Below are 57,671 nucleotides of genomic sequence, written 5' to 3' on the forward strand. Positions count from 1 at the left end.
TGAAATATTTTGTAAACGCCTTGAAGTTTCCAGTTCTGCAAACTTTGGACGAAGCAATTTAGGACAAGTAACAATAGTCTTGGGCTTTGAACAAGAAGTGTTGTCAGGGAGTTAATGATGAAAAATTTACTAATAAGTACACTTATTTTCGCGGTTATTGGTACTTGTGCTGATAGCTTTGCTGATGACACCGAATTATATGTTTTTGAGTCAACAGCCCGTTCAGGCTCTCGACCTCAAGTATTAATTATATTTGATACTTCAGGAAGTATGGGGACAAATTTCACCACAGATGTCCCATATGTTCGTGGTGACGAAAATGTAAATAGTGATGGTTCGCTGTTACAAAATACCAAACTGTTTTTTACTCGTAGTAGTAGTGATATTCCTCTTGCATCTAGTAATCAATACTTTTTACATGGAGTAAATGGCTGTGACGTCGGAGAGCAATATCTTGAAGACTACGGTATGTTTACTGGCTATATTCGTGAACATAAATACATCGGCGAAAATGGTACATGGTCTGAATTGCCTTTAACAGATGGTTCTGGAATTCAGCAGGTCGATTGTTATGAAGATATCGCTGAAGAAGTGTATTACAACAATAATACTAACTTTTGGGGTTTTCCTGTAGACGGTCTAGGTACGAGTGCAGATCCTATTAGATATACTGCAGCAGATAATACTTCAACTGCTGATGAACTAGCTGCCGCAATAGAAAAAGCGAAGTTAACAAATTTTGGTACTGGTCAGCCAATAACGTTATATACAGAGAAGTATGTTAACTGGTACCACAGTACAAAATCTCAAAAGAGCTATTCTCGGATGGATGTTGCTCAACGTGTAATTGAGGATACAATCGTTACGACTCCTGGTGTGGATTTTGGTTTGTCAGTATTTAACCGTAATGATAAAGATGGTTCGAGAAGTGGTGGTCGTATTGTCTATGGCATATCACCAACAACTGAAGCAACAAAGGGTAAACTTCTTACGACTATTGGTGACTTGAACGCTGATGGATATACTCCTCTTTGTGAAAACTTATATGAAGCATACCGCTATTTTGCGGGCAAAAGTGTTTGGTTTGGTAATGATGACCCATATAGAACGCCTTTACGTGATACGAGTATTGAAACTGGGGGCAGTTATGACTCGCCTTTTGTTGGAAAACAATGCCAAGACAAAGCCTATGTCATTTACGTAACTGATGGTGAACCAACAAGAGATAATAATGCAGATAGTCAAGTTCTTGCTTTAGATGGGGTAACAACTGCAGATAAATACGATGGGAACTACCTACCAGCTCTTGCAGGATGGATAAGTAATAACGATGTTAATACCAGTCTAGACGGCACGCAAACAGTTAATACTTATACTATTGGTTTTAGTTCTGGCGCAGCTAGCGCAGCACCCATACTTAAAGAAACTGCGTTACGTGGTAATGGTGCATATTATTCAGCTGCGGATGCTCAAAAACTACAAGAAGCATTACAAGCTATTTTTTCAAATATATTGGAAACGAATTCTAGTTTCACATCACCTTCTATTTCGAGTAATAACTTCGATAGAACACAAACCCTTGATTCTGTTTATTACGCAATGTTCTTACCTAATAAAGGGCCTCGATGGTTTGGCAATCTTAAGAAGTTTAAAGTAACTGGATCTGGTGATGTAGTAGATCAAGATGGTAATAATGCAATAGGTGATGATGGAAATCTTAAATCATCGGCTTGTTCTTTTTGGACTGCAAAATCAGTTTGTCAAGCTACAAGTGGGGGAGGAGATGGTAATGATGTCGCTATTGGTGGTGCAGCATTAATATTACAAGGGACCTCTAACAGAACCTTATATGGTAATTTTGGTTCAGGAGGAGAACTACAAGCATTTACTAAAACAAATGCAAGCAATAGCACTGGAATTTCTGGTGATGATGAGTTGGCATTATTTATGGGAGTTGATAAGTCTGAATTGGACAAACTGTTTGATTGGGCGACTGGTGTCGATGTAGATGATGATAATGGCAATAATTCAACAACTGAAAACCGTCAAGACATTATGGGTGACCCACTACATTCGAAACCCCTAGCAATTAACTACGGTACTGAAGGTTCACCGGATGTGAGAGTAATACTTGGCACTAACCATGGCTTTCTTCATATGTTCAAAGACAAAGGTGATGAAGTTGAAGAGAGTTGGGCGTTTATGCCTCAAGAGTTATTACCAAACCTTAGAGAGTTAAGGGCAAATGTCCCTACTGGGGTTCATTCTGTTTATGGTATTGATAGCTCTCCTGTTGCACATGTAAAAAGAACTGCTAGTGGTGTAATCGAAAAAGCTTGGTTGTATGTTGGGATGCGCCGTGGTGGTAAGTCTTATTATGCTCTAGATATTACTAACCCTGATGCTCCTAAATATTTGTGGAAAGTGGATCCTGACTCCCAAGGAATGTCAGAAATGGGTCAATCTTGGTCAGAGCCTGTAATAACTTATGTTCCTGGTTTCCCATCAGGAAGCACGTCGGTCGAAACTGCTTTACCGGTTGTTGTTATAGGTGGAGGTTATAACCCTTCGACTAAGGATGGTGATGGAGTTGGCTCTGATGATACAAATGGTCGTAGTGTATACGTTTTAAATGCTGAAACCGGGGCTCTCGTTCATCATTTTGGAACTGAATCAGGAACGAATAAAACTAAACTAGATGGAATTGCTGATAGCATTCCAAATAGGGTGGCTATTCTTGATAGTAATAATGATCGTTTAACAGATCGTATATATGCTACAGATACAGGTGCAAACGTGTGGCGTATGGATTTGCCAGGTGGTTCACCTGATGATTCAACTTCCCCTTGGACTGCACATAAATTTGCTAGTTTAGGTGGAGCATCACAGACTAACGATAGGCGATTTTTTGCTGAACCAGCCGTAGCTCAGACTATTTTCACAAATATATCTGATGTGACAGTAACGACTTCGGATGGCACTAGTACTATTCGATCGTATCAAAATGTCCCTTATGATGCTGTAACTGTTGGTACAGGACACAGGCCACATCCACTCGACACTTCGCGTGCTGATAAGTTCTTTGTTTTACAAGATAGGAATGTTGTTACTAAATCCTTCACTGGAGTTACGGGTAGTGAGATTCCTGAAGCATTAGATTTGTCGAACTTATATGATGTTTCTAGTGCTGCTCCATCAACTGAAGATGAAAATATCGAGTTTGGTAAAAAACGTGGATGGTATTATAGCTTTGGAGGAGTAGGTGAGAAAAGCTTATCAGCATCTACTATTGTGCAAGGTCGAGTTTTCTTTACTTCATATGTACCAGGGGTCGCTGAATCAGCAAATCAATGTTTAGTATCAGGTAAAGGACGTTTATATGGCTTTGATCTTCATAAAGGCACTCGCTCTTATACTCAAGAATATCTAGAAATGGGTGACCGAGTTCCTGATACTCCGCAGCTAGTGGTACCTCCAAACGGCGAAGATGAAAGCTACATGTATTTGATAGGAATTGGTGCTGCTGGAGAAGATATGAAGAAAGCTGATGAGCCCAATGATGATGGCTGTCCACCGGGTGATGATAAATGTATTGGTGGTGGTTTAGGCGTTAATAAAATTTATTATCATATAGAAGAGTAAGTTAGATGAAGATTAGAAATGGTTTTACATTAATCGAGGTAATGATTGCTGTTGTGATAATTGGTATTTTATCTTCAATTGCTTACCCTTCTTATACTCAGTTTGTGGCTAAAGGAGCCAGAGCTGATGGCCTAGCAGGCTTGATGGATGTAGCAAATAGACAAGAGCAGTTTTATTTAGATAATCGCAAATATACTGCAGATATGACTAAATTGGGTTTAAATGCCGACCCTTGGGTAGTTGATAATAATTATTATCAAATAGACTCGGTAGTTGTTAATAATACAAGCTTTACTTTGACTGCATCTGCTAAAGGAAGTCAAATTACACGAGACCCAAATTGTGTTTCTATTACGTTGACAGATACAGGAATTCGGTTGCCAAAGGAGTGTTGGAAATGATTAAAGCAATGGCTTTATTTTTAATGATCACTAGTTTTTCGACTTTCGCTGAAGAAGACGAAAAAAATAATACATATAAATGTTTTATTGAGACAAATTATGGCAACGATATTGCGACTTTCTTCTGGTTACCGAGTCAAGCAGTGCAAGAACAGGCTGCTATTTTGGCTCAAGAAGTGAGTACAATTTCAGGAAAGAGAGCTGTCGTTAGAGGGATAGAGCAATGTGTTCTAACTGAGGAGCCATTTAAATCAAAAAATGCACAAAAAATGGATGAGGAAATAAGTACATATTAATTAAGCTGTGGTTTGATTGTTTTATGAACTTGTTTGACAAGTTCATTTTAGGTTTGGACATTAAAAGAGTCTGTCTGCAGCTTAATTGAACTTTTAAAAGTCACATTTAATATTGATTGTGAGAAAAATTAATAGTTTTGGTGATTGCCAATGTACTTTATTGGCAATCAACAGATGATTCTATATCAGATATTCGTCCAGATATACCAATGGATATGCCTTTAGAGTCTGGATTTGTGGTAGAACCAGGACAATAAACAATACTACCAGATAGTCCTAAATTCATTAGTCCATCGGTATTAAATGTATATCGAGAGGCAGAGGATTTAATAAAGTCGTCACTGTTAAAACTATCAACGGTTCTTAAAATTGTATCTTGAATACCGTTCGTACTATCTAAAGAACCTAAAGTTCCATTATCAATAAATATGCTAAACCCTTGAGTCCAATCTGAGCCACAACTTGTGCCATTAAAAGGGCATATCGATACTCTGCTCCCGTAGCTTACCGCTTGACTCCTAGCAAACTGCAGGCTTGATTTAATCGTGCTCATATTACTACTTGCCCGCTGACCTTCGTATAACGAAGAAAAAGATGGAATCGCAATAGTGATTAAAATAGCGGAAACTACGACAGTAACCATAAGCTCAACTAACGTAAATCCTTTCGTTTTATGTATCATTTGGTAATATCCTTTGTTATATAATTGTAAGTATAACCAACAGGATAAATAAATTCATTGATTTGTTTAGGTTAAAATTACAAGACCATTAATTCTTACAAATGATTGTTTTCTTTGTTGAGAACCGGACTTTACCCGCTTGGTTTATAACGAGAGCTTTGGAGTTAGGGCTATTATGAGACTCTGGACAATAAGTGAGAGTCCCATTGGTACCTGATGCAAGGCCGTCAGGCTGATAGCGAACTGCTAGTCTATTATATTGGACTATATCTTCCTGATTAAACTGATTTACCTCTAATAGGATGACATCACTACTATTAAATTCATTAGTTTTTCCTGAATCAGTAAAAATAACGTAACCACTTTGCCAATCTCTGGAACACTTACCTTCAGATAAAGGGCATACAGTGACTCTTGTCCCGTAGTTAATGGCCATGTTGCGCGCAAATTGCATAGACTGTTGTATGGTTCTTAAATTACTATCAACTCTGAGTTGTTGCTGTAAATTTTTGAATGAAGGAAGAGCAATCATAGAGAGTAAACTAAAAATACTCATGGTTGTTATTAATTCGATTAGATTAAAGCCATTACTATAGCGAGAGAATTTCATTGATTTCCGTCCTTGGTTGTCAATTATAATTACTGAGTCCTTTCAATAATTGTTTTAACTATAGTGTGATTTTTGAAGTTTGCCGCTTCAAAGTAAAAAATAAATATGTAATTCAGATGAATCTCCAAATTGTTTCAAGTAACATAAACAACGAAAAATCATTATTAAGTTCAAATGCATAATTACCTAAAGAGTTCGCATCTCTTATAAACAGGAGTGATTGATGAAAAAAGTAGAAGCCATTATTAAACCGTTTAAACTTGATGATGTGCGAGAGTCACTTGCGGAAATAGGTATTACTGGGATGACAGTTCTAGAGGTTAAGGGCTTTGGTCGTCAAAAAGGCCACACAGAGCTTTATCGTGGTGCTGAATACATGGTGGACTTTTTACCTAAAGTTAAAATCGAATTGGTCATCCAAGATGAACAGTTAGATCAAGCAATTGAAGTGATTGTTGATACGGCAAGAACTGGTAAAATTGGTGACGGTAAGATTTTTGTTACTGATATTGAACGTGTTATTCGTATAAGAACGGGCGAAGAAAACGAAGAAGCTGTTTAATCTTTGACATTTTGAACAACAAAAAAGCCTCTAAATTTTAGAGGCTTTTTTGTCACTAACAACTATGATTAGCGAGTCGATGAAGAGTCTCTAATGACGGGCTCTGGAGTAAATACCATTGAGCGTTTTTCTACGGTCTCTTTACTGTTAGCAATTAGTAATTCAGTTGCGACTTTTGCAATTTTGACGTTAGGTTGATGCACCGTCGTCAGTTTAGGCCAAGTTTGGCGTGAGAATGGACTATCCTCAAAGCCTACGATGGAAAGATCTTTTGGGATATCTAATCCAGCTAATCTTGCGGCAAATAAAGCACCTGCGGCTATTTCATCGTTACATGCGACAATTGCAGTAGGACGCTGAGATAAATTTATTAACTTATTGGCATTTTCAACACCAGATTCAAAAGAGTACTGACCATCTAGTACCCAGTCAGTGTTTACGCTCAGTTGGTTTTGTTTTAATGCGCTTTTAAAACCACTTAATCGTTCTTTGGTTGATTCATGGTGCTGATCACCACTTAAAAATCCAATCTCTGTATGACCGATATCAATAAGGTGCTGTGTTATTTCTAAAGCGCCGTGCTTATCGTTTACTAGAACAGCTAATCCATTGTCTTCACAGGCTTTTTCTCCTGCAATAATGCGGACGTAGTTGGCATCTATTTCATCAAGTGCAGCTAAAATAGTAGGGTCCTCAGACATCGGAGGCGTTAATACTAGACCAGACAAACGTGAATGCTTAACCATCTTAGTTAATTCATCACAAATATCCGCTGATTTTGCATCACACGGGTGAATAAGTAATTCGTAACCTTTGTCTTGGCAAGCAGACAAAATACCATTTTGCATATCAATAATGTAATAAGCGTTGGGATTATCGTAGATAAAGCCGATGACGTAAGATTTAGTACTGGCAAGATTACGGGCAGCTAAATTGGGTTGGTAATTTAACTCATTGATCGCGGCATTGACTTTATCAATGGTGGCTTGTCTTACAGAGCTTTCTTTGTTCGTGACTCTTGATACTGTTTTGATTGATACGCCAGCATGTTTGGCAACATCATTGATGGTTACTTTCATTTGTTTATAGCTCTTTTATTCAGGCGAGTAGCTTAACAGTTATTTATCTCAATTTGATGACATTTATCCCCTAATAACGTGTCTTCAAACCGTGTACTTGACGAAATAACGGTAGCTCATATAACTCTAATAGTGCTTATTTTTACTTAATTAGGCAATCTCCAATTATCTATCTGGTTTGAACAGTGGCTTTTATAAAGAGCTTGTATCAAAAATGCTACAAATTATTATTTTTCTCAAGGCTTTGTTTTTTAATAGTTTAAGTGGGCATTTCTATCTTTCTTTAATTGTTTTTATAACAAAAAATGCTCAGTAAAGTTATTTTGTTGTGGCAAGACTGTTAATAATTGTGTAATGTTTGCTCTAGACATGACAGCGTTGTCATTCCGGTTGGAATGGTTATGTATCCAAAAACGATAATAAAGTTATGGAAGGGAAATGAAGATGCGACCTATTAATTTTAAGAAAAATGTTTTAGCAACTAACATTGCTATTTTGCTTGGCAGTATGGTTTCAGTAGGAGCAGTGGCTGCTGATGCTGAGACTGCTGAAGAAAACATTGAAAAAATCGAAGTAAAAGGCATGCGTGCCTCGATGAAGGCTTCGGTTAATGAAAAACGTTTTTCAAACTCAGTTGTTGATGCGGTAACTGCAGAAGATATTGGTAAATTTCCTGATGGTGACGTGGGTGAGTCATTAGGCCGTATACCAGGTGTAGCTGTAAACCGTCAGTTTGGCCAAGGCCAGCAAGTGTCAATTCGTGGTGCTTCAAGCAGCTTAACACGTACACTACTTAACGGACATTCAGTAGCTTCTACTGGTTGGTATGATCAACAGTCTATTGACCGTAGCTTTAACTACAGCTTACTACCGCCTGAAATGGTCGGTGGGATTGAAGTATATAAGTCATCTCAGGCTGATTTACCTGAAGGTGGCGTGGGCGGTACGGTAATTGTTAAAACACGTAAACCATTAGATCTAGATGCCAACACTGTATTCCTAAGTGCTAAAGGTGATTACGGCACAATCTCTGAAGAAACTGATCCTGAATTATCTGGCTTATACAGCTGGAAAAATGAAAACGAAAACTTTGGTTTCTTAATTTCTGCAGCGGGTTCTGAAACAACTTACCAACGTAATGGTATTGAATCATTGCTAGGTTGGGGTGATATCGTCCCTACGACATTCCAACAAGATCGTGAACGTACAGCGATTAATGGTGTATTCCAATATAACCCAACTGATAATTTAGAGTTTGGTTTGAACTTAATGAGCTTAGACATGAAAGCAAACAATGCTAACACGTCTTTATTCGTAATGTTCCCAGATGATAAAGATGCTGCTTGTGAGCAAAAAAATAGCAATGGTACATGTACCTTCTATCGCCGTGGTGCAGATGATGCAAACCCAGGTTGGGCACAAACTTGGGCTCGCCAAGCAAGCATGGATTCAAATACCGTAGATTTCGATTTCAAATATGAAGCCGATAGTTTCACTATGGAAGGCCGTGTTGGTAATACTAAATCTGAAGGTGGTACCGATTTAACTGCTAACTATGGTTTTTGGTTAGGTACACCAGCTGATTATGCTGGTACTTATGATGCGACTGGTGAAGTCATTAAAATTGATGTAGCAAATAAATCATTTGGTGCAGAAGATTTTGGTGGTCAGTTAGCGCCAGCAGGTTGGTCTTTAAAGAAACAACCTAACTCAGATGAAGAAACTTATGCACAATTTGACTTTACGATTCCTGTTGATTTAGGTGCAATTACCTCATTTAAAACAGGTGTGCGCTGGGCTGATCATGATGTTAAGCAAGAGACTTATCCTGCAATAGTCAATGCTGATGTCACTTCAAAAGATGCAACAGCTTACTATGGCGGTTCAATGTCTTCAGGTGCAGGTTACACGTTACCTGAGCCGAACCTTGACGCAATGCTAAAAGATGCAAAAGCGGCAATCAGTGGTTTCAGTAAAGACGGAACCGTTTATAAGTCAGGTTACGGTACAATTAACGAAGAAAACTTAGCATTATACTTAATGGCTGATTTTGAAGCCGACGGTATCCGCGGTAACTTTGGCCTACGTTATATTTCTACCGATGCGTCATCAGATTATTATGCACTTCAAGCTGACGGTTCTTATGCAGATAACTTAAGCACACTTGATGCAAGTTACAGTGATGTTTTACCTAGCATGAACATTGCTTTTGATGTTGCTAGTGATGTGATAATTCGTGCCTCTGCAGGACAAGTTATCTCACGTCCTAATTACGGTGACATGTTTGCATCTTCTGCGTTAGCGGGTTATGCAGACGGAACAGCGGGTAACGAAGTCGTCAACACAGGTAATATTGCCCTTGAGCCATTTAAAGCGACTCAAGCTGACTTAGGCGTTGAATGGTACTTCAGCCCTGATGGATTAATGAGTGCGGCATACTTTATTAAGGATATCAGTTCGTTTGTTACTTCTGATCAAATTCTTGACCAAAGTATCGGTATTATTGACCCTGATTCAGGTGAAGATAATTGGACTAAGTCAACCAAGAAAAACGGTACTGGCGGTCAAATTCAAGGTGTCGAACTACAAATCCAAGATGGTTTCGATAACGGATTTGGTTACTCTGCAAACTATACTTTTGCTGACTCAGACGCATCACCTGAAAATTACCCAGACGAAGTTAGCGTGTTCTCTGATTCTTCTAAGCACACAGTTAACTTAGTGGGTTATTACGAGATGGAAGACTTCTCGGCTCGTGTTGCTTATAACTGGCGTAGTGAATACATGATCCGCGAATTACCTGGTTTCTATGGTAACCGTGAGCACCAAGATTATGGCACATTGGATTTAAGTGCTAACTATAACATTACTGAATATTTAGGTGTTTCATTTGAAGTAGTTAACTTACTTGAAGAGGACAGTGTTCAGTTAGGTGTTGCACCAGATGGTGCGGATGTGAAACCAGAGCTAAAAGGTGGTTACCCAGCTTGGAGCTTTGAAGGTGAAGCTCGTTATAAAGTGGGCTTAAACCTACGCTTCTAATCGGTTAATTAATTCATAGCCGAGTCAAAAAAGCCTAGCAAATTGCTAGGCTTTTTATTAAATTAAGTCATTAACTGCAAAGCTGGTGGTTTGAATGAAAGTACAAAAAATAGTGATTGTAGGTGGTGGAACTGCAGGATGGTTAGCAGCAAACCATATTGGAAAAGCTGCGCAGCATTTAGCTGATGTTTCTGTCACGCTGATTGAATCACCAGATATCCCGACAATTGGTGTTGGTGAAGGAACGGTACCAGCGATTAAACAATCGTTACAAAGCTTCGGTATCAGTGAAACTGAGTTTATTCGTGAATGTGATGTAAGCTTTAAGCAATCAATTAAGTTTTGCAATTGGCTTGATAAAGATATTCATGGTGCCAATAACAGTTACCATCACTTGTTTGACGTACCAAGCCCGCTAGGGGAGAACCTTACCGATTATTGGTTACAACAAACCAAGCAACAGGCAACTAATCAGCAGAGTTTCTCTGCTACCGTTTCTCCTCAGCATTTTATTTGTGATGCCTTCAAAGCCCCCAAACTGATTACCACGCCAGAATATGGCGGCAAGGTTAGTTATGCTTACCACTTAAATGCAGCAAGATTTGCACAATTGTTAGCTAAAAATGCGACAACAAAATTTAATGTCACTCACCTAAAAGCCAATGTGCTTGATGCCAATATCGATGAGAAGGGCAATTTAACTTGCTTGAAAACGGATTCGTTAGGCGAGTTAGCTTTTGATTTTTATGTTGATGCAAGTGGCTTTGAGTCGATATTGCTTGCTAAAAAGCTAAAGGTTGGCTTTATTGATAAATCTAAGCAATTGTTTGTGAATAAAGCAATCGTTGCGCAAGTCCCTACCACTGAAGAACAAGTTATCCCGCCCTATACGATTGCTACTGCCCACCAAGCTGGTTGGGTTTGGGATATCGCCCTGCCGCAAAGGCGAGGAACAGGTTTTGTTTACTCAGATAATCATATGACATCAGCACAAGCTGAAGAAACGTTTGATCGATATTTAGGGGGTAAGTTAGCTTCACTTTCTTCAAGAGAAATTCCGATGAAAGTTGGCTATAGAGAAAAGTTCTGGGCTAAAAACTGTGTCTCATTGGGGCTTGCACAAGGTTTTTTAGAGCCTATTGAGGCTACCTCTATATTGTTAACCGACTTTGCCGCTGCCTATCTCTCGAAACGATTACCACAAGCATTATCGCAAATGCCTGCACTTGCCGAGCGATTTAATCACACAATGGGCTACGCTTGGGAGCGAGTGGTTGAGTTTGCTAAATTGCATTACTGTATTTCAGACAGACAAGACAGTGACTTCTGGCGAGATAACCGCTGTCCTGATTCAATCCCTAATCCTTTAAAGCAAAAGATGGCGTTATGGCAAAACTTTAGTCCTCTGACTGACGACTTGTTTTCTCGTTATGAAGTGTTCAACGTGGATAATTATTTATATGTGTTATACGGAATGAAATACGCTACACAAGTAAATCAATGTGATAAACAGTATTTGTTAGCAGCGCAGCAGACAAACAGAACAGATCCGACGGATTGGTCAAGGGTTAGCCGCAGAATTACCTGAGCATCGTGTTTTATTAGATAAAATAAAGCAATATGGCTTGAAAACCATCTAAAAGCCCCCAAATAAATAACATAGCCAGTGGTACTTTATTTCTTGATACGGTAACGTTAGCTGCAGATTAAATGATAATGGGCTTTTTGAGTCACTCTAAGTTGTAATATCAAGCTAGATAGTGAGTCATTTAAACAAAGCATCATTTAAAAATTTTGGGATTTGAATTTAATCTTCAAAAGAAATTTTTATTAAAAGGGACTTGAATCCCGAATTTTTATGTAAATCATTATTGATTAGAAGCGCCTGAAGGAGCCAAGATGTCTAACCAAATTACGTTACTTGAACATGCAAAACACGGTGATTTAAAAATCACTCCATCGAGCTTTAACCATGTAGCTGATCAGCACATTGTTCCAGTAACTTTGCACGAAATTGGTCGTGCAGCAACTGAATACCCAATTGTATTTGTTAAAAACAGTGATAGTGGTGAGTTCCAAGCCGTTGCGATGCTGGGCTTAAAGCCAGGCCAAAATTTAAGTATTAAAGATGGCAAATGGCAAGGTTTGTATATCCCTGCTGTTGTACGTGATTACCCACTCGGACTAGTATTAAACCCAGACGTTAAAGATAAAGTTTGGATTGGTATTCGTGAAGGTGCTGCTGAAGTTAGTAAAACAGAAGGCCAAGCATTATTCGAAGGCGAAAAAGAAACTGAATACCTAGAAAACCGTAAAAAAGCGCTTATTGCTCACTTTGAACAAGATCAAGCAAGCCGTAACATTCTAGGTTTCCTTGCAGAAAAAGAGTTACTCACTACGCAAACGCTAACGGTAGATGTTGCTGGTGAAAAACGCAATATCAATGGTCTATACTTAATTGATGAAGCAAAACTTAATGAGCTTTCAGACGAAGATTATTTAGAACTTAGAAAACGTGGTCTTCTAGGTCCTATCTACGGTCATCTTGCATCACTAAATCAAGTGAACCGTTTAGCACGCACTGAGATTATGTCTAAAGCATAATTTATAATGACGTAATTGTTGTCATTTACTCTAGTGAGTTTTGTAAAGTAAGTACGGCTTACCTTGCGGCAACAGACCTCATACAGGGCAAACATCTAGGCATTGTGAGTCAATTACGATTCACAGTGCCTTTTTTATGTTTGGTATATCAATGAAAACACTAAGTTGACTCATGAGTTTACTGTTTAATTCCAATTAAGCTTTTTTAAGGTAGAGGTTTTAAATAAGTAACTGTTTTAAAATACTAAAATTAAAGAATGTTAATTAACTGTGTGATTTGGTCAAATAAATGTAGAAATTTGATGGCTAATTCTGTAGATTACTAATGACAGCGTTGTCATTACTTGTTTGATTCGTTGTTTTAAGGTCCACATGAGTAAGGTAGAGGTCTTCTACTCATGTTTTGATTGTATTCCGGTCGGGCGGAATACAATTAATTTTTATACTTTTAGTCTCTCCCCAGAAACGAGTATAAGCTGGGTAACATATTTTGTTCCCAGCTATTTTTTTGCCTTTTTTATGATACATAGTCATTAGTTCGTTCGGTTTCAGTCACTGAGACACACTATACAAATCTGGGAAGGAATAAGATAAGTTGACCTATAAGACATTGACTAAACAACATAAAACTTTCTTGTTCCTGTTTGGCAAGTTTATGACAAATAAAGGCTGTTAAAGATTAAGAAATAGCGTAAACCATATTGCGTTACATCATTAGCTTAGGGATAAACTGAGGAAACTATGAAAAAGACCATCATCGCAACGGCTTTATTATTGTCACTTGGGGTAGTAGGTTGTCAGGGCGGGTCATCTGAGCGTCAAACCAACATTGAACAATCCTCTTGGACACAAGCCTCACTCAATCAATTCGCTAATGAACTAAAAGTCACTTATCGAGTGGTCACCAATATCCCTGAGCAAGCATGTTCAGCGGATCAAAAAGACCAACGTTGCTTTATCGCAGAAATCGATTTTTCAACTCCTGCTAATTACCCTAATGGTAACTGGTCCATTTTTTATAGCCAAATGAGACCCGTTCAAGCTGTGTTAAATCCTGAATTTGACATTAGTCGTGTTCAAGGCGATTTACATCAAATTACACCCACAAAAGCGTTTACTGGATTTAAAGCTGGCGAAATAAAGACTCTAGGGTTTCGTGGCGAGTTATGGCAGTTGTCTGAAACTGATCCAATGCCAAACTACTATATTACCGTCGACGGGTTAACGCCTGTTGTGATCAGCAGTACAAAGCTCATAATTGACCCTGAAACAGGCATGGAGCAACGTCCTTATGTGGAATCGTTTACCGATGCTGATAAGCAATACCGCCGTACAGAAAAAGATGCACTCGTTTGGGCGAAAGCAGATGTACTTTATCAAACCAATGAAAATGTAACCCTTGATAGCAGTTATGTCACTGACCGTATCATTCCGACCCCAGCTGACATTGTTGTTACCTCCACCAATAAGCCTGTGGATTTATCTTTGGGGATTAATGTTATTTACAATGAAGTAAACCCAAAGGCTGTAAAAGCATCACTTGCGCGCCTATCAAGGCTTGGTGTGAATGAGCTTGCTGGTGGCATCCCGCTTAAATTGGAGACATCTTCAACAATTGGGCAAGAAGGCTACAAGCTTGAAATTACAGAATCTGAATTAACGATTCAAGCGGCTGATGAAGCTGGTTTTTCATATGGTATTGCATCAATTACCGGATTATTATCTGCAGATGACTTATCTATAAATACCTTAACGGTAATTGATGCGCCACGTTATCAATTTCGAGGTATGCATGTTGATGTCGCAAGAAACTTTCATAGTAAGCAAATGATTTTAGACCTGATTGATCAAATGGCGGCTTATAAGTTAAATAAGCTTCATTTGCATATGGCTGACGATGAAGGTTGGCGTTTAGAAATCGATGGTTTACCTGAGTTAACCAATGTGGGTAGCAAGCGTTGCCATGATTTAACGGAAACACAATGTCTTATACCTCAATTAGGCAGTGGCCCATTTGCGGATAGCGATGTAAATGGTTACTACAGTAAAGCCGATTATATCGAGATATTGAATTATGCCACCGCTCGTCAAGTGGAAGTTATTCCATCAATGGATATGCCTGGTCACTCAAGGGCTGCAATTAAATCAATGGATGCACGCTATCGTCATTATATGGAAGCAGGGGATAGTGAAGCCGCTAAAGAGTATTTACTGTCAGATGCTGCAGATAAGACAGTGTACTCGTCAGTGCAATATTATAATGACAATACCTTAAATGTTTGTATGGAATCGACGTTTCACTTTGTTGATAAAGTCATCAGCGAAATAGCCAAGCTTCACCAAGCTGCGGATCACCCGTTAAATCGATACCATATTGGCGCTGATGAAACTGCTGGTGCGTGGAAGCAATCTCCTCAGTGTCTTGATTTTGTTGCTAATAACGATAAAGGCGTGACATCAGTTGATGATTTAGGTGCCTACTTTATTGAACGCTTATCAAATTCGTTAGCTGACAAAGGTATTCAACCTGCAGGTTGGAGTGATGGTATGAGCCACACTAACCCCGCAAATATGCCTCAAAATGCACAGTCTAATATTTGGGATGTCATATCACATCAAGGTTATAAGCGAGCTCATAAACAAGCAAATCTAGGTTGGGATACCGTATTGTCAAATCCTGAGGTGTTATATTTCGACTTCCCATATGAAGCAGATCCTAAGGAGCACGGCTATTACTGGGCTGGACGTGCGCAAAATAGTCAAAAAATATTTTCATTTATGCCAGATAACCTTCCTGCCAATGCTGAACAATGGACTGACATCGAAGGCCAAGCCTTTACCGCTGATGATACCGTTCAACAAGATGAGCAGGGGAATGACATATCAGGCCCGTTACAACAAGGAAAAGGCTTTACTGGTATTCAAGGTCAACTGTGGAGCGAAACAGTGCGCAGTGATGATGTCGCTGAATACATGATTTATCCACGATTATTAATGTTGGCAGAAAAAGCATGGCATAAAGGAAGCTGGGAAGTGCCATATCGATATGAAGGCGCTATTTATAGTCAAGATTCTGGTTACTTCACTGCGGAAATGCGACTCAAACAACAGCAGCAATGGAATGAACTTGCAAATGCACTTGGACAAAAAGAGCTTCACAAGCTTGATTTAGCAAACATTGCTTATCGATTACCAACGGTGGGGGCTAAAGTTATTAATGGTAAATTACATGCCAATATCGCTTTTCCAGGACTGAGAATTGAGTATCGTGTCAATAATAAACAGTGGCTTCCTTATACCGAGCCCGTTGCTGTGAATGGCAAAGTGGAAGTGAGAAGTATCTCTCCTGATGGTAAACGAAAAGGCAGAAGTTTATTGCTGTAGATAGTTAATATTGCACTTCACTAAAAGGCGTTAAACACTTTGTTAACGCCTTTTTGCTTTGTTTTATACCATTAAGTCTGATTCTCTTTAATTAATCACTAAACGATTACTATTTTATTTTCTTTGTAAACAGAGTGTTAGGCTTATTGCTTGATGCTTATTTATCTTAGTTCTAAAAAATAAATGACAACGCTGTCATTTGTGGTGTAACATAAAGTTAACTTATTCAAAGGGCCACCTATAACGTTAGTTTGTGCATCTTTATAACGTTGTTTTTTAGTCATCATCTTGGGCTCAAATAGAAGAGATAAGAGGGATATCATGGGCGTTAACCTGCAAAATGAATCACAGCTTTTTATTGGTATTGATGGCGGAGGCAGTAAATGTCGCGCCACGATTTATTCTCCTAAGATGGGTGTGATTGGAACTGGTGTTGCTGGGCGTGCTAACCCCTTCACGGCTTAGAACAAACTTTCGAATCAATCCGCCAATCAACCGACTTAGCGATAGCAGACGCAAACCTAACTCAAGCTGATATCAAGACGTTAGTCGCAGGCCTTGGCCTTGCAGGGGTCAATGTGCCTCGCCTATATCAATTGATAAATGAATGGCAGCATCCATTTGCTCATATGTATCTCACTACCGATTTACATACTGCCTGTATTGGTGCGCACAACGGTGAGGATGGCGCGGTCATTATTACTGGCACAGGGTCTTGCGGTTACGCACATGTTGGAGAGCAAAGCTTACTGGTTGGTGGGCATGGGTTTGCTTTAGGCGATAAAGGTAGCGGTGCATGGCTAGGTCAACAAGCCGCAGAACATGCTTTATTAAACCTTGATGGGTTTGCGCAAGACAGTCAGTTAACGCAATTAATCTTAGCGCATTTTAACGTCTCAGACGCTATCGGAATTGTTGAAAACCTAGCAGGTCAATCATCGAGTACGTATGCCAAATTAGCTCGGCTGGTAATTCAAAGTGCCGAACAAGGTGATGTTGTTGCGATAGAGATTGTTAAACAAGGTGCAAAATATATCAGTGATATGGCACGTAAGCTTTTTACACTCGAACCGCGTCGTTTTTCAATGATCGGCGGTTTAGCTGAGCCCTTACAAAAATGGCTTGATAGTGATGTCGGGCAGCAGGTTCAGCCAGCGCTCGCTCAACCTGAAATCGGCGCCATCTTATTCGCACAACAGCAATACAGCAAACATCAAGGCTAATAGGTTAACAATTCAACCAGCTAGTCATTTTTCCAATTTATTCGACAATATTGAAAAAGGTTATACCGATGACAAATACCATTATGGAGCTAGAAGCTCGCTCTGCACCGCAAAAAATTGCTGAACAATTAGCTGCTAATGCGGGGCTAACTAAGGAACTTGGTGAGAAGCTGCGTAATTTTAAACCTAAGTTTGTAATGATTGTTGGCCGAGGCTCTTCAGATCATGCGGGTGTGTTTGCAAAATATTTATTTGAAATTGAAGTAGGTATTCCAACATTTGCTGCTGCACCATCGGTAGCCAGCGTATACGGTAAAAGCTTGCAACTTGAAGGCGGGTTAGTCATCGTTATTTCACAATCAGGTCGAAGCCCTGATATTTTAGCGCAAGCAAGAATGGCAAAAAACGCCGGTGCTTTTTGTGTGGCATTAGTAAATGATGAAACCGCGCCGATAAAAGATATCGTTGATGTTGTTTTACCTCTAAGAGCGGGTGAAGAAAAAGCAGTAGCAGCCACTAAAAGCTATTTAGCGACACTTTCAGCGATTGTTCAATTAACTGCAGAGTGGACTCAAAGTGAATCATTGGCAGCGGCTGTAGATTCAATGCCTAAAGCACTTCAAACAGCAGTAGATGCAGAACCTCAATTGACTGCAGAGTCTTTAGAGGGAGTTAAGAATCTTGTTGTTTTAGGCCGCGGTCTTGGATATGCCGTTACGAAAGAGCTAGCGCTTAAAATGAAAGAAGTGTGTTCTATTCATGCCGAATCCTTTAGTAGTGCAGAGTTTTTACATGGTCCGGTGACATTAGTTGAGAAAAAGCTGACCATTGTTGACGCTTGTATCAATGATGAGTCTTTAGAAAGCCATGTTGAGCAAGTAAATAACGTCACTGAGCGTGGTGCTGATGTGGTTCATTTGAATCAAACCTCAAATGATATTCACCCGCGTATTGCGCCACTGGCGCTGTTGCAGCGTTTTTATATTGATGTCGCCGCCGTAGCGGTTGCGCGTGGCATTGATCCAGATCAGCCTGAAGGCCTCAAGAAAGTAACACAAACCTTGTAATGTAAGTTGATGATATTTACTCACCTTATTGGTGTTAATTAAGCCTAGATGTAAAGAGACTCAAGATGAAACAAACCCTAATTGTAGATAAGTATTTTGATGGCGAGCAATTTCAGCCGCGAGCTGCGATTACCATAGATAATGGGATGATCACTGCTATCAACGCTATAGCTGAAAAGGGACTGGATCTGCAATTGGTGAATGAAGATGCATTAGAAAATGTGACTCATTTACAAGGAACGCTAGTTCCTGGGTTTGTTGATGTTCAGGTTAATGGTGGAGGTGGGGCGTTATTTAATGCTGAACCTACACCTGAGTGTATCAGCATCATAGGCAATGCTCATGCGAAGTTTGGAACCACTGGCTTTTTACCAACCTTAATAACTGATCAAGTTGAGGTAATGGAAAAAGCGGCCGATGCCGTTGCAGAAGCCATTAAGCTTAAAACACCAGGGGTATTGGGTATTCATTTTGAAGGGCCGCATTTGAGTGTCCCTAAAAAAGGGGTACATCCTCAATCCTTTATTCGTGAAATTTCTGCGGCTGAGATGGCTATTTTTGCTCGCCCAGATTTAGGTATCAAACTTGTCACCTTAGCACCTGAAAACGTTTCAGTTGAGGTGATAAAAACATTAGTCGAACATGATGTAAAAGTCTGCCTAGGGCATTCAAATGCTGATTACGAGACGGTTAATGCTGCGTTGGATGCAGGCGCAGATGGATTCACACACTTATTCAATGCAATGTCAGGTTTTGGTTCCCGTGAACCTGGCATGGTAGGTGCTGCGCTAGAAAGCGAAAAGGCTTGGTGCGGATTAATTGTTGATGGACACCATGTGCATAGTGCAACAGCGAAAGTGGCTATTAAGGCTAAACAGCAAGGTAAAGTGATGTTGGTGACTGATGCGATGCCGCCAGTGGGTATGGGTGATAATGCTAGCTTTGAATTATTTGGCACTAAAGTTATAAGGCAAGGCGACAGACTTAATGCAACAACAGGTGAACTTGCAGGTTGTGTATTAGATATGGTTGGTGCAGTGAATAACACTGTGCGCATGCTAGGTTTACGCCATGAAGAAGCATTAAGAATGGCATCACTTTATCCGTCTCAATATTTACAGAAACCTCAGCTAGGCCGAATTTCAGTCGGTCAGCAAGCTGACTTAGTGTTATTGAATACGCAAAATAATGTCAGTGCAACTTATATAGCTGGTGAGTTAGTGTATTCTTCTGACTGCCCACAGCGGGCTAGGTAGTCGCCAATGAATGCTCCAGTTAGTCATTCGACTGTAAGTGACACGTCAAGAAGTGATGTTCAACATTCTGAAACTAGAATAAATAGTGATAAACCTAAAACGAAAACACGTTTAATGTCTCTTGATGCATTGCGTGGTTTTGACATGTTTTGGATTTTGGGGGAGAAGGGCTATTTGCAGGATTATTGCTATTAACTGGCTGGTCAGGTTGGCAATGGTTTGATGGCCAAATGCATCACAGTCAATGGCATGGCTTTACCTTTTATGATGTGATTTTCCCGCTGTTTATATTCTTATCCGGTGTAGCGCTAGGCTTGTCTCCAAAAAGGTTGGATAAACTGCCAATGAGCGAACGCCTACCTTTTTATCGTCATGCTATAAAGCGACTTGGATTACTCATCCTACTAGGTGTGCTTTATAACCATGGTTGGGGTACTGGTGTCCCTGCGGATCCTGAACAAATTAGATATGCCAGTGTATTGGCCCGAATCGGTTTTGCTTGGTTTATTGGGGCAATGCTGGTTTGGCATACAAGCCTGCGGGTACAGGCTGCGATAGCGGTTATCATTTTATTGGCTTATGGCTTATTGCAATTATATGTCCCGTTTCCTAATGGGCTACCAGGACAATTCACTCAAGATAATTCGATTAACGCCTATGTGGACAGTTTATTATTGCCAGGTATTTCTTATCAAGACCGTCCTTTAGATCCTGAAGGGGTGCTGTCAACGCTTCCTGCAGTTGTAAATGGCTTAGTCGGTGTATTTGTCGGTCAGCTGTTGGTTAATACCAACATATCTGCGTGTAAGCTCTCTTCTGACTGGTTAAAAGTGTTGTTACTAAAGATTGCGGGTTGCTTGCTGATTTCACTAGCTTGGTTAGTTGATTTTGTCATACCGATTAATAAAGACCTTTGGACAAGCAGTTTTGTATTGGTGACGTCTGGTTGGAGTATCGTATTTTTAGCCATTTTTTATGCGCTTATTGATGTGCTCAAATGGCAGAAGTGGTCGTTATTTTTTGTGGTGATTGGCACGAACGCTATCATCATTTATTTAGCTTCAAGTTTAATGAACTGGCAGTATTTTTCTCAAAGCTTATTGGGTGGAGTCATCACAGCATTACCTCAAAACTGGCAGCAATTAATGTCAGTGGTCAGTTTGTTGCTGGTGCAATGGTTAGTATTGTTATGGTTATATCGACGGAAAATTTTCATCCGAATTTAACTTAAATAGATAAGTGCTTAGCTAGTAGGATAAATTCCTGAGCTTGATTTTCACTTGTTATGGTTCTACCAGTTAAAGGAATGACAGCGTTGTCTTTGTGGTGTGGATGTTTTAACATGAAATGCGCAATGACTATGAAATGAATTAACAATTCGTCATCATAGTGGTGCTAAAACCTCAATAACAATAAGACTCATATGGGGCAGTGATGGATATTGCTGCTGAAAATTAATGACAATAAGAAGCAGGTTTATGGAAACTACAATGAATAACAGTCAGCAAAAAAGCAGTGTTCTGCCGATGGCTATCGTTGCAATTCTCTTTTTCGTATTGGGATTTGCCACTTGGCTAAATGGCTCTTTGATGCCTTATCTGAAGCAAATCCTTCAACTTAGCCCATTTCAAGCATCTCTAATCTTATTCTCTTTTTATATCGCTGTGACATTTACTGCCCTGCCTTCTGCTTGGGTTATTCGTAAAGTCGGCTATAAAAGTGGTATGGCATTAGGGATGGGGATAATGATGATCGCGGGTTTATTGTTTATACCTGCGGCTAAAACCCAAATATTTCCTTTATTCTTATTAGCGCAATTAGTGATGGGTACTGGCCAAACGTTACTACAAACCGCTGTGAATCCTTATGTTGTTCGTTTAGGCCCTGAAGAATCAGCTGCTGCCCGTGTAAGTGTAATGGGCATTCTCAATAAAGGGGCGGGTGTGATTGCGCCTATGGTATTTACAGCACTGATTTTAGATAGTTTTAAAGACCGTGTTGGAACAACATTAACCCAAATTCAAATCGATGAAATGGCGAATAGTCTAATTCTTCCTTACTTAGGTATGGCGGTGTTTATTGGTATTTTAGCGTTTGCTGTTAAAAAATCTCCTTTACCAGAACTCGAGCAAGAAGAAGACGAGTCTTCTGAAAAAGGACAGATTAAAGAAGCCCTGGCTAAACCCAACCTTGCACTAGGTGTTGTCGCATTATTTGTTTATGTGGCCGTTGAAGTCATAGCAGGGGATACCATTGGTACTTACGCATTAACCTTGGGTGTCGAAAACTATGGCGTGATGACATCCTATACAATGGTTTGTATGGTTATCGGTTATAGCTTGGGTATTATTTGTATTCCTCGTTTTATTTCGCAACCTAATGCGTTATTAATCAGTGCTATTTTAGGCGTAGTATTATCTTTTGGTATCGTATTTGGTGATAGTGAGTCATACACCATTGCTAATATGATATTGGTACCATTTGGTGGAGCTGAGCTGCCAGATACCTTATTACTCATTGCATTTCTAGGGTTAGCTAATGCGATTGTGTGGCCTGCAGTATGGCCGTTAGCATTATCAGGAATGGGTCGATTAACCAGTACTGGTTCTGCTTTGTTAATCATGGGGATTGCTGGTGGCGCGTTTGGGCCGGTATTTTGGGGGCTAACAAGCTCTGCGACGTCTTTAGGTATGCAAGGCGGCTATATGGTGATGATCCCTTGTTATCTGTTCATTTTATTTTATGCGGTTAAAGGCTATAAAATGACAAGCTGGAAATAGCTGAGATAAGCGTTTTCAATGCAGTGTATGGCGTTACCGACAGCCTTATAATACTGTCATGAAACGGCTTTAAGCTGTAATCCCTTCACAAAAAAGCCACTCTATTGAGTGGCTTTTTTATTACACTAATAAGCTTTGGCTCTTACTACATTTGGCTCTTACTACAATTTGCCAATAAACTGATTAATGGTTAGTTGGCTTTTCTAGTTTCTCCATGACTTGCTTCAAGCTAAAGCTCGCTGCTTTTTGTCTTGGAGGGTATTCTTTAAATGTTTCTAAAAATTGAGCCACATAAGCTTGCGCAGGCACTAATAAAAATGCTCTGTCTATTAACCAGTCATAATAGGTATTAGACGTGCGGTCAGCAGTCTCGTATGGATCCATACGTAGGTTAAATATCTTAGGTAAGCGTAGTTCAACAAAAGGCTCTGCCCATATTTGTAATGTACCTGTCACACGCTGCTCTAAAAATACTGCTTTCCAGTTTTTATAACGCAGAGCGGCTAAATCACCATCATCAGTGAAGTAAAAGATTTCTTCACGAGGGCCGGTATCTGCCTTGCCTGTTAGGTAAGGTAAGAAGTTGTAGCCATCAAGATGGTTTTTAAACTTTTTGCCATTTGCGCTATAGCCTTTAAGTAGCTTCTCTTTTACTTTGCTATCGCCTGCCGCTGCAGCGAAGGTAGGTAGCCAATCCATATGGTGCATAATCTCATTGGAAACGCTACCAGCCTCAATCTTACCTGGCCATCTCACCATCGCAGGAACACGGAATGCGCCTTCCCAGCTGGTATTTTTCTCACTTCTAAACGGAGTTAAACCCGCATCTGGCCATGTGTTCATGTGTGGGCCATTATCGGTTGAGTAAAATACGATCGTGTTATCTTTGATACCTAGTTTATCGACAGTTTTAAGCAGTTGACCAACATGGTTATCATGCTCAATCATACCGTCAGCATAATTACTGACGCCGCTTGCACCACGAAGTTCAGGCTTAATATGGGTACGGAAATGCATACGTGTTCCGTTCCACCATACAAAGAATGGTTTTTTCGATTTTACACTTTTTTCCATGAAGTCAATTGCCGCCGAAACGGTTTCATCATCAATGGTTTCCATTCTTTTTTCGTTAATGGACCAGTATCTTCAATCTTGCCATCAGCTGATGATTTGATAACGCCTCGAGGTCCAAATTTCTTTAAGAATTCAGGATCTTTTGGGTAATCAACGTTTTCAGGTTCTTCTTCTGCATTAAGGTGATAAAGGTTTCCTAAAAATTCATCAAAACCATGGGCAGTAGGTAAGAACTCATCTTTGTCGCCTAAATGGTTTTTACCAAATTGACCCGTGGCATAACCCATAGGCTTTAAGATTTCCGCTATCGTGGCATCTTCTGCTTGTAAGCCAATATCAGCGCCAGGCAAACCAACTTTACTTAATCCAGTACGGAACACGCTTTGACCTGTAATAAAGGTAGAACGGCCCGCAGTACAAGACTGTTCGCCATAATAATCAGTGAACATTAACCCTTCTTTGGCGATACTATCAATATTTGGCGTTTGATAACCCATCAAACCAAATGTATAAGCACTGACATTTGCTTGCCCAATGTCATCGCCCCATATGACGAGAATATTAGGTTTACTAGCAGCGGTAGCACTGGTTGATAGCATTCCTAATGTTATCGCAGCAGTGACTCCGAGGAGTTTTTTCATTCTTACCATTTTTATTTCCCTATATGATTGAAGAACAGTGTAGATTTTTTGAACACTAATTATAAGTTAACAGCTAAATTAGCGATTAAACAAGTAACTACGAGATTGTTTACATAAAGATGAGGAAATATCAGTATATGCACTGATAGAAAATTTGCTTAATAATCCGGCAAATTAGTCAGGCAAATAAATGATGAGGTGAATGGTTACTTTATTAAATGATAAAGGGGCAGTTCGGGATGGGTAAAATAGTAAAAATTAGATACAAAAAAGCCACTCATTTGAGTGGCTATTTTGTATATGGTGCCGGCACCAAGAGTCGAACTCGGGACCTACTGATTACAAGTCAGTTGCTCTACCAACTGAGCTATGCCGGCTAAATTGTGGTGCCCGAACCCGGAATCGAACCAGGGACACGAGGATTTTCAATCCTCTGCTCTACCGACTGAGCTATTCGGGCAACTAAACTAAGCGTTAGTTAACTACTTCAAACAAGAAACTAACTTGGTCATTAGTATCTCTGCCGTTTGGAGTGCGCACATACTATAGTCATGGTGATTATCGTGCAAGTGCTTTTTACGCTTTTATATTCGATCAATCAATAAAACAGCAATTTTGTGTTTTATTGGATTAAATTTGAACTAAACACACTACGAAATCGTTGTTTGGTACTGTAGGAGTAAGAGTAGGCATAGAAGTAATAGTAAGAGTATAAGACTAGTGGAAGCTGGTGCTGTAATTTTGATGAATTCTATTGTCCTCTAGTCGCTAGCGAAATAAATACACCTTTACGATGGGAAATGGGACAAGTTAGCCTTAAATTTTAGACACAAAAAAGCCACTCATTTGAGTGGCTATTCTGTATATGGTGCCGGCACCAAGAGTCGAACTCGGGACCTACTGATTACAAGTCAGTTGCTCTACCAACTGAGCTATGCCGGCTAAATTGTGGTGCCCGAACCCGGAATCGAACCAGGGACACGAGGATTTTCAATCCTCTGCTCTACCGACTGAGCTATTCGGGCAACTAAACTAAGCGTTAGTTAACTACTTCAAACAAGAAACTAACTTGGTCATTAGTGTCTGTGCCGTTTGGAGTGCGCACATATTATAGGGATGGTTTTATTGACGCAAGTGCTTTTTACAAGTTTTTTATTGTTCGGCTAGTAAATGTTCAAAATGCATGTTTTTTGTCAATATAAAACTCGGCATTGTTAGAAATAACCAGCTTACTTGGTATTTAGTATTTTATAAACGTTCTAAATAATCGAATGATTGTAGCGAAATTTAGCCATTTTATTTTATATTTTTATCTATAAACTCATTTCTATCAAATATGAGGGATGACGAAACATGTTGGTCAATACACGAGATGGATATGGCTTATTCACAATATTACTTCATTGGGTTAGCGCATTAACTATTTTAGGTTTGTTTGGTTTAGGTTTTTGGATGGTGGATTTAACGTATTACAGCAGCTGGTATCAAACTGCGCCTAATATCCATAAAAGTGTCGGAGTACTGCTACTTGGTTTAACACTAATACGCATCTTATGGCGCTTTATCTCTGTCACAACACAGGCTAACTCATCACACAAACATTGGGAAAAACAGGCCGCCAAATGGACTCATAGGGCATTTTATTTATTGATGCTACTGATAATGACAAGTGGCATTTTGATTTCCACAGCCGACGGCAGGGGAGTAATGGTATTTGATTGGTTTGAATTACCTGGTTTGGGTAGCTTTATCACTAATCAAGAAGACATTGCAGGTGTTATTCACCAATATCTTGCATACGGGTTAATTGCTTTGGTTGTGATTCATGCAGCTGGAGCGATTAAGCATCAACTTATTGATAAAGATAGCACCCTGACAAGAATGATAAAACCCGTAAAACCGAAGTAGCCTATCGAGTACTTATTTCACTCAAGCGTTGGAAAATTATACTTCATCACTTTTAATCACATGATTAATTTATATAAAGGAATAGATAATGAAAAAGCAACTGATTAGCACGGTATTTGGCGCCATCTTGTTGGTACCTGCAATGGCCAATGCTGCTGACTACAAAATTGATACTCAAGGAGCGCATGCATCAATTCAATTTAAGGTCAATCATTTAGGCTATAGCTTTGTGACAGGGCGCTTTAATGATTTTAGTGGTGACTTTAGCTACGATGCTAATAAGGTCAACGATACTAAGGTTAAAGTAACCATTAATACAACCAGTGTTGATTCAAATCATGCAGAACGTGATAAGCATTTACGTGGAAGTGATTTTTTAAATACGGGTGAATTTCCTAAGGCCGAGTTTGTATCAACGACTGTTGAAGATAAAGGCAATGGGAAAGTGGTCGTAAATGGTAACTTAACGCTAAACGGCGTGACCAAACCTGTGGCAATCGATGCGACAGTCATTGGTGAAGGTAAAGATCCATGGGGTGGTTATCGAGCAGGTTTTGCAGGTACGACAGAATTTGCAATGAAAGATTTTGGGATAAAAATGGACCTAGGCCCAGCTTCAGCGAATGTGAGCTTAGATCTCGTTATTGAAGGGATTAAACAATAACGTCAATTGCGCAATCGAATACTTAATCGACTGAAAAAAGATTAGTCGGGCTATTCACAAAAACGCCACTCAGTTATTGAGCGGCGTTTTTTGTATGTCAGTGGAGGTGGATTGGCTAATTTTGCTTGTTAGTTAATATAATATGGCCAAATACATTGGCATCTTTATACCCTCGATTCATATCGCCATTCACGGCTTTGATGGGGTGAGAGCCAATAAAGTTTTCCCTCATTTTACTGCCGTCATTATCACAATAAGCTAGCATGAATCCGAGTTTTTTATTACCGCTAAGGGTGACTGGCGACACTTGATGGTCATCAAATGCTGTTAATGAATCATTATAATTGTCAGGGAATACCTTAATTGCCATTTCCCAATACACTTTTTGTGGGTTGGCCTCATCGCGAGACCAAACAGTTGTAATATGTTCATTGAATGTCATTGCTTGTTTTTGAGTTGAAAAGTCGGCAACTTGTCTGTCTAAAGCAACATGATAAGCAAAGGCGTTGTGGCTAAATTGATGTTCACCACCCGAGGCATCTTCATCTAAAAACACTTCAACGGTATCGTCATCCCAATACAGTACAGTTGGATCCGCGGTTTGATCAAATAACACATCATCAATGACTTCAGTGAGTAGATAGAGCGTGTCTTCGCGCCAAAGCAACTTGTAGCGACCACTAAAATCATTTTTATCTATTGCAGCACCAATGATCATGTTATCGATTGGGTACCAGTTTGCATGTTGCCAATCCGCGTCATTCGGCACTCCATCAATGTTAATTTCTTCATTGGCATAATTGACCATAATAGGTTGATGGACATACTCAGTGAACCTGTCTTCAGTAGTGGCTTGCACATTGTACGATGAAAAAAACGCTGGGAGTAAGAGCAGTGATATCGCTGCTTGTGTAATATGCTTTTGGGTGAATGTCGGTCCTGTTATGAAGGAGACATGTTTGTTGAACCATTCCATAGTGTTAATCCGTGTTAGTTTAATCGCAGCCGAGAATTGATATGTTACCGCGGTTGATGTCGATGATATCAACCGGTAGCTTACCTATATTGAATAGCGTAAAGCTATCAATTCAATCATCTAATTTTTCATATTGGCGAGTCATTCTTGAATTTAACTTATAGGCAGTAATACTTTTAACCGGTATGTTTGCTTAGGTAAAACATCAAAATTAAACTCGCCATTGGCATCGCTTTCTAGTGGCACATCATCAACCCAAACTTGTTGTGTAGTAACGGTGGTTGTTTGACTTACCTGCATCGTTATTTGGGCTTGTCTGAATCGTCGACTGACATGTAGCTCTGGCCATGATTTAGGTAACTGAGGCTTTATCTTTATCCCCTTTGATGTGCCTTTAAGGCCAACGAGTTGCTCAATAACAATGCGATAGATCCATGCAACGGTACCAGTATTAAATAATTGACTCGATTTACCAGCATCTTCAGGGAACTGAAAATACGCTCCACGAAAGTAATTAGGGATAAAGACGGGTAGTTGCCCACGAGAGAGGGCATTTGCTTCTGATTCTGCACAAATCATTGTATGCAGTAATTCAAATGCAGCTTCGGTTTCTCCTCGCTCAAATAGGGCGAAAATATAGAAAGCACCAGCATGGTTGTACACTGAACCGTTTTCACCAGTACCAGGAAATTTCTGGGTTAAGCGACCAACTTCTTCATTCATATGGGTGTAGCTAGGCGCAAGCATCATCATGCCAAACGGCGTTTGAAGTTGTTGTTTTATCTGCAACTTCATTTTCTGCCATTGGTTGTTATCGATAGCACCAGATAGCATTGCAAAACTTTGCGGGTTGAGATAAATCCTGCCTTCTTGATTCTGACTCACACCGAAGCAGTTTCCAGCATCGGTAATGCCTCTAGCAAACCATTCACCGTCCCAGCAATGTTGATTCACATCTTGGTTTATTGTACTCGCTTGTTGTAATAATGATTCGGCAAGGCTAGCATTACCTGTTGATTTAGCAACGTTAGACCATAACCTCATGGCGTAAGCACTGGCTAAGCTTAACCAGCTCGATACGCCTTTGCCTTGATATCCGACCATATTCATCGGATCGCACCAATCACCTTGATTGATGTAATTCAGACCACGATGATCTCGTTGAGACCATAAAAATGTCAATGCCAATTCAATATGCTCGAAAACTGTTTTAGGCGCTATGTCATCTGCAAATGGTATAGGCTGGTGTAAGAATTCATAATCTGCTGTTTCGTCAAGATATGCGGTAATACAAATAACTAACCAAACACAATGATCCGTATGTGGGATTTGGTTGATATATTTAAGTTCAGACTCTGGGTTTAATAAAATACCATCAGGCATTTTACCGCTACTATTTTGCTGCGATAACGCCTTAACGAATGCGGCTTTTGTTTCATTAGGTTTCAGGTAAACCATTCCCATTGCATCTTGAAGGTAGTTTCTGGTTTGCGGATCCGTACTTAACCGATTGACATCACCATGGTAAAAAACTTGCCTTGGTAACCAGTGATTAATAAAGTTATCAAATTCCTTATTAGGGCTAGTTATACTCAGTTGTTGGTCAGCTTGAGCGATGTACTCTTGGTATTGTTTGTTAATTTTTTCTCGTTTCTCAGGAGACCCCAAATAGTGTTGTTGTAATTGCTTGGCTTCAAGCTTATCTTTTACAGGGGCAAAAACAAAGTTGGCTTGAAAGTGCTGCTCCGTTTGCAAAGGTAAATCATAATGCATCACAGCAACCGGTGTTTGGTAATGAGCAGGTTTAGATGCTAATGCTCGATTGATGATAGCATCAGGGTTATTGAGCCCGCCTTCACCTTCAAATACTGCTTGGCGAGTTTCGTAACTTGTCGGGGCAATATCACTCATTAATACCGTTGTGTCTTTAAAATCTTGATGGGCAAAGTATTGTTCTATTTTTTGATACGGTGTTACTGACTCACACAAAATGGCATTTAACTCGGCATCAAAATATGCAGATTGGTTCATCCATGACATATAACCCACAGGGAAGTAACTGTAGATACTCAAGTCACGTGAGCGACCACTATTGTTTGTGATATTAAGTTGCCAAAGTTCAGCGCAATCAGTGGTAGTTAATGTAAGTGATAACTCACAAACGATATCAAGGTGAGTGATGTGCCAGCTGATTTTTTCTTTTTCGACAATAAACTCAAAAGAGTCAGTAGCTTGCTTGACGGGGGCATAAGGAATAGAAAACAACTCACCAGATTGATTATCTTTTATATAAAAGAATCTTCCTGGATGATGGCTAAAATATGGATGCTCAGGCTGCATAAAAGTTTTAGCTTCAAGAGCAGGGCCATGAGCATATTTTGCAGGCTCAGGTTGCATAAATTGGGCAACGGCATAGCCGCGACAATTCATTTGAATCATCATTTTTTTATTCCATAAAAAGCCACATGCATTTGGCATACTTGTTGGGCTGTTTAGGCTGACTGCACCGTTTGCCTGATGGTAAGTGATCACTATTTATTCCTGAGCTGTTGTTTGAGTATGAAGGTTTGGCTGGCTTATTTTTGCCTTAGGCTTATCTTGGTTACTGGCGTTTTCATTTGCATATAATTGCTGAGAAATCTCAGCCATTTTGGCTTCGTTTAAGCTGTAATGCTTAACAACCCAAACCGCTAATAATGCAAATATGGCTGGAATTAATGTGTTCAGTAGTAAAATTCCCATCAGAGAGTCTGGTGATTGCTGCTGATTGGCCACATAGCCCATTGAAGATAAGAGCCAACCAATCATGGCGCCTGCAAATGCTCCTCCCAATTTTTGCGAAAAAGCAGCGGCAGAAAAAATCATTGCTGTTGCTCGGCGTCCATTTTTATATTGAGAGTAATCTGCAGTATCTGCATACATGGAAAACACCAGCGGTGATTTGGGGCCAAGACAGAAACCAATTAAGGCTTGCATGATAAACATTAGAGTAATGTTGTTGGGTGGAATCAGGTAAAAACCTGCCGAAAAGACAGCAACTAAACTCATCAAACCAATCAATAAACTGCGTTTATCAAAATAGCGGCTGAGTATTGGTGTAGATGCTGCCCCAATCGCTAATGAAATCATATATACAGCCGTGAATGTTCCAATTAAGTCTTCTCGACCGACGTAATATTTAAAATAAAATGTCCCGGTGCTGGCGCGCAAAGTGATGGTGAACATAATAATCAGTGCTAGTGAGAATAATATTAACCAAGGTTTATTATTCGATAGATCAATCAGGTCTTGTTTGATACTGGTTTGCTGATTAACGGGTGGTGAAATTCGTTCTTTGGTCGCGAAAAACGTGAGCGTAAACAAAACAGCAGAGATTAAGCCATAACACCCCATTGTCAGCTGCCAGCCTAGGGCTTGGTCTCCGTTACCTAGCAAGGTCACAAGCTCAGGAGTCAGGTAAGCGACGAGTGTGCCACCAGAAAAAGCACCGATGAATCGAAAACTGGTCAAGGTAGTACGTTCTTGACTGTCTGCGGTGACTACACCTAAAAGGGCGCCATAAGGCACATTAATAAACGTGTATGCCAACATCATGAAAATATATGTGCCATACGCCCATATAATCTTGCCATCATCGCCCAGATCTGGAACGGTAAAAGTGAGTATACCTGCCGCGGCGATAGGGATAATGCCCAGTAATAAATAAGGCCTAAACTTACCAAAGCGAGTGGAAGTTCTATCGGCTAATGCTCCCATCAACGGATCTGAGAAAGCATCAATAAGGCGAGTAACCAACATCATAGTGCCGACTGCAGCAGCTGAAATACCAAATACATCGGTATAAAAAATAAAGAGGAATACATCAAATACACGCCAATAAAAGTTAGATGCCACATCCCCAAGGGCGTATCCAATTTTTTCTTTTAGCGATAATTTTTCAGAGACGGTATTAGTCTGTTCGATATTTTGAGCCATTGTTATGGTTACCTTGGTTGATTCCATCCAATTTGCTTTTAAAGCCCACTTTCAGCTAACTGATTTTTATTGATATTTATTTTTAATAATCAGTGTAAGCGCTTACATTGTTGTTAGAATGTAAATGATTAATCAAATTTTGACCAGTGTTAATTTGGGCTAAACTGAGTTTTTTATGGCTGTGGCATCAAAATTGTGCGGTTTTTTTAAGTATAAATACTGAAGGTTAGCGATGAGTTTTAATCGCGATTGCTAAAGGTTTACGGATTACTTTAGAGGATTTACAACATCACGATAGAGGGCAGGGAAATTGGGGTTTCTTGTTATCAAAGTCTAACCATTACCAAGTTAAAGCATGATTTAGTAGGGCATTGTTTTGTAAGGTATTGTTTGGTAAGGCATTGTTTAGTAAAAATAGCGCTTGAGTGAAAAGTAAAACGCCCTTCTAGATTCTAGAAAGGCGTTTAAGAAATAATGATTATAAATAGAGATGATTAAATCGAGCTGCTTATTTAATCAAGCATCTTATTTAAGCATGTCTTGTACTTTAATGACTTGTGCACGATAGCCCGTAGCAAATAAATCATGACTGCCAATATTGATTCTAACGGCAGGTTTCGTCTCGCCGTAACGATGCTCTACTAATATCGACTGAACTTTACCTGTGGTGTCATCCATTTTAAGGTTGCCATAACCGCCACCTAAACCAAATAACCCTGCAGATGCAAAGTAGCTCATCATGCTGTCTTTATCTTGTTGGTATTTTACGATTGAGGTCACTGGTGAGTAGCCATCGTAACCTAACTCATCTTTACCGTATTCCCATACTTGTTGAACCGTGAGGTTCTGTTCATCAATTTTGTATTCAACTGAGCGAGAGTATTTTTCAGTGGCAAACATAGGCTGGCCAAGATGACGTCCATCACCATTATCAAATACCGTTAGTGTGCCTTTTTCTGGTACTAAATAAGCAGTATGTGAGGTGTAAGAGAAGTCAAAATTAGTGCCGCGACATAAACCTTTTTCGTTACAGTTAAGCTTATTACCTTGTTCATCCACAGGAGTAAGCAGTTTACTGGCAAACTTTTCTGACCAGCCTTTAGCTGGACTTAATATCCATTTAACTTGCTTATCTCTGCCTATCTTTATGACAGCGGATTGATGACGAGAACTGATAATAATGCTGTCGTCACTGCTATCGTAGTCGATAGAGTTGACATGAATCCAATTTCGACCCGTTTCAACGCCGTGGATATCACCGTAGGGGGCATTTTTTAAATCTTCTAGTGTAGTTTGGTGTCCCGCTTGACTTGCATTGATGTTTAAACACACTGCGCCAGCATCTAATGATAATAAAGCATCATCTCGCATAGGATCTAAAATACTGTTTAGATCCCAGTAATCAATTAGTTTTCCGGTATTATCGACCTCGATGATTTGATCTCTAATCGTGTTAACTAGCATGCCATCAGGACGACGATAATCTTTGGCGGCGGCTCTGATAAAGATGTTGCCGTTGCTAGCTTCAATACCTTCATGGGATGCATCGATAAAGTTACCTGGTAGGCTATGCTCAGATATCATTCTGCCCATTAAGGACATTTTCTTCCAGCCTTGACCCTGTACCCAAACCATATTGCCATCGGCGGTTATGTTCATTCCCATGGCGTAACCTGCATTTTCAAAACTCTTTGAGTCATGAGTGGTATACGGGTTTAAATACCAGCGAATATCGCCCGCGGTATCAATAATAAAAAAGCCTGGTTTACCGTCCCAAGAAAAAGCACCTGGTGCGTCGGGATTATTGTGCGCTAATTGACCTGTTTTACCGTCAGGGTTGGTCCAATTTACAAAATATAAGCGGTCTTTAAAATCTGCATCGACATGTTCAACTTCAACGATAGGGGCTTTGGCCCATTGGCTCTCGGAAAAGCCCATATCAATATCAGGGGTAAGCATTTGGTAATCATGACTATGTTGTTGGCCATTTTCGGTCCATTTCACGGTAAAGTGATTCATTAGCGCAGGGTATAAACCAAAAATTGGCACACCGCCTTCATTCATGACGCGCATGTCATCGACTTGATAGTTAATCGCAACTCCCGTGTCATCCTTAGCATGAACTGTCACTTCCACATTGGAGATCTTATGACCATTAAGCGTCACTAATGCTGTTAACGGTGCATTTTCATATGGGTTATGAACGAGATAACCTAAAGGCGCATCCGGTAGTGGAATGGGTTTCATACCTAGTGGATCAGCGGCTAAGTCAGGAGCTGATAAGCAAAGGCTTAGTGCTAAAATTGAATGAACGAGAGGCTTAAACATACAAAATCTCTTTAAGGTAATATGCTGCATATTATAGAGAGAAATAGCCATTTTTAATGTTGCCTACCTGACATATTGTTGAGTTTATTTAATTATTAATAGCGGGGTCACGGTTTTAACATTTGATGAAGAACAATTGAAAATAAAGGGAACTTTTAGCAATCAGAGAAATAGTGAGATGGTAATAGTGAGATAGTAATAGCAACCAAATGAGAAAATTGACCGAATAGGAGGTTAGCGCTTATGACTATTAAAACAGTTATATTAAGAAAACTTGTATCAGCGCAGGTTGAACTGATACAAGCAATAAACCAGCGTTAACAATTATTCATCTTCAGCTGGTGGTACATAACCTTCAATTTCAACGTCTTTACCTTCAAATAAAAAGTTAACCATTTGCTCTTCGAGGAACTTACGGTCATCAACATTCATCATGTTCAATTTATTTTCGTTAATTAGCATCGTTTGCTTTTTTTGCCACAAACCCCAAGCTTCTTTACTAATTGAATCAAAAATACGTTTGCCGACTTCACCTGGATAAAGTTGAAAATCGAGTCCTGCTGCTTCTTTGTTTAAATATGCGCAATTAACATTACGAGCCATGATGTTTCCTTAACGGGATCCTGATGTTGGATCTGCTGCTGAAAGTGCGACTAAGTGAGATAAAATCCGCTCTGTTGCTGCGGCTAATCCGACTTTAGCTGGATGATGTATGTTATACCAGAGTGTCTGGTTTTGTTCCATTGTCGTGTTTTCAAATGGGCGATTATTTTGTTCTGTTTCAATCTTTACTAAAACGGGTTGAATATCTAAATGAAAATGACTAAATGTGTGTCTAAACCCAGCAAGCCACTCAGGTTCGCAATGGTCAATGTTTTTATCGCTAAATTCTTTAGAAACATAATCTTGCAAAGCTTGTTGTGACTCAAACTGAGGGAAACACCATAACCCTCCCCAAATACCCGCAGGTGGCCTTTTAAAAAGTATTACTTCGCCTTGATGCTGTTGCACCAACATAAATGCTGACTTGGTCGGTATCGTCTTTTTAGGTTTTTTCCCTGGGAACTCGGTTTGTCTGCCAGATAGCTGCGCTTGGCAATCAATAGCGACAGGGCAGCGTTCACATTGAGGTTTACTGCGAGTACAAACCGCAGAACCTATATCCATCATTGCCTGATTAAATTTTCGTATCTCTTTTTTGGGTGTCAGTTTATCGGTAAGCGTCCAAAGCTGTTGTTCAACAGACTTTTTACCAGGCCATCCTTCTATGGCTCCATGTCTTGCTAGAACGCGCTTTACGTTACCGTCTAAAATGGAATGATGTTGCCCAAGGGAAAGTGACAAAATTGCTCCAGCGGTAGAGCGACCAATACCGGGAAGTGCGATGACATCGTCTATGTTTTCGGGAAACTTCCCTTGGAACTGTTCACAGACTGTTTTAGCCGCTTTGTGAAGGTTTCTTGCTCGTGCGTAATAGCCAAGGCCTGTCCAATGGTGAAGCACATCATCTTCACTTGCTGCAGCCAAGTCAGCGATAGTTGGAAAACTAGACATGAACTTTTCGTAATACGGGATCACGGTAGCAACTTGAGTTTGCTGCAACATGATCTCTGAAATCCATACTCTATATGGGGTTTTATTCAATTGCCATGGCAAGGATTTTCGGCCATTGATATCGTACCAAGCGATGATACGCTCGGAAAAAGAGTTAACATTTTTCATCGAGGCAGTGTATATGGCAAGGTTAGCTTAAACAAGTCAGCATGTAATTTGCTGCAACAAAATACTCGTTAAAATGGAGGATTGAAGCATTAAAGTGATTTTTAGTGGTTCAATATATGTAAATTGCCAAAATAACGATAAGAATCTTGCTATCAAAGTGGCTTAAGTAGTTTAGTCATACTCATTTTACGATATACTTACTGACTATTTTATGATTTGAAGTGACACATTGGGCCACTTTATATAGCACCCAATTGATGAGGCAATAATGAGCGACGTTACTACCGCTGAATATAACGAAGATGGTAAATATCTTCGTAAGATTAGAAGTTTTGTATTAAGAGAAGGGCGCCTGACTAAAGGTCAAGCACAAGCCATTGAGTCATATTGGCCAACGATGGGCTTAGATTATACCCCTGAACCTATCAATCTTACTGAGATTTTTAATCGTGACGCGGATACAGTGTTAGAAATTGGTTTTGGCATGGGGGCATCACTTGTTGAGATGGCCAACGCTGCGCCAGAACTAAACTATATTGGTATCGAAGTGCATAAACCGGGTGTTGGTGCTTGTTTAGTCGATGCTGGTAAAGCTGGGGTAACTAACTTACGTGTTTATCATCATGATGCGATGGAAGTATTAGAAAATAGTATTGCTGATGGTTCGTTAGCGAGAGTCCAACTATTTTTCCCTGATCCATGGCACAAAAAACGTCACCATAAGCGCCGTATCGTACAAGCTGAGTTCGCTCAACTAATCCGTCGTAAGCTTAAAATTGGTGGTGTCTTCCACATGGCGACAGATTGGGAAAATTACAGTGAACATATGCTAGAAGTGATGTCTGCTGCTGATGGTTATAAAAACCAGTCAGCAACAAATACTGTCGTTGAGCGTCCTGAACATCGCCCATTAACTAAATTTGAAGCTCGAGGCCATCGCTTAGGTCATGGTGTTTGGGACTTGATGTTTGAGCGAGTAAGCTAAGCTTATTCCTCAACTTGTTATAACAATATCTTTATTTAATACTAACTAGGATAAAAACATGGCTAAGAATCGTACTCGCCGTTTACGTAAAAAGTTACGCGTTGATGAGTTCCAAGAACTTGGTTTTGATGTCAACTGGACGTTCGAAGAATCAATTTCTGAAGAGGATATTGATAAAGCTGTTGACGAGTTTATCGATCAAGTTATCGAGCCTCGTAAATTAGGCTTCCATGGCGGCGGTCATAAAATGTGGGAAGGTATTATTGCAACGCAGCAAATCGGTAAATGTACTGAAGAAGACGTTGCTGCTGTGAAAGCATTTTGGGAATCGAAAAAAGTGCCTCAACTTGAAGTTAGTGCACTTTATGATATCTGGTGGGGCTAATATAGCCGATGCCTGAGCAAATATTGCTAGAACAAGTGGTCGACAAAGTTCGGCCACTTATTGGTTCTGGGAAGGTCGCAAACTACATACCAGCATTGGGTAATGTCGATCCGAATAAAATTGCCATAGCAGTCACCACAGCTGATGGTCAAACTTTGGGCGCTGGCGACTATCTAGAGCCATTTTCAATTCAAAGTATCTCCAAAGTATTTAGTTTAACTCTGGCGTTGAGTTTGTATTCTGAAGATGAAATTTGGTGTCGAGTAGGTAAAGAACCTTCGGGGCAGTCCTTTAATTCGCTTGTACAAGTTGAATTAGAACGCGGGATCCCGCGAAATCCCTTTATTAATGCAGGTGCTTTAGTGATTGCCGATTTAATTCAAGCAAGACAAAGCGCCCCTAAGCATCGTATGTTGGAAGAAGTACGAAAGCTTAGTGGTAACTCACATATTTGTTTTGACAAGAATGTGGCTAACTCTGAGTTCAAATTCAGCGCTAGAAATGCCTCTATTGCTTACTTAATGAAATCTTTTGGAAATTTCGAAGGTAATGTTGATACGGTATTAAAAAGTTACTTTCATTACTGTTCATTAAAAATGAACTGCGCGGATTTATCAAAAGCGATGTTCTATTTAGCTAATCGAGGGAAAACCTTACAAGGTCATCAGTTGATTACACCTGTACAAACTCGTCAGCTGAATGCTTTGCTTGCAACATCAGGTTTATATGATGGTGCAGGGGAGTTTGCCTATCGAGTTGGTATGCCGGGTAAAAGTGGCGTAGGCGGTGGCATCATTGCTGTAATTCCTGGAGACATGTCCATTTGTGTTTGGTCACCTGAACTTGATCAAAATGGCAACTCACTGGCTGGCACACACATGTTAGAACACCTTTCGCAATCTCTAGGCCGCTCGATATTTTAAAAGCGGCTTAATGCTTTTACTTCAATACGTCGTATTTCAAGTCTTTCCTCTTCAATACTTTCAGTCTCAATACTTTCAGTTTCAAAACTTTAGGTTTCAAAACCTTACGGTTCAAAATCTTACGGTTCAAAACCTTCAGCCAAGAAGGCTGAATTATAACCTGCTCTAATTAGGCTATCTATATTCTGCTATCGGTGCATAAAAGCGCTGATGAACTTATATTATTAATGTGTGAAATAAACCACTTTATGGTTAATTTCACGCAAACTGAGTAAACTTTTTTAGCAATTCCGCTTAATTTGTTGCTAGAACATTTTCTTAATTATTTGAAATATAATGATTTATATATTTTGGCACGCTGTGTGCTTTATATGGATTAAGTAAAGCGTTCTTTAACTGGCGCTAAGTCACTTAATAGAGTTTGGGTTCACTTATTATTAAAAATGCAGTCTAGTCGTGAAAGATTGTATTTGTTTAACAGCAAGGAAATGGCTAATGAAAACGTTAAATTATACCAACACAGGGTTACTTAAAGGCATTGCATTATCAGGATTAATTTTTACAGCTGGCGCCTTCAACCCTGCAATGGCTAAACTGTCAATTGAAGATCAGCAATGCAATGTAACCTTAAATTATGATGTGACGGTAGAACCGCAAAAACTACTCGTTAGTGAAAAAGGCCAAGAGTTATATCGTGTCGAAATGGGCGAATTATTTGTTGAAGGTAATAAAATTAAACTTAACGCTCAGCAACAAAACTTAGTGTCAGATTATTCTGAAGGCTTATCTAAGCAAGTTCCAGAAATTATCGATCTCGTTAATGAAGTCGTCGTACTTGCCACCGATGCTGTGAGTTTAGCGCTTACGCCAATTTTTGGTGATGCGACAGGGGCTAAGCTTGATGAAATGTTAGCAGGCATTCAAAGCCGTTTGGATGAAGCTGCTTATCAGCAAGGCGATAAATTCTATCTAGGAGCGACTGAATCATCAATTGAGCAAGCATTTAATGAAGACTTCGAGAAAGAAATGGAAGCGATGATAGAAAATTCTATGGGCAGCTTTATGATGGCCCTTGGTGCTGAAATGATGTCTTCAGAAGGCGGTAGTTTCGAAGAGAAAATGGACTCGTTCGGAAAGAAAATGGAAAAAATGGGCGAGGATATTGAGTTACAAGTTGCTGAGCAATCAGAGGCTATCGAAGCGAAAGCTGAAAAGATTTGCGAAGACTTTGAAGAACTTATGATTATAGAAGGTGAGATGCGCCAGTCTATCCCTCAGTTGTCTGATTACCAATTAGCAACATTAGATCACGAGTTATATGAGTAATTTACCTTGAGTGACTCTTTAAGCTTGAGTGAAGCTTAAGGTAATAACAATTACCTATTCTTTAGCGGTAATTATTCATTATCTTGATTGTTCAATTTATAGCATTGTTAAAATGTACCTGACCTTCCCCTGCAACCTTTTGCAGGGGCTTTTTCGTTATTAATCCGCTTAATCCCCTTATTCAACGACATTTCTAAGAAACTAATTATTTGTTCTGATAAAAAAATTGTATATTATAAATATAGAGCCATTTATAGTTTTTTTGGTATACTCCTAAAATTATAAAACTGAATTGCTAACCTATTAACTTATTGTTTTAGTTTTGGTTGGTTATTCAAGATAACGGATTATCTGTATTTAATTTCTTTTTTGGTGTTCTGTGTATTATTTTTACACTGCATTCCTGACTGATTTTTGCTCAGTTTTGTTTCGGGCAAGTTACAGTTATTTGCATACCAAAAACTATTTTTAATGTCGTAAACAGCGTAAGGCGACTCCAATGTTAGAACTGTTAGAACCTATTGCTATTTTTACTCATGTTGCCCGTGCTGGTAGTTTCAGCGCTGCAGCGAGAAGACTGAGTATATCTAAATCCAAAGTAAGTACTCAGGTTGCTGATCTTGAACATAAACTTGGGGTTCAACTTATTCAACGTACTACACGTAGTTTGAGTCTTACTGAGGCCGGGAACTTACTTTATATCCAAGGTGAAGAGCTGCTAAGAGATGCAGAGCAAGCCGTGGCGAGTGTGCACAATCTTAATGATGCTACTCGTGGTGTATTGAAAGTAGGTATTTCGCAGTCGTTCGGTACTATGCATATTATCCCTGCATTACCTGAGTTTATGGCTAAACACCCTGAGTTAGAGCTACAGGTTAGCTTATTGGATCATAAGGTTGACGTGGTCAGCGAAGGGTTAGATTTACTATTAACTATGTCTGAGCAATTACCTTTGGGCATGGTGGCACGTCCTTTAATGAAGTGTCAGTTCCTTTTAGCTGCATCACCTGAGTATATTGCTCAACATGGCACAATTTCTCGCCCAGAACAGTTAGTTGATCATAACTGTCTTGTATATCAAGGTGAGTGGCATGAACACAGTATGTGGCAGTTCAAGAAAGGTGAAGATTACTGTGAGATCGGTGTTTCTGGTAACTTCCGTGTTGATAATGCACCTGCACTTAAATCCGCCGCTGTCAGCGGCTTAGGCATTGCGTATCTTGCAAGTTACCTCATGGAAGATGAAATTGAGCAAGGGACTTTAGTTCCTTTACTACCTGATTGGCAGTTAACCAATAACTTACCACTTCAAGCGGTTTACCCTCGTCGTAAACATCTTGCACCAAAAGTCAGCGCATTCATTGACTTTATTAAGGGGCACATTGGTAGCACGCCATACTGGGATGCTAAATTTGATCACTTATACAAATTACGTAAATAAATACGCATATAAGGGTTAAATTACGTAAGAATATATGGAAACATTGTTCGAAATTTAAAATAAAGCTGCTCATTATTGTGCGGCTTTTTTATTTTTCATTAAAAAACAGGTGGTTAATTGTTTGTGTTTGAAAAATGTACAGTGTGTTTTTTGTTTTGTAGCTAAAACAATTTAAACGGTACGACTTGAACTATGTTCTTAAATCAATACAATAGATTTCAGTTGATTCGGAATGGTTTGAGTCACGCATCTTGTTGAGAAATGACCCCTTTTCATCAAAATGTGCAAACCAGCAACTTCGCAAGTTTTGAATCACTGCTGGCAACGGTTTTAAAATTAGAACAATGCCGGCTTTGAAACCATCATCCTAGTTTATATTGGTTTACCCCAGACTTTGTGCTGGGGTTATTTTTATCTAAAATAACCTAGCTACAGTGTTAGGGTGTTGATTTCAAATAGTCTTACTTTGTTACATTAGCTGCTAATGTGAGATTGAGTGACTAGATTCTTCCTATATTCCTAACCCAGAATATAAAGCTATCTTTTTATTCAGCCAACGGCTTGAATGTGAATTAGATAATATAAAAAAGCCACTGATATCAGTGGCTTTTTTGTCTTGAAAGAAAGCAGTCAGCGAGTTGTTACTTACTGGCATTTACCCAGTCAGTTACTTTCGCTTCTAATACATCTAGCGGTACAGGGCCATTTTCTAGGATCAGTGTGTGGAATTGGCGAATATCAAACTTATCACCCAATTGCTTTTTAGCATCTTCACGTAGCTCTAGAATTTTTATCATACCAACTTTGTATGCCGTTGCTTGTCCTGGCATTACAATATGGCGTTCTACCATTTTGATAGCGTCAGATTCCGCATTAGGTGTATTGTCCACATAGTATTGAATACCTTGTTCACGCGTCCACTTTTTAGAGTGAATACCCGTATCAACGACTAAACGACAAGCTCGCCATAATTCCATTGCTAAGCGACCAAAGTCAGAGTAAGGATCGGCATACAAGCCCATTTCTTTAGGGAAGTACTCAGTATATAAGCCCCAACCTTCGATATATGCAGTATAGCCACCGTATTTTCTGAACTTCGGAATGCCTTCTAGTTCTTGAGCAATAGCGATTTGCATATGGTGACCAGGAATACCTTCATGGTAAGCCAATGCTTCCATTTGATAAGTTGGCATGGCCTTCATATCGTATAAGTTTGCGTAGTAGGTACCAGGGCGAGAGCCATCAGGTGCAGGTGCATCATAAAACGCTTTACCTGCTGACTTCTCACGGAAGGCTTCGACTTGTTTTACGATTAGTTTAGCTTTTGGTTTGATGTTAAAGACTTCATCAAGGCGTGACTCCATGTTGTCGATAAGTTCTTTAGCTTCAGTCATGTAGCGAGTTTTACCTTCTGCAGTATCAGGGTAGTAAAACTGATCATCATCACGCATGAAGGCCATAAACTCTTGCAAGTCACCGTCAAATTTCACCTTTTTCATAATTGCACGCATTTCGTCATGAATACGAGCGACTTCCGCTAAGCCTAACTTGTGGATAGTTTCTGAGGTCATGTCAGTGGTAGTCACACGACTTAAACGCATATTAAAAAAGTCATCACCTTCAGGTAGCTTCCAGACACCATCACGTGTATCAGCTTTTTTCTCAAGCTCATTAAGATAGGCGATAAGGTTGGTATATGCAGGTTGAACACTGGTCAGTAATGCTTGTTTAGCATCTGCAAGTAGCTCATCTTTTTTTGCTTGTGGTGCATCTAATGCAGCAACCTTTTTATTGATATCAGCCCATAGCGTGCTTTTTTCCTCAGTATCGCTAAAAGGAGCACCAGTAATGATATTTTGGCTGTCAGATATGACATAAGGGAATACAAACTTAGGTGCGATAATCCCTTTATCAGCACGAAGTTTTAAACCTTCGACGAGTTGCTCACTGGCAAGCTTAACGCCGTTTAAACGACTGATGTAGGCTTCTGCATCGCTTACACTGGCAACTTGATGTTGATTGATTAAGAAGGTCGCTATGAAGGTATGGCTACCGTACATTTGATTGACTGGGTAAGTATGGTGGCGCCATTTATCATCAGCGATATCTTGCTCTAAACCTTGCTTCATTAGCTTGTAGCTTAGTGCAGTTTGTTCATCGAGTTTGCTAACATCTATGCTATCTAGCTGTGCTAAGTGCTTTTTGGCACGAGCTAAGTCTTCGTCTTGCGCCTTTTCACTAAAATCACCCCATTTGTCGTAATCTTTTTTAATACGCATATAGGTTTGAGAGATAGGGCTAGACATGACATTTTCCATGAAAATGTTTTCAAATAGCTCATTGGCTTTTTCTGATTCAGTGGTCGCTTTTTTAGTCGATTCAGTTGGGCTCATTACCGTTTGTCCGTGAGTTCCATGAGCGATAACTGAAGTAGATAAAAGGCTTGATAGGGCAACGGCTATAAGTGTCGTTTTTGTTTTTAGTCGCATAAAATGTCCGTTAACTTAGTGAAATAGAGTCAATATTAGTAATATTGATAGTTATCCTAATAGAGCAGGATAAAAAAAGGTAAAGTGAAATGTTAGCAATTGTGTATTAATTGTTGCTGAATGAGGTCGAGGGAGATTTAGCGTGCTTTCGTCATGATCTATAAAAGTAATAATGGAATAAAAAAGCCACTAATTGTAGTTGTAGTGGCTTTAATATGTGCAGCTTTGAGAACAGCTGTATTGTTACAGGAATAGGTAAGTGAAGTTAGTCGATAAATTGCGACAAAAGATCATTCACGAACATATGCCCTTTGGTGGTTAATTGCCAATGCGTACTAGAGTCAGTTAATAAACCACGTTCGATAGACTTTTTCATTCCATCATTAAGCACTGTATGAGATAACCCCGTTCGCTGTTCAAACTCTGCTTTTGGAATAGGGGTCATTAAACGGAGCCTATTCATTAAGTATTCCAGAGCCCTATCTTCATGCTCGACAACGCTAGTCTCAAAGGTAAAGTTATCAGTAGCTAAATACCCTTTAGGGTGTTTAATCTTTACGGTGCGGATAATCGTATCTTGTTGGACTTGGGTGATTTTACCGTGTGCGCCACAACCGATACCCAGATAATCCCCGAATTGCCAATAGTTAAGATTATGTCTGCACTGAAAACCTGGTTTGGCGTAAGCTGAAATCTCATATTGCTCGTAACCTAACTGTGCTAATTTCTTTTGCCCTTGCTCATAGATATGCCAAAGGTTTTCGTCATCAGGTAGTTGTGGTGGCTTCGAGTGAAATAGCGTATTGGGCTCAATAGTTAATTGATACCAAGAAAGATGAGGCGGCATTAAGTTGGCCGCCGTATCAATGTCTGCCATAGCTTCATCAAAACTTTGATTGGGTAAGCCGTGCATAAGATCTAAATTAAAGCTTTGATAACCTGCATTTGACGCCGTATTTGCAGCAGTAACGGCTTCATTTTCATCATGAATACGGCCAAGTAAATTGAGTTTATCTTTTGAAAAGCTTTGAACACCTATGGATAAACGATTCACTCCAGCTGCTTGATAGGCGGCAAAGTCATCATGTTCTAAGGTGCCAGGATTCGCTTCCATTGTGATTTCAATATCGTCTTCAAACCCTATTTGAGATTTAGCGGCCTCAAGAATACGTTTGATTTGCGAAGCCTCAAATAATGATGGCGTGCCACCGCCAATAAAAATGCTATGAAGCTTACGGCCTTGTACGTAATGTAAGTCTAAAGATAAATCGGCTAATAGCGCATCGACATATTGCTGCTGCGGTAACTCACCATGTTGCCCATGGGAATTAAAATCACAATAAGGACATTTTTGTACACACCAAGGGATGTGAATATAAAGACTTAACGGAGGAAGCGTCAGCATACTAATTAAATAATTCCTTTCGCTTTTAATGCATCTACTAGCAAATCCAAGGCTAAACCACGATGGCTTAATTGATTTTTTTGCTCGCTAGTCAGTTCTGCTGCTGAACAGTCAAAACCATGTGGAATAAATACAGGATCGTAGCCATGACCTTGTTCGCCTTGTGGCGCAATACTAATTTGTCCTTCCCATGCAGCTTGACAAACGATAGGGGTTGGATCTTTTGCATGACGCATATAAACCAGTACACATTGAAAACGTGCATTGCGGTTTGATTGACCCTCAAGAGCATTGAGTAATTTTAAGTATCTGTCTTTTTCTGTAGCGTTTTCACCGCCATATCTTGCTGAGTATATTCCAGGTGCACCTTGCAATGTATCCACCTCAAGACCAGAGTCATCAGCAATGGCTGGCTTGCCAGTCACTTCGGCGGCATGCCTTGCTTTGATAATGGCGTTTTCGATGAAAGTTGTTCCTGTTTCTGCCACTTCTGGTACGTTAAATTGGTTCTGCGGTAAAACTTGAATGTTGAATTTAGCCAACATTTGATCGAACTCTTTAAGCTTACCTTTGTTGCCACTGGCTAAGACAATCTGTTGCATGAAAAGACCTTGATAAGAAAAATTTTGCTAATGATACCTAAGGGCACAAATGATAGATAGTTTGAATCAAGAGAGTAACGCTTTGGGAAGATTATTTATCCATTGACCAAATGAATTAAAGCTAATACTGAAGGGTATTGGCTTTAATTCATATCAGACTGTTATTGGGGCTCCGCCTAACTATTCAACATAGAATTTTTGTTTGAACTTGACTGAAGTATTGAGTTTATTGCCATATTTTATGGCTATGTTGAAATTAATTTCTTGATCGTCGCGGTAAGGAACTTGCGCAATGTAATAAATGGCTTTGCCTTCTTTTATTTCTTTAAAATCAAGCGTGATTCTTGCATCAAGTAAGTTGTTAGCTATCCCTGATATCTCAACTGCAACAGGTGGGTTGCCTTCTTGGCTGGTATCTAACACTGCAATATTAACAATGCCATTGTAATTGCTTCGTTCAATACCATAGGTTTTGGCAATACTAGGCGTGATAAAGGTGCTGCTTAACGCCATGTAGTGAATATCAAAATTTCCGACTTGCTGTTTTTGCTCAGCAAAAGCATGACTTATTACGGTAAGGCTGAGTAACAAGCTCAATAAAATTGTTCGCAACATAACTAACGTCCTCAATTAACTTATGTGTTTACTGACTGAACAGCTTGCAAGCACATAAGCTTAACAATAATCTTTATTTTATAAGTATAGAGAATTTTCCCTTCGCCGACCTTATTTTAATCGTTTCGAAATGTAAGATGCTGATTATATTGTGCATGTTGTAGATACAAAATGATAAGTACAAAAGCTGAAATGAGCTTAACTCAAAAGGGTGGATATTACCTCTGGTAGCTGTTTTGGTCGGATTATTTTGACTTGTTTGTGGCGCCCTTGAAGTCCTTTTAGCAGCATTACATCCGATTTACTGACTTTAAAGGATTTAGCGAGATACTTGATTAAATGTTGATTGGCTTTACCGTCAACAGGTGGCGCCGTAATTGCGATTTTTAACTCATGGCCATGCAAGCCAACGATATTATCTCTGCTAGCTTTTGGTTGAACATAAAGGTTCAGCAGCAAATCATCTTGCTGCTGAGTAATGGCCTTATTAATGCTATAGCCCTTTAATTATTAACTGATAAGTAGTTACAAATATTGCTTAAGTATTGCTGACTATATTAAGCAAAGGTGCCAAGTACTTATAAGCATGAGTGCCTTTACACTATGTTCCAATATGGAATGTATTGCGCAAATAAGATATTGATAAAGTTCATTGCAATCAGAACAATCATGACTGATAAATCAAGACCACCCATTGGAGGCAATATTTTACGTACCGGGCGTAAAAATGGCTCTGTAAGTTGATCCATAACCATCACAATAGGGTTATGCCCTTGATTGAACCAGCTTAACAATGCACGAATAATCAATACCCAGAAAAGCAGCATTCCAGCTTCTTTTATTACCGATACTGCTGACAAGATGATGAGTGAAACGGCATCGATTTTAAAATCGACCAATAGACCTAGTGTGACAAATTTGAGCACAACCACTAAAAATGCCAGTGCAATTGAAGCAGTATCAATACTACCAATTGAAGGTAAAACGCGGCGCATTGGAGCAATAATAGGTTGTGTTGCTTTAACTACAAACTGGCTAAAAGGATTGTAGAAGTCGGCTCTGGCGAGTTGTAACCAAAAGCGTAAAATGACCACCATTAAATAGAGGTCAAAGATGGTGGTGACCAGAAATTGCATTGCATTCATTTTGTTGAGCCCTGTTGTTACAATTTTTAAATAGCTGATATAACTCGTTTAGCAGTAAATCACGTTAATAAGTCATCAATTAATAAAGCCTATTATCGGATTTCTTACTGAATATTGCCTTAATACGTTACCAAACGTAATGGAATATCATCAGTTTGGCTGAAACAGCATTAATTTAAAACGTTTTTGCCATTTCTTCTGCGCGTTTTTTGCAGTTTGTCATAGCTTGGTCAACTAAACCCCGTAAGTTTCCTTGCTCAAAAGTGTCAACTGCTTGAGCGGTTGTCCCACCTTTTGAGGTGACATTAGTGCGTAACTCTTCAAGTGATAGCTGTGGGTTTTGAACCACCATTTGGGCAGCCCCTAAAGCAGCTTGCTGGGCAAGCTCGCGCGCAGTGGCTTCATCTAGGCCCGTTTTAACGCCGTGCTGAATCATAGATTCAATAAATAAGAAGAAGTAAGCGGGTGAACTACCAGCAAGTGCGATGACCTGATTTAACTCATCTTCTTGTTTTACCCAAACTGTTTTACCACCGCTTTGCATTAAGGTTTCACATATTTGTTTGTCAGCAGCTGAAATCGATTCATCTGCAAAGAGTCCTGTCATGCCAGCACCAATTTGAGTTGGGGTATTTGGCATGGTGCGGACGAGTTTAATGGGTTGTTTAAAGTAATCTTGGTAGCGAGATGCTGGAATACCTGCCGCGATAGTAATCATTAACTTACTTGATAAATCTAGGTGGCTCATTTGCTCACAAACCATTTGCATTAATTGCGGTTTCACACTGAGCACAATCACATCTGCTGCTTGAGCTGCAACAATATTGTCATGAGACACTTGGATGCCAAAGTCAGCTTTTAACGCATCGAGCTTTCCCACACTTGGGTTAGTTGCATGCACAAGCTCTGCAGGATATCCATTTGAAATCAGTCCGCTAATAATTGAACGAGGCATATTTCCTGCGCCAATAAAACAGATTTTTGCTTGAGTCATAAATTAAGATCGCTTTTATTGTAGGGTGAGTCGTGGTTAATGTGTTTACAGATAATGCTTTATTGGTATTCATACGACATTTCTAAATACGGTTAAATAATATATTTGGGTGCTAGTGACTTTTTACAAGTCACTAGAGGTTAAAAAATATTCATAACTTATACGCATTTAATCGTACTAAAGGAGCCTAGGATGAAACGGCAACCTTATTTATTTTCTAGAGCCAAAAATGGCGGTTCCAATTCTTACCATGGTAGAACCATGAGCAATTGCTACGGCTAAGTCATTGCTCATTCCCATCGACAGTGTATCGACCGTTGGATAATCATTTTGCAGTTGATGGTAAAGCGCTTGAAGCTTGGTAAATTCTGCTTTTTGCACATTAATGTCATCAGTAGCCGTTGGAATTGCCATCAAGCCACGCAAAGTTAGGTTTGGAAGTTGACTGATGGCATTTGCTAATGAGTTTATTTCACTGGCTTGCAGCCCAGACTTAGTGTCTTCATTACTGATATTGACTTGAATACATATTTGCAAAGGTGCTTTAGTTGCTGGCCGCTGTTCATTTAATCGTTTAGCGATTTTTTCTCGACTCACAGTGTGCATCCAGTCAAAGTGTTCAGCAACAATCCGTGATTTATTTGATTGAAGCGGGCCAATAAAATGCCACTCTATATCAGCGTAGTCTTGCTCAAGTGCAATGACTTTTTCTTCACCTTCTTGGACGTAGTTTTCACCAAAACAACGTTGGCCAGCTTCATACGCGGCAATAATATCTGAAATAGGTTTTGTCTTACTTACTGCAAGCAAAGTGACTTCTTCACTGTTACGTGAACAATTTTGCGCCGCTTGAGCAATTTGGCTCTGGGCGATTGATATTCGGTCTGCTATTGTTGTCATATTGTTTTTATTTGTTTAAATGGATGTCATTGACCATGGAAATAACTGAGTTACTTGCCTTTAGTGTAAAACACAATGCCTCGGATCTACACCTTTCAGCAGGTGTTTCGCCGATGATTCGAGTTGATGGTGAAGTCAGAAAGATTAATCTACCTGCCTTAGACCACCAAGCAGTTCATGGTCTGGTGTATGACATCATGAATGATAAGCAACGTAAGGACTATGAAGAACATCTAGAAATCGATTTCTCATTTGAAGTGCCTAACTTAGCTCGTTTTCGTGTGAATGCTTATAACCAATCTCGTGGTGCTGGTGCGGTATTTCGTACCATTCCAAGTGATATTTTATCATTAGAGCAGTTAGGCGCACCTGAAATCTTTAAGAAGATTTCGAGTTTTCCTCGTGGGCTTGTATTGGTTACAGGGCCCACTGGTTCGGGTAAATCAACCACATTGGCTGCGATGGTCGATTATATTAATAATGAACGTCATGATCACATATTAACCATTGAAGACCCAATAGAATTCGTTCACCAAAACAAACAATGTTTGGTCAACCAACGTGAAGTACACAAGCATACCCATAGTTTTGAAGCGGCGCTTCGAAGTGCACTTCGTGAAGATCCTGATGTCATTCTGGTTGGTGAGATGCGTGACCTTGAAACCATTCGCTTAGCAATGACAGCAGCAGAAACCGGTCATTTAGTATTTGGTACCTTGCATACAACTTCTGCGGCTAAAACCGTTGACCGTATTGTGGATGTATTCCCAGCGGGTGAGAAAGACATGGTACGTACTATGTTATCTGAATCATTACAGGCGGTAATTTCGCAAACCTTGATTAAGAAAGTCGGTGGTGGCCGAGTCGCTGCCCATGAAATTATGATGGGCACACCTGCAATTAGAAACCTAATTCGTGAAGATAAAGTCGCGCAAATGTACTCGGCTATTCAAACCGGTATGGCGCACGGAATGCAAACACTTGAGCAATGCTTACAAAACTTAGTTAACCGTGGCTTAATTAGCCGTGATGATGCGATGTCTAAAAGCTCAAATAAACAAGCTAACTTTTAAGGGATAAAGCAGATGGATGTTCGTCCTTTTTTAAAGGTCATGGTAGACCGTAAAGCATCAGATTTATTTGTTACCGCGGGATTTCCGCCGAGTGCAAAAATTGATGGTGAATTAAGACCGTTATCAGAAAGCAGTTTTACGCCTGAGCAGTCGTTAGATTTTGTAGAGTCTTTAATGACAGACGTGCAAAAACAAGAGTTTCATGAATCTCGTGAATGTAACTTTGCTTTTGCGGCTAAAGAATTAGGCCGTTTTCGTGTTAGTGCTTTTTGGCAACGTGAATCACCTGGTTGTGTGATGCGCCGTATTGAAACAAAAATCCCAGAAGTTGAAGATTTAAAGCTACCGCCTATTTTAAAAGATTTGGTCATGAGTAAACGTGGTCTGATTATTATGGTCGGTGGTACCGGTACTGGTAAATCAACCTCGTTGGCTTCGCTTGTTGGTTATCGTAATTCACATGCTCGAGGTCATATTTTAACGATTGAAGACCCAGTGGAATTTGTGCATGACCATCGCAAAAGCATTATTACTCAGCGAGAAGTCGGTATAGACACTGACTCTTTTGATGCCGCGCTTAAAAGCTCACTTCGTCAGGCGCCAGATGTTATTTTGATTGGTGAAATTCGAACTCAAGAAACCATGGAGTTTGCGCTGTCATTTGCTGAAACGGGTCACTTATGCATGGCAACACTCCATGCTAACAATGCTAACCAAGCGTTAGACCGTATTATGCATTTAGTCCCTGAAAACAAGCATAACCAACTCTTGTTCGATTTGTCGTTAAACTTACGTGGCATTGTCGCTCAACAGCTTGTGCCTAAATCAGATGGCTCTGGGCGTCGCGCTGCTATTGAAGTGTTAATCAACACTCCTCGTGTGGCGAGTTTGATTGCAAAAAATGAGCTGCATTTACTCAAAGAAACCATGAGTAAGTCACGAGAGCAGGGCATGCAGACTTTTGACCAAGCGTTATTGGATTTATACTTGGAAAAAGAAATCAGCTATGCAGATGCGCTGCATCATGCTGATTCTCCAAACGATTTACGCCTAATGATAAAACTGCAAAATAATGAGAGTAGCAGTTCTGGCATTATGGATGGTGTCACGTTAGACATGGATTAGTTGAATGCTGAATGCCTGTCAGTGATTCATAATATGAAACCAAGGTAAGCTATCGTTTACTTTGGTTTTTTTGTTTTTAATTTAGCTAAAATGTTTTCAACAAATGTTGAACCTTCAGCAGATTTATACCGTATTGGTATAACAAGATCCATGCTAACTTTCTTACCATCAAGGTATTGTAAAAAATTAAAGAATTTCAAAAGGGAATATTATGAAAAACAAATTATTAATAACAAGCCTGCTAGCCTCTACTACATTACTAAGCGGCGTTACTTTTGCTAATTCTTGCCCAGACTATTTAAATGTAGAAGCGCGCAAGTTGCACTCTGAAGAGACGGTTGATTTATGTGAATTAACTCAAGGAAAGCCGGTGCTTATTGTTAACACGGCCAGTAATTGTGGTTTTACCCCTCAATTTGAAGCATTAGAGGCGGTTCACAAACAATATCAGGATGATCTCGTTGTGATTGGCTTTCCATCAGATGACTTTTTTCAAGAAGAAGATGATGAAGCAAAAACTGCAGATGTGTGCTTTTTAAACTATGGCGTGACTTTTACTATGGTATCGACATCGGCAGTTAGAGGTAATGATGTTAATTCTGTGTTTGCCTATTTAGGTGACAAAACCGCAGCACCTAAATGGAATTTTTACAAATACTTAGTTAGTGCAGATGGCGAAAGTGTGCAGCAATTCAACTCTAGAGTAAAACCGGATAGCGAAGAGATGAAAAAAGCGATAGAGTCTGTTTTATAAATTTTCATTGCTATTGAAACTATTTGTTTACAGTTTGATTACGCTGCTTTTGATTACGCAGCTAAGGAATCAATAACTGTGTTAGTTAATAGCCTCTAAAATTCACCATATTGTTGTTTGAACCTCAGCAACAAAGTGGTGAATCACTTTTTTCGGAGATAGTTTTGTATAAATTTTCTGGTTTAAGTAAAGAAGACGGTCACAAGTCTCGCGGTAAGACTGGCGTATTATTAATGAACTTGGGGACGCCAGATGAACCAACCCCTTCAGCAGTTAGACGCTACCTTGCTGAGTTTTTATCAGATCCACGTGTTGTCGAAATTCCGAAATTAGTATGGATGATCATCTTACACGGGATTATCTTACGTGTTCGTCCTGCTAAGTCAGCGGCGCTTTACAAAGAAGTTTGGACAGACGAAGGCTCTCCTTTAATGGATATCAGTTTGCGTCAACAGCAAAAGTTAGCCAAAGTTTTTGAAGATAACGATGTTGATGCCTCAGTTCATTTAGCGATGCGATATGGTAACCCCTCAACGCCATCAGTACTGCAAAAAATGCACAAGGATGGAATTGATAGAGTGATTGTATTGCCGCTATATCCTCAATATGCAGCACCAACAACCGCATCAGCATTTGATGCAATTGCAAAAGAGTTATGTAAATGGCGCTACATTCCTGCACTGCATTTCATTAATACATACCATGATGATCCGACTTTTATTGATGCATTAGCTGAATCAATTCAAGCTGATTTCGATGCTAACGGAAAGCCTGAAAAATTAGTATTGTCATATCATGGAATGCCAGAGCGTAATTTACATTTAGGCGATCCATATTATTGCTTTTGTGTAAAAACAACGCGATTAGTGGTAGAAAAGCTAGGCTTAGACGAGAAAGAATACGTCATGACTTTCCAGTCTCGTTTTGGTAAAGCGAAATGGCTACAGCCTTATACTGATGCAACAATGGAAGCATTACCTAAAGAAGGTGTTAATGATATAGCCGTAGTGTGCCCAGCGTTTAGTGCCGATTGCTTAGAAACCTTAGAAGAAATTAAAGGCGAAAATCGTGAAGTCTTCGAAGAGGCGGGAGGTAAGAAGTTCCGCTATATCGAATGTTTGAATGACAATGATGCCCATATTAATATGATGGCGAACTTGGTTAAGCCATACCTTTAATTGGCAGTTATAAGTAAATTAACGGAGCCGTTTGGCTCCTTTATTTTTTCTGTTGATATTGCACTTTACTGTTTTGACTGTCTTTTAAAGCAGAAAGCATTAATCTGAGTCTTGATTTTCAATATAGTGGTTATCAACTATATTTAGTTTTCAAATTATTAGTTCTCAAGATAGTGGTTTTCAAAATAGCTTTCGATGATTAACACGGCCGATACCGCATCAACTTGGCCTTTTGTTAGCTTTTTATAACCACCAAGTTCGAACAAACGAGCTTTGGCATCGGTAGTGGTTAAGCGCTCATCTTGGGTGACGACTTTAATACCAAAACGGCCACTGACTCTGTTAGCAAATTTTCGTGCCCGTTGAGTCATTTCCTGCTCAGTTCCGTCCATGTTTAACGGTAACCCGACAACAATAAAGTCAGGTTTCCATTCTTTGATTACTGCTTCTATTTCATCCCAATTTGGAATACCGTCGTTAGCTTTTATGGCTGACACGGGAGCGGCGCTTGCTGTAACTTCTTGTCCGACAGCAACACCGATACTTTTGGTACCAAAGTCAAAACCTAAAACGGTTTTTGATTGCATAGAAATCAATGCCTTATATTAGTCTTAAAATAATGTTCAACATTTAGCTAAACAATTGTGGCTAGTATTATGAATGACCGACTTGAGAAGAGATTTGCCAAATATCAAATCCGAGCTTTTTAGTTGCCTCTGCCCATAATGCTTCATGATCTTGGCAAAATAGTAACTCTGATGTGGCGGGTATCGTCAACCAGGAGTTTTCAGCAAGTTCTTGTTCAAGCTGATCTTTACTCCAACCTGAGTAACCTAATGCCACAACAAATTGTGATGGTGATTCATTAGTGCCGAGGGCATTCAGTACGTCACGTGAGGTGGTAAGCATACAAAAGTCGCTTATTGCCTCACTATTAACCCATTGTTCTTGTGGTGTATGTAATACGAAACCTCTGTCTGTATCGACAGGGCCACCTAACAACACCGGCCCTTCTAAATCCAAACTCAGTTCGGACTCTTTGGTTAGCCCTATTTGGTCCAGTAACTCATCAATTACGATATTAGTAGGGCGGTTAATCATCACGCCCATTGCACCTTTATCGTTATGTTCACAAATATAGATAACAGAACGTTCAAAGAAGGTATCTTCTAATGACGGCATAGCAATTAAAAGGTGACCTTGTAAGCTATCCATAAGTTTTCCTTTCACAAATTAAAATAGAATGCGGCAAACGTTTTAAAAAATAAAAGCTATACCTTAAAATTTGTAAATTAAGGTTATTGAGGTCTTTAACCTCCAGCAAGCTTCACGGTGTAATTTTGTTTCTCTAGCAGTAACTTGATTTTTTCTCTATCGTCAGTTTGTACTTCGATATCGAATCCTTTTACTGTTCCGCCACAGCCACATTGTTTTTTAGCTTCTGAGCTAGCGCTTTAAGCGCTTTAGCATCAAGCCCTAAGCCTTTAATTACACTTACGCCTTTTCCTTTACGTCCTTTGCTGTCTTTATGTATGCGGACAATCCCATCACCTTGAGGAATTACTTCTTCTTGTTTTGGCTGGTCTATTTTGCCGCCATCAGTGCTATAAACTAATGATATGTTTGGATCGATTCTCATAATAAACAGAAGTCATTGGGTGTTAGTACCAGTTTAGCAAACTAAATCAGGACGCTAAAGCTCCTTAGTTTGTCGCTTTAGGATAAATTGACTTGATACTCGTTTAATTGTTTATCAATAAAACGATGGAAAGCCAAAGCATTGCATTTGGCTTGTTTAGACACATTTTGTTTATATTATCGGTTGATGATTAAGACTTACCTAGGTAAGCTAAATATTAATTATGAATCCATCTTACATCGTAAATGAAACAAGCCTTTAGCTCGTTATCGTTTGGAGACACTATGAAAAAGCTTTTCGTTGCCGCAGCTGTTTTAGCATTAAGTGCGTGTAGTACATTAAAAACGAACTCTGATTATGATCCAGCAGTTTCGTTCGACCAATACAAAAGTTTTGCTTGGGTAGAAAAGAAAACTGAAGACAGCACATACCATCTTGATGGTTTGATGGATCAACGTGTTAGAGATGCAGTTAATAACCAGCTGACTCAAAAAGGCTTATCTAAGGTAGACGTTGAAAACGCCGATATACTTGTTAATTACCTTACCAAAGTGGATAAAAAGATTAACGTTGACACATTCAACACCAGTTATGGCTATTACCCATATTATGGGCGTCGTGGCTGGGGTGGTGCGGGTATCAACACGCAAACAACAGTTCGTGAATATGAAGTTGGCACGTTAATTATCGATTTTGTTGATAAAGAAACTGGCAAGCTAGTTTGGCGTGGCAGTGTTGCAGATACGATTCGCGACCAAAATACTCCTGAAGAACGCGTTGAAATTATCAATCATGCGATAGGGCAAGTGATGTTGAATTTTCCGCCAAAGCCAGAGAGTAACTAATTTTAACGTTATTTAGTTTAGCATTTTATCTCTGCAAGATTTTGATAGAAATCTAGTAAAACATTGTATTAGTGATTGTTAAGCCACCTGGTATTTGAGGTGGCTTTTTTGTTTGTATTTCGTTTTATTTAAAGTTGAATGCAATTTGGAATGTGCGTTTACATAGCTGCAAAGTCTTTTTTTGTATCAAAACTCGCCAAATAGGAGCATAAAAGCCAAAAGACATTTCTTTACATTACCAGCTTTGCTAAAATCTGCAGCTTGGTGATAAAGGAAGTCACCACTGGATGAATGAAGAGTAATTAAGATGAAGTCATGGTATTTGTTATATTGTAAACCACGTAATGAAATACGTGCGCAACAAAATTTAGCCATGCAACAAATTGAAAGCTATTTACCTGTCATTCAAGAAGAGAGAACATCTCAAGGAAAAACCAAGCTTGTTGAAGTGCCTCTATTCCCTTGTTATTTATTTATCTATTTTGATCCTACAGAAGTGAGCGTTAGCCGCATTCACTCAACTCGTGGTGCGTCAAGGATAATTGGTTGTCGTGAAGATATGACAGCAATTGATGACAGGATCATTCAAGGTATTAAAAATAGAGTAAAACAACACAAGCCGGATATCGATAAAAGTTTGCAACACGGCGATAAAGTTAAGTTTACTGACGGGCCATTTGTGGATTTAGAAGCGATTTTTGAAGAGAAAAATGCCGAAAAGCGCTGTTTCGTTTTATTTAATATTATGGGGCAGCAAAAACGCATGTCAGTAGAAGAAGCAAGTATTAAAAAAGTACTTTAGAGGCTGTTTGTGTAATTGTGTGAGCAAATAGATTTTAAAGCTTCATCTGGGTGAGATATTGACAACTTTTTCTGTAAGACATTCGCTATTGTTTTGGCCTTCAATTTGATGGTGTAAAATATTGGCTGGTGTTTTGTTTGTTATTTTGAATGAGTGTGATTAGCAGGAAGGTAGCGACATCCGATTTAGTGAATACTGCTATCAATGAGTCCACTAGAGTCATTTGAATTTTTCAACTAACAAACAACATAGAATAAGATATAGTACATTTCGAAATTGAGACGACTTACTAAAAAGAACTAGTACAAAATGGTTGTTTTAGTCAGTTGTTTTTTACAAATATGAATATCGAATTTTCGATGGGCACTATAGAAGCCGTAATCTATGGGCGGTAGCGTGTCCGAAGGACATCGAATGAATAATTTCATTCGTTTAGTGAAAGCCGAAGGCCTCTGGCCGCCACGTGGGTCGGTAGCGTGTCCGAAGGACATCGAATGAATAATTTCATTCGTTTAGTGAAAGCCGAAGGCCTCTGGCCACCACGTGGGTCGGTAGCGGGTCTTAAATATAGTATGTTTGAAGATAAATTGTTCGTCTTAACTTGGAGATTTATAAGGTGTTTCAAAAAGCTAAAAGTTTAGCCATTGCCGCAGTGAGCGCTGTAATACTATTCAGTTTACCTACACAAGCGGTGACTCCGTCTCCACAAATGATTGAACAATTTAAATCATTACCCGCATCAGAACAGCAACGACTTGCAAAACAATATGGCATAGATACTTCAGTATTAAGTGGCCAAACTGGCGGTTCAAGCCAATTTACTGAATCAACGCAAATGCCAGAACGTGGTGCTAATAGAGATTTATCTGAAAGTGAAGAGAAAAAACGCACTGAGTCTGAATTAGATTTCGAGCAAGATAGTAAAAAAGCTGAATTAGCTTTTTTGGTTATGACATGTTTGCTGGCGAGCCAATGACTTTTTCTCCTGTGTCTGATGTTCCTGTTCCGAGTGATTATCTAGTAGGTCCTGGAGATACAGTTAATGTTCAACTCTACGGAAAAGATAACCGTGAATATACACTGACTATTGGGCGTGATGGGACGATCCAATTTCCTGAGTTAGGTCCTA

The 57,671-nt window shown here is 39.5% G+C and carries 43 protein-coding genes, 4 tRNA genes and 6 pseudogenes (2 of these 53 running past the window's edge); 28 read left to right on the forward strand and 25 right to left on the reverse strand.

All coding sequences use genetic code 11. The features are described from left to right. The 4 genes in view from ACGEDC_RS14915 to ACGEDC_RS14930 are tightly spaced (at most 5 nt apart) and all read left to right on the forward strand, a layout consistent with a single transcriptional unit that may run on beyond the window. Positions 1 to 115: the 3' portion of a pilus assembly PilX family protein gene (locus ACGEDC_RS14915; protein WP_119968916.1), read on the forward strand. 332 nt of this gene lie to the left of the window's left edge; only the last 115 of its 447 coding nucleotides appear in the window; its start codon lies beyond the left edge, outside the window; the stop codon is at positions 113 to 115. Continuing rightward, positions 115 to 3,642 carry a pilus assembly protein gene (locus ACGEDC_RS14920; protein ID WP_394494129.1) on the forward strand — a complete coding sequence of 1,176 codons (3,528 nt, stop codon included), beginning with the start codon at positions 115 to 117 and terminating at the stop codon, positions 3,640 to 3,642. The genes ACGEDC_RS14915 and ACGEDC_RS14920 overlap by 1 nt, the downstream gene beginning before the upstream one ends. A 5-nt stretch (positions 3,643 to 3,647) precedes the next feature. Further along, on the forward strand, positions 3,648 to 4,043 hold the full coding sequence (locus tag ACGEDC_RS14925; protein ID WP_394494131.1) for a type IV pilin protein: 396 nt from the start codon (positions 3,648 to 3,650) through the stop codon (positions 4,041 to 4,043). Continuing rightward, entirely contained in the window at positions 4,040 to 4,339 is a 300-nt protein-coding gene (locus ACGEDC_RS14930; RefSeq protein WP_372037371.1) for a TapY2 family type IVa secretion system protein, read from the forward strand. Before ACGEDC_RS14925 ends, ACGEDC_RS14930 begins: the two co-directional genes overlap by 4 nt. Before the next feature lie 157 nt (positions 4,340 to 4,496). On the opposite strand, the gene ACGEDC_RS14935 is transcribed toward ACGEDC_RS14930, so the two are convergent. Both ACGEDC_RS14935 and ACGEDC_RS14940 read right to left on the reverse strand, forming a co-directional pair. After that, a complete protein-coding gene (locus ACGEDC_RS14935; RefSeq protein ID WP_394494134.1) occupies positions 4,497 to 5,021 on the reverse strand; it encodes a GspH/FimT family pseudopilin in 525 nt (174 codons plus the stop codon). An 88-nt stretch (positions 5,022 to 5,109) separates the two neighbouring features. Beyond that, the gene (locus tag ACGEDC_RS14940; protein ID WP_192022346.1) at positions 5,110 to 5,631 is read right to left on the reverse strand and encodes a GspH/FimT family pseudopilin; all 522 of its coding nucleotides are present in this window, start codon (positions 5,629 to 5,631) and stop codon (positions 5,110 to 5,112) included. Positions 5,632 to 5,854: 223 nt separating this feature from the next. On the opposite strand from ACGEDC_RS14940, the gene ACGEDC_RS14945 reads away from it, so the two are divergent. Continuing rightward, on the forward strand, positions 5,855 to 6,193 hold the full coding sequence (locus ACGEDC_RS14945) for a P-II family nitrogen regulator (protein WP_055025643.1): 339 nt from the start codon (positions 5,855 to 5,857) through the stop codon (positions 6,191 to 6,193). 68 nt (positions 6,194 to 6,261) lie between these two features. Here ACGEDC_RS14945 and ACGEDC_RS14950 read toward each other — a convergent pair whose 3' ends face one another. Further along, positions 6,262 to 7,272 carry a LacI family DNA-binding transcriptional regulator gene (locus ACGEDC_RS14950; protein WP_394494137.1) on the reverse strand — a complete coding sequence of 337 codons (1,011 nt, stop codon included), beginning with the start codon at positions 7,270 to 7,272 and terminating at the stop codon, positions 6,262 to 6,264. Positions 7,273 to 7,716: 444 nt separating this feature from the next. Here ACGEDC_RS14950 and ACGEDC_RS14955 point away from each other — a divergent pair, with 444 nt between their 5' ends. The 9 genes and pseudogenes from ACGEDC_RS14955 to nagP all read left to right on the forward strand — a co-directional run bounded on the left by ACGEDC_RS14955 (position 7,717) and on the right by nagP (position 22,628). Continuing rightward, positions 7,717 to 10,314, forward strand: coding sequence for a TonB-dependent receptor (locus ACGEDC_RS14955; protein ID WP_055025645.1), 2,598 nt, complete (start codon positions 7,717 to 7,719; stop codon positions 10,312 to 10,314). A gap of 94 nt (positions 10,315 to 10,408) precedes the next feature. After that, positions 10,409 to 11,954: pseudogene (locus tag ACGEDC_RS14960) on the forward strand (tryptophan halogenase family protein). Between the two features lie 259 nt (positions 11,955 to 12,213). Continuing rightward, positions 12,214 to 12,918: a SapC family protein gene (locus ACGEDC_RS14965; RefSeq protein ID WP_055025647.1), complete on the forward strand. Its 705-nt coding sequence runs from the start codon at positions 12,214 to 12,216 to the stop codon at positions 12,916 to 12,918. A gap of 741 nt (positions 12,919 to 13,659) precedes the next feature. Beyond that, the gene (locus ACGEDC_RS14970; RefSeq protein ID WP_394494140.1) at positions 13,660 to 16,302 is read left to right on the forward strand and encodes a family 20 glycosylhydrolase; all 2,643 of its coding nucleotides are present in this window, start codon (positions 13,660 to 13,662) and stop codon (positions 16,300 to 16,302) included. 321 nt (positions 16,303 to 16,623) lie between these two features. Then, positions 16,624 to 17,525: pseudogene (gene nagK, locus ACGEDC_RS14975) on the forward strand (N-acetylglucosamine kinase). A gap of 68 nt (positions 17,526 to 17,593) precedes the next feature. After that, positions 17,594 to 18,592, forward strand: a complete 999-nt coding sequence (gene nagB-II / locus ACGEDC_RS14980; RefSeq protein ID WP_065109067.1) for a glucosamine-6-phosphate deaminase NagB-II — start codon at positions 17,594 to 17,596, stop codon at positions 18,590 to 18,592. Between the two features lie 65 nt (positions 18,593 to 18,657). Further along, positions 18,658 to 19,848 carry an N-acetylglucosamine-6-phosphate deacetylase gene (gene nagA, locus ACGEDC_RS14985; protein ID WP_394494143.1) on the forward strand — a complete coding sequence of 397 codons (1,191 nt, stop codon included), beginning with the start codon at positions 18,658 to 18,660 and terminating at the stop codon, positions 19,846 to 19,848. Between the two features lie 114 nt (positions 19,849 to 19,962). Continuing rightward, a pseudogene (gene nagX / locus ACGEDC_RS14990) lies at positions 19,963 to 21,074 on the forward strand (transmembrane glucosamine N-acetyltransferase NagX). Positions 21,075 to 21,326: 252 nt separating this feature from the next. Next, positions 21,327 to 22,628: an N-acetylglucosamine MFS transporter NagP gene (nagP, locus tag ACGEDC_RS14995; protein ID WP_055025652.1), complete on the forward strand. Its 1,302-nt coding sequence runs from the start codon at positions 21,327 to 21,329 to the stop codon at positions 22,626 to 22,628. A 183-nt stretch (positions 22,629 to 22,811) separates the two neighbouring features. Here the strand turns inward: nagP and ACGEDC_RS15000 are convergent. From ACGEDC_RS15000 to ACGEDC_RS15020, 5 genes and pseudogenes are all read right to left on the reverse strand, one after another. Further along, a pseudogene (locus ACGEDC_RS15000) lies at positions 22,812 to 24,301 on the reverse strand (arylsulfatase). Between the two features lie 343 nt (positions 24,302 to 24,644). Further along, positions 24,645 to 24,720, reverse strand: a tRNA-Thr gene (locus ACGEDC_RS15005). 7 nt (positions 24,721 to 24,727) lie between these two features. Further along, positions 24,728 to 24,803, reverse strand: a tRNA-Phe gene (locus ACGEDC_RS15010). Between the two features lie 406 nt (positions 24,804 to 25,209). After that, positions 25,210 to 25,285, reverse strand: a tRNA-Thr gene (locus ACGEDC_RS15015). 7 nt (positions 25,286 to 25,292) lie between these two features. Continuing rightward, a tRNA-Phe gene (locus ACGEDC_RS15020) sits at positions 25,293 to 25,368 on the reverse strand. Between the two features lie 328 nt (positions 25,369 to 25,696). On the opposite strand from ACGEDC_RS15020, the gene ACGEDC_RS15025 reads away from it, so the two are divergent. Continuing rightward, a complete protein-coding gene (locus ACGEDC_RS15025; protein WP_394494146.1) occupies positions 25,697 to 26,251 on the forward strand; it encodes a cytochrome b in 555 nt (184 codons plus the stop codon). An 88-nt stretch (positions 26,252 to 26,339) separates the two neighbouring features. Continuing rightward, the gene (locus tag ACGEDC_RS15030; RefSeq protein ID WP_065109072.1) at positions 26,340 to 26,915 is read left to right on the forward strand and encodes a YceI family protein; all 576 of its coding nucleotides are present in this window, start codon (positions 26,340 to 26,342) and stop codon (positions 26,913 to 26,915) included. 115 nt (positions 26,916 to 27,030) lie between these two features. On the opposite strand, the gene ACGEDC_RS15035 is transcribed toward ACGEDC_RS15030, so the two are convergent. From ACGEDC_RS15035 to mutY, 6 genes are all read right to left on the reverse strand, one after another. Continuing rightward, positions 27,031 to 27,891: a sugar-binding protein gene (locus ACGEDC_RS15035; RefSeq protein WP_394494148.1), complete on the reverse strand. Its 861-nt coding sequence runs from the start codon at positions 27,889 to 27,891 to the stop codon at positions 27,031 to 27,033. Between the two features lie 153 nt (positions 27,892 to 28,044). Continuing rightward, on the reverse strand, positions 28,045 to 30,423 hold the full coding sequence (locus tag ACGEDC_RS15040) for a GH36-type glycosyl hydrolase domain-containing protein (protein ID WP_394494150.1): 2,379 nt from the start codon (positions 30,421 to 30,423) through the stop codon (positions 28,045 to 28,047). Positions 30,424 to 30,426: 3 nt separating this feature from the next. After that, positions 30,427 to 31,866 (reverse strand): MFS transporter, encoded by a 1,440-nt coding sequence (locus tag ACGEDC_RS15045; RefSeq protein ID WP_225442196.1) that lies wholly within the window; start codon positions 31,864 to 31,866, stop codon positions 30,427 to 30,429. A 525-nt stretch (positions 31,867 to 32,391) separates the two neighbouring features. After that, positions 32,392 to 34,194: an aryl-sulfate sulfotransferase gene (locus tag ACGEDC_RS15050; protein WP_394494153.1), complete on the reverse strand. Its 1,803-nt coding sequence runs from the start codon at positions 34,192 to 34,194 to the stop codon at positions 32,392 to 32,394. 324 nt (positions 34,195 to 34,518) lie between these two features. Continuing rightward, the gene (locus ACGEDC_RS15055) at positions 34,519 to 34,797 is read right to left on the reverse strand and encodes an oxidative damage protection protein (protein ID WP_055026356.1); all 279 of its coding nucleotides are present in this window, start codon (positions 34,795 to 34,797) and stop codon (positions 34,519 to 34,521) included. Between the two features lie 9 nt (positions 34,798 to 34,806). After that, on the reverse strand, positions 34,807 to 35,916 hold the full coding sequence (gene mutY, locus ACGEDC_RS15060; RefSeq protein ID WP_055026355.1) for an A/G-specific adenine glycosylase: 1,110 nt from the start codon (positions 35,914 to 35,916) through the stop codon (positions 34,807 to 34,809). Between the two features lie 268 nt (positions 35,917 to 36,184). Here mutY and trmB point away from each other — a divergent pair, with 268 nt between their 5' ends. The 5 genes from trmB to ACGEDC_RS15085 all read left to right on the forward strand — a co-directional run bounded on the left by trmB (position 36,185) and on the right by ACGEDC_RS15085 (position 40,976). Then, on the forward strand, positions 36,185 to 36,901 hold the full coding sequence (gene trmB, locus ACGEDC_RS15065; RefSeq protein WP_055026354.1) for a tRNA (guanosine(46)-N7)-methyltransferase TrmB: 717 nt from the start codon (positions 36,185 to 36,187) through the stop codon (positions 36,899 to 36,901). A 58-nt stretch (positions 36,902 to 36,959) separates the two neighbouring features. Next, positions 36,960 to 37,286, forward strand: coding sequence for a 50S ribosome-binding protein YggL (locus tag ACGEDC_RS15070; protein WP_055026353.1), 327 nt, complete (start codon positions 36,960 to 36,962; stop codon positions 37,284 to 37,286). A gap of 8 nt (positions 37,287 to 37,294) precedes the next feature. Further along, complete coding sequence (gene glsB, locus ACGEDC_RS15075) at positions 37,295 to 38,209, forward strand: glutaminase B (protein WP_394494158.1); 915 nt, start codon at positions 37,295 to 37,297, stop codon at positions 38,207 to 38,209. A 495-nt stretch (positions 38,210 to 38,704) separates the two neighbouring features. Then, complete coding sequence (locus ACGEDC_RS15080) at positions 38,705 to 39,535, forward strand: YggN family protein (protein WP_394494160.1); 831 nt, start codon at positions 38,705 to 38,707, stop codon at positions 39,533 to 39,535. Positions 39,536 to 40,034: 499 nt separating this feature from the next. After that, positions 40,035 to 40,976 (forward strand): LysR family transcriptional regulator, encoded by a 942-nt coding sequence (locus tag ACGEDC_RS15085; protein ID WP_055026350.1) that lies wholly within the window; start codon positions 40,035 to 40,037, stop codon positions 40,974 to 40,976. 641 nt (positions 40,977 to 41,617) lie between these two features. On the opposite strand, the gene ACGEDC_RS15090 is transcribed toward ACGEDC_RS15085, so the two are convergent. The 8 genes from ACGEDC_RS15090 to ACGEDC_RS15125 form a co-directional block, all read right to left on the reverse strand. Further along, positions 41,618 to 43,465 carry a DUF885 domain-containing protein gene (locus tag ACGEDC_RS15090; RefSeq protein WP_394494162.1) on the reverse strand — a complete coding sequence of 616 codons (1,848 nt, stop codon included), beginning with the start codon at positions 43,463 to 43,465 and terminating at the stop codon, positions 41,618 to 41,620. Between the two features lie 265 nt (positions 43,466 to 43,730). Continuing rightward, on the reverse strand, positions 43,731 to 44,870 hold the full coding sequence (gene hemW / locus ACGEDC_RS15095; RefSeq protein ID WP_394494164.1) for a radical SAM family heme chaperone HemW: 1,140 nt from the start codon (positions 44,868 to 44,870) through the stop codon (positions 43,731 to 43,733). A gap of 5 nt (positions 44,871 to 44,875) precedes the next feature. Continuing rightward, positions 44,876 to 45,472, reverse strand: coding sequence for an RdgB/HAM1 family non-canonical purine NTP pyrophosphatase (gene rdgB / locus ACGEDC_RS15100; protein ID WP_394494166.1), 597 nt, complete (start codon positions 45,470 to 45,472; stop codon positions 44,876 to 44,878). Between the two features lie 180 nt (positions 45,473 to 45,652). Next, entirely contained in the window at positions 45,653 to 46,087 is a 435-nt protein-coding gene (locus tag ACGEDC_RS15105; RefSeq protein ID WP_055026346.1) for a DUF4426 domain-containing protein, read from the reverse strand. Positions 46,088 to 46,285: 198 nt separating this feature from the next. Further along, on the reverse strand, positions 46,286 to 46,579 hold the full coding sequence (yggU, locus tag ACGEDC_RS15110) for a DUF167 family protein YggU (protein WP_394498366.1): 294 nt from the start codon (positions 46,577 to 46,579) through the stop codon (positions 46,286 to 46,288). Positions 46,580 to 46,683: 104 nt separating this feature from the next. Continuing rightward, entirely contained in the window at positions 46,684 to 47,232 is a 549-nt protein-coding gene (locus tag ACGEDC_RS15115) for a YggT family protein (protein ID WP_065109082.1), read from the reverse strand. Positions 47,233 to 47,407: 175 nt separating this feature from the next. Next, positions 47,408 to 48,226 carry a pyrroline-5-carboxylate reductase gene (gene proC, locus ACGEDC_RS15120; protein WP_394494169.1) on the reverse strand — a complete coding sequence of 273 codons (819 nt, stop codon included), beginning with the start codon at positions 48,224 to 48,226 and terminating at the stop codon, positions 47,408 to 47,410. 210 nt (positions 48,227 to 48,436) lie between these two features. Beyond that, positions 48,437 to 49,126, reverse strand: a complete 690-nt coding sequence (locus tag ACGEDC_RS15125) for a YggS family pyridoxal phosphate-dependent enzyme (RefSeq protein ID WP_394494171.1) — start codon at positions 49,124 to 49,126, stop codon at positions 48,437 to 48,439. Between the two features lie 35 nt (positions 49,127 to 49,161). On the opposite strand from ACGEDC_RS15125, the gene ACGEDC_RS15130 reads away from it, so the two are divergent. From ACGEDC_RS15130 to hemH, 4 genes are all read left to right on the forward strand, one after another. After that, entirely contained in the window at positions 49,162 to 50,199 is a 1,038-nt protein-coding gene (locus ACGEDC_RS15130) for a type IV pilus twitching motility protein PilT (RefSeq protein ID WP_055026341.1), read from the forward strand. 12 nt (positions 50,200 to 50,211) lie between these two features. Further along, positions 50,212 to 51,324: a PilT/PilU family type 4a pilus ATPase gene (locus ACGEDC_RS15135; RefSeq protein WP_055026340.1), complete on the forward strand. Its 1,113-nt coding sequence runs from the start codon at positions 50,212 to 50,214 to the stop codon at positions 51,322 to 51,324. A 211-nt stretch (positions 51,325 to 51,535) separates the two neighbouring features. After that, a complete protein-coding gene (locus tag ACGEDC_RS15140) occupies positions 51,536 to 52,078 on the forward strand; it encodes a glutathione peroxidase (protein ID WP_055026339.1) in 543 nt (180 codons plus the stop codon). Positions 52,079 to 52,242: 164 nt separating this feature from the next. Continuing rightward, complete coding sequence (hemH, locus tag ACGEDC_RS15145) at positions 52,243 to 53,256, forward strand: ferrochelatase (RefSeq protein ID WP_119968803.1); 1,014 nt, start codon at positions 52,243 to 52,245, stop codon at positions 53,254 to 53,256. A 158-nt stretch (positions 53,257 to 53,414) separates the two neighbouring features. Here hemH and ruvX read toward each other — a convergent pair whose 3' ends face one another. The 3 genes and pseudogenes from ruvX to yciH all read right to left on the reverse strand — a co-directional run bounded on the left by ruvX (position 53,415) and on the right by yciH (position 54,895). Continuing rightward, positions 53,415 to 53,843, reverse strand: a complete 429-nt coding sequence (ruvX, locus tag ACGEDC_RS15150; protein WP_192022365.1) for a Holliday junction resolvase RuvX — start codon at positions 53,841 to 53,843, stop codon at positions 53,415 to 53,417. Positions 53,844 to 53,910: 67 nt separating this feature from the next. Further along, positions 53,911 to 54,471: a YqgE/AlgH family protein gene (locus ACGEDC_RS15155; protein WP_394494175.1), complete on the reverse strand. Its 561-nt coding sequence runs from the start codon at positions 54,469 to 54,471 to the stop codon at positions 53,911 to 53,913. A gap of 95 nt (positions 54,472 to 54,566) precedes the next feature. Continuing rightward, a pseudogene (gene yciH, locus ACGEDC_RS15160) lies at positions 54,567 to 54,895 on the reverse strand (stress response translation initiation inhibitor YciH). Positions 54,896 to 55,179: 284 nt separating this feature from the next. Here yciH and ACGEDC_RS15165 point away from each other — a divergent pair. From ACGEDC_RS15165 to ACGEDC_RS15175, 3 genes and pseudogenes are all read left to right on the forward strand, one after another. Further along, positions 55,180 to 55,740 (forward strand): DUF4136 domain-containing protein, encoded by a 561-nt coding sequence (locus ACGEDC_RS15165; RefSeq protein WP_055026334.1) that lies wholly within the window; start codon positions 55,180 to 55,182, stop codon positions 55,738 to 55,740. 307 nt (positions 55,741 to 56,047) lie between these two features. Continuing rightward, complete coding sequence (gene rfaH, locus ACGEDC_RS15170; RefSeq protein ID WP_394494177.1) at positions 56,048 to 56,542, forward strand: transcription/translation regulatory transformer protein RfaH; 495 nt, start codon at positions 56,048 to 56,050, stop codon at positions 56,540 to 56,542. A gap of 616 nt (positions 56,543 to 57,158) precedes the next feature. Beyond that, a pseudogene (locus ACGEDC_RS15175) lies at positions 57,159 to 57,671 on the forward strand (SLBB domain-containing protein) (it continues 2,243 nt past the right edge of the window).

The organism is Shewanella sp. ENK2 (assembly GCF_043568515.1).
GTDB classification, from domain to species: Bacteria; Pseudomonadota; Gammaproteobacteria; order Enterobacterales; family Shewanellaceae; genus Shewanella; species Shewanella japonica.

Coding starts and splice junctions, on each gene's coding strand:
- ACGEDC_RS14920 (WP_394494129.1), top strand. CDS start 115: ATGATGAAAAATTTACTAATAAGTACACTTATTTTCGCGGTTATTGGT.
- ACGEDC_RS14925 (WP_394494131.1), top strand. CDS start 3,648: ATGAAGATTAGAAATGGTTTTACATTAATCGAGGTAATGATTGCTGTT.
- ACGEDC_RS14930 (WP_372037371.1), top strand. CDS start 4,040: ATGATTAAAGCAATGGCTTTATTTTTAATGATCACTAGTTTTTCGACT.
- ACGEDC_RS14935 (WP_394494134.1), bottom strand. CDS start 5,021: ATGATACATAAAACGAAAGGATTTACGTTAGTTGAGCTTATGGTTACT.
- ACGEDC_RS14940 (WP_192022346.1), bottom strand. CDS start 5,631: ATGAAATTCTCTCGCTATAGTAATGGCTTTAATCTAATCGAATTAATA.
- ACGEDC_RS14945 (WP_055025643.1), top strand. CDS start 5,855: ATGAAAAAAGTAGAAGCCATTATTAAACCGTTTAAACTTGATGATGTG.
- ACGEDC_RS14950 (WP_394494137.1), bottom strand. CDS start 7,272: ATGAAAGTAACCATCAATGATGTTGCCAAACATGCTGGCGTATCAATC.
- ACGEDC_RS14955 (WP_055025645.1), top strand. CDS start 7,717: ATGCGACCTATTAATTTTAAGAAAAATGTTTTAGCAACTAACATTGCT.
- ACGEDC_RS14965 (WP_055025647.1), top strand. CDS start 12,214: ATGTCTAACCAAATTACGTTACTTGAACATGCAAAACACGGTGATTTA.
- ACGEDC_RS14970 (WP_394494140.1), top strand. CDS start 13,660: ATGAAAAAGACCATCATCGCAACGGCTTTATTATTGTCACTTGGGGTA.
- nagB-II (WP_065109067.1), top strand. CDS start 17,594: ATGACAAATACCATTATGGAGCTAGAAGCTCGCTCTGCACCGCAAAAA.
- nagA (WP_394494143.1), top strand. CDS start 18,658: ATGAAACAAACCCTAATTGTAGATAAGTATTTTGATGGCGAGCAATTT.
- nagP (WP_055025652.1), top strand. CDS start 21,327: ATGGAAACTACAATGAATAACAGTCAGCAAAAAAGCAGTGTTCTGCCG.
- ACGEDC_RS15025 (WP_394494146.1), top strand. CDS start 25,697: ATGTTGGTCAATACACGAGATGGATATGGCTTATTCACAATATTACTT.
- ACGEDC_RS15030 (WP_065109072.1), top strand. CDS start 26,340: ATGAAAAAGCAACTGATTAGCACGGTATTTGGCGCCATCTTGTTGGTA.
- ACGEDC_RS15035 (WP_394494148.1), bottom strand. CDS start 27,891: ATGGAATGGTTCAACAAACATGTCTCCTTCATAACAGGACCGACATTC.
- ACGEDC_RS15045 (WP_225442196.1), bottom strand. CDS start 31,866: ATGGCTCAAAATATCGAACAGACTAATACCGTCTCTGAAAAATTATCG.
- ACGEDC_RS15050 (WP_394494153.1), bottom strand. CDS start 34,194: ATGTTTAAGCCTCTCGTTCATTCAATTTTAGCACTAAGCCTTTGCTTA.
- ACGEDC_RS15055 (WP_055026356.1), bottom strand. CDS start 34,797: ATGGCTCGTAATGTTAATTGCGCATATTTAAACAAAGAAGCAGCAGGA.
- mutY (WP_055026355.1), bottom strand. CDS start 35,916: ATGAAAAATGTTAACTCTTTTTCCGAGCGTATCATCGCTTGGTACGAT.
- trmB (WP_055026354.1), top strand. CDS start 36,185: ATGAGCGACGTTACTACCGCTGAATATAACGAAGATGGTAAATATCTT.
- ACGEDC_RS15070 (WP_055026353.1), top strand. CDS start 36,960: ATGGCTAAGAATCGTACTCGCCGTTTACGTAAAAAGTTACGCGTTGAT.
- glsB (WP_394494158.1), top strand. CDS start 37,295: ATGCCTGAGCAAATATTGCTAGAACAAGTGGTCGACAAAGTTCGGCCA.
- ACGEDC_RS15080 (WP_394494160.1), top strand. CDS start 38,705: ATGAAAACGTTAAATTATACCAACACAGGGTTACTTAAAGGCATTGCA.
- ACGEDC_RS15085 (WP_055026350.1), top strand. CDS start 40,035: ATGTTAGAACTGTTAGAACCTATTGCTATTTTTACTCATGTTGCCCGT.
- ACGEDC_RS15090 (WP_394494162.1), bottom strand. CDS start 43,465: ATGCGACTAAAAACAAAAACGACACTTATAGCCGTTGCCCTATCAAGC.
- hemW (WP_394494164.1), bottom strand. CDS start 44,870: ATGCTGACGCTTCCTCCGTTAAGTCTTTATATTCACATCCCTTGGTGT.
- rdgB (WP_394494166.1), bottom strand. CDS start 45,472: ATGCAACAGATTGTCTTAGCCAGTGGCAACAAAGGTAAGCTTAAAGAG.
- ACGEDC_RS15105 (WP_055026346.1), bottom strand. CDS start 46,087: ATGTTGCGAACAATTTTATTGAGCTTGTTACTCAGCCTTACCGTAATA.
- ACGEDC_RS15115 (WP_065109082.1), bottom strand. CDS start 47,232: ATGAATGCAATGCAATTTCTGGTCACCACCATCTTTGACCTCTATTTA.
- proC (WP_394494169.1), bottom strand. CDS start 48,226: ATGACTCAAGCAAAAATCTGTTTTATTGGCGCAGGAAATATGCCTCGT.
- ACGEDC_RS15125 (WP_394494171.1), bottom strand. CDS start 49,126: ATGACAACAATAGCAGACCGAATATCAATCGCCCAGAGCCAAATTGCT.
- ACGEDC_RS15130 (WP_055026341.1), top strand. CDS start 49,162: ATGGAAATAACTGAGTTACTTGCCTTTAGTGTAAAACACAATGCCTCG.
- ACGEDC_RS15135 (WP_055026340.1), top strand. CDS start 50,212: ATGGATGTTCGTCCTTTTTTAAAGGTCATGGTAGACCGTAAAGCATCA.
- ACGEDC_RS15140 (WP_055026339.1), top strand. CDS start 51,536: ATGAAAAACAAATTATTAATAACAAGCCTGCTAGCCTCTACTACATTA.
- ruvX (WP_192022365.1), bottom strand. CDS start 53,843: ATGCAATCAAAAACCGTTTTAGGTTTTGACTTTGGTACCAAAAGTATC.
- ACGEDC_RS15155 (WP_394494175.1), bottom strand. CDS start 54,471: ATGGATAGCTTACAAGGTCACCTTTTAATTGCTATGCCGTCATTAGAA.
- ACGEDC_RS15165 (WP_055026334.1), top strand. CDS start 55,180: ATGAAAAAGCTTTTCGTTGCCGCAGCTGTTTTAGCATTAAGTGCGTGT.
- rfaH (WP_394494177.1), top strand. CDS start 56,048: ATGAAGTCATGGTATTTGTTATATTGTAAACCACGTAATGAAATACGT.